Origin of the sequence: Methanolobus vulcani, assembly GCF_006546655.1 — an archaeon.
Classification (GTDB): Archaea; Halobacteriota; Methanosarcinia; order Methanosarcinales; family Methanosarcinaceae; genus Methanolobus; species Methanolobus vulcani_A.
Genome location: NZ_VIAQ01000012.1, coordinates 1 through 57,671, shown reverse-complemented (window position 1 = coordinate 57,671; position 57,671 = coordinate 1). Strand labels below are relative to the sequence as shown.

General features: G+C 38.8%; 54 protein-coding genes, 2 tRNA genes and 2 pseudogenes (1 of these 58 running past the window's edge). 41 read left to right on the top strand and 17 right to left on the bottom strand.

Going from position 1 to position 57,671, the window contains the following annotated elements; genetic code table 11:
- A protein-coding gene (locus FKV42_RS05210) for a response regulator (protein WP_154809186.1) crosses the window boundary here: on the top strand, positions 1–3,064 show its 3' portion. The gene continues 680 nt to the left of window position 1, outside the view; the window shows 3,064 of its 3,744 coding nt (coding positions 681–3,744); its start codon lies beyond the left edge, outside the window; the stop codon is at positions 3,062–3,064.
- Positions 3,065–3,074: 10 nt separating this feature from the next.
- Here FKV42_RS05210 and FKV42_RS05205 read toward each other — a convergent pair whose 3' ends face one another.
- Both FKV42_RS05205 and FKV42_RS05200 read right to left on the bottom strand, forming a co-directional pair.
- Entirely contained in the window at positions 3,075–3,551 is a 477-nt protein-coding gene (locus tag FKV42_RS05205; protein WP_154809185.1) for a hypothetical protein, read from the bottom strand.
- Positions 3,552–3,800: 249 nt separating this feature from the next.
- Entirely contained in the window at positions 3,801–4,709 is a 909-nt protein-coding gene (locus FKV42_RS05200; RefSeq protein WP_154809184.1) for a hypothetical protein, read from the bottom strand.
- A 115-nt stretch (positions 4,710–4,824) separates the two neighbouring features.
- On the opposite strand from FKV42_RS05200, the gene ala reads away from it, so the two are divergent.
- Positions 4,825–5,811, top strand: a complete 987-nt coding sequence (gene ala, locus FKV42_RS05195; RefSeq protein WP_328287508.1) for an alanine dehydrogenase — start codon at positions 4,825–4,827, stop codon at positions 5,809–5,811.
- Positions 5,812–5,814: 3 nt separating this feature from the next.
- Here the strand turns inward: ala and FKV42_RS05190 are convergent, their stop codons facing one another.
- Positions 5,815–6,138, bottom strand: coding sequence for a hypothetical protein (locus tag FKV42_RS05190; RefSeq protein ID WP_154809183.1), 324 nt, complete (start codon positions 6,136–6,138; stop codon positions 5,815–5,817).
- A gap of 329 nt (positions 6,139–6,467) precedes the next feature.
- Here FKV42_RS05190 and FKV42_RS05185 point away from each other — a divergent pair, with 329 nt between their 5' ends.
- The 3 genes from FKV42_RS05185 to FKV42_RS05175 all read left to right on the top strand — a co-directional run bounded on the left by FKV42_RS05185 (position 6,468) and on the right by FKV42_RS05175 (position 7,657).
- Positions 6,468–6,971, top strand: coding sequence for a PepSY domain-containing protein (locus FKV42_RS05185; RefSeq protein WP_154809182.1), 504 nt, complete (start codon positions 6,468–6,470; stop codon positions 6,969–6,971).
- A gap of 109 nt (positions 6,972–7,080) precedes the next feature.
- Positions 7,081–7,302, top strand: a complete 222-nt coding sequence (locus tag FKV42_RS05180; protein WP_328287507.1) for a hypothetical protein — start codon at positions 7,081–7,083, stop codon at positions 7,300–7,302.
- Between the two features lie 61 nt (positions 7,303–7,363).
- The gene (locus FKV42_RS05175) at positions 7,364–7,657 is read left to right on the top strand and encodes an ArsR/SmtB family transcription factor (RefSeq protein WP_154809181.1); all 294 of its coding nucleotides are present in this window, start codon (positions 7,364–7,366) and stop codon (positions 7,655–7,657) included.
- 1 nt (position 7,658) lies between these two features.
- Here FKV42_RS05175 and FKV42_RS05170 read toward each other — a convergent pair whose 3' ends face one another.
- Positions 7,659–8,258, bottom strand: coding sequence for a class I SAM-dependent methyltransferase (locus tag FKV42_RS05170; RefSeq protein WP_154809180.1), 600 nt, complete (start codon positions 8,256–8,258; stop codon positions 7,659–7,661).
- A gap of 133 nt (positions 8,259–8,391) precedes the next feature.
- On the opposite strand from FKV42_RS05170, the gene FKV42_RS05165 reads away from it, so the two are divergent.
- From FKV42_RS05165 to FKV42_RS05115, 11 genes are all read left to right on the top strand, one after another.
- On the top strand, positions 8,392–9,519 hold the full coding sequence (locus FKV42_RS05165; RefSeq protein ID WP_154809179.1) for a metal-dependent hydrolase: 1,128 nt from the start codon (positions 8,392–8,394) through the stop codon (positions 9,517–9,519).
- A gap of 136 nt (positions 9,520–9,655) precedes the next feature.
- Positions 9,656–9,994: a hypothetical protein gene (locus FKV42_RS05160; RefSeq protein ID WP_154809178.1), complete on the top strand. Its 339-nt coding sequence runs from the start codon at positions 9,656–9,658 to the stop codon at positions 9,992–9,994.
- 360 nt (positions 9,995–10,354) lie between these two features.
- A complete protein-coding gene (locus tag FKV42_RS05155; RefSeq protein WP_154809177.1) occupies positions 10,355–11,479 on the top strand; it encodes an RNA-guided endonuclease InsQ/TnpB family protein in 1,125 nt (374 codons plus the stop codon).
- Between the two features lie 52 nt (positions 11,480–11,531).
- Positions 11,532–11,825 (top strand): helix-turn-helix domain-containing protein, encoded by a 294-nt coding sequence (locus FKV42_RS05150; RefSeq protein ID WP_154809176.1) that lies wholly within the window; start codon positions 11,532–11,534, stop codon positions 11,823–11,825.
- Between the two features lie 15 nt (positions 11,826–11,840).
- Positions 11,841–12,518: a molybdopterin-dependent oxidoreductase gene (locus FKV42_RS05145; protein WP_154809175.1), complete on the top strand. Its 678-nt coding sequence runs from the start codon at positions 11,841–11,843 to the stop codon at positions 12,516–12,518.
- A gap of 466 nt (positions 12,519–12,984) precedes the next feature.
- Positions 12,985–13,731, top strand: coding sequence for an ABC transporter ATP-binding protein (locus FKV42_RS05140; RefSeq protein ID WP_154809174.1), 747 nt, complete (start codon positions 12,985–12,987; stop codon positions 13,729–13,731).
- Positions 13,732–13,749: 18 nt separating this feature from the next.
- Positions 13,750–14,424, top strand: a complete 675-nt coding sequence (locus tag FKV42_RS05135; protein ID WP_154809173.1) for a heme exporter protein CcmB — start codon at positions 13,750–13,752, stop codon at positions 14,422–14,424.
- Between the two features lie 148 nt (positions 14,425–14,572).
- Positions 14,573–14,767: a hypothetical protein gene (locus tag FKV42_RS05130; RefSeq protein ID WP_230375503.1), complete on the top strand. Its 195-nt coding sequence runs from the start codon at positions 14,573–14,575 to the stop codon at positions 14,765–14,767.
- A 105-nt stretch (positions 14,768–14,872) separates the two neighbouring features.
- Positions 14,873–15,217 (top strand): hypothetical protein, encoded by a 345-nt coding sequence (locus tag FKV42_RS05125; protein ID WP_154809171.1) that lies wholly within the window; start codon positions 14,873–14,875, stop codon positions 15,215–15,217.
- Between the two features lie 94 nt (positions 15,218–15,311).
- The gene (locus tag FKV42_RS05120; RefSeq protein WP_154809170.1) at positions 15,312–16,022 is read left to right on the top strand and encodes a cytochrome c biogenesis protein; all 711 of its coding nucleotides are present in this window, start codon (positions 15,312–15,314) and stop codon (positions 16,020–16,022) included.
- Positions 16,023–16,064: 42 nt separating this feature from the next.
- A complete protein-coding gene (locus tag FKV42_RS05115; RefSeq protein ID WP_154809169.1) occupies positions 16,065–17,165 on the top strand; it encodes an NADH:flavin oxidoreductase in 1,101 nt (366 codons plus the stop codon).
- Here FKV42_RS05115 and FKV42_RS05110 read toward each other — a convergent pair.
- Positions 17,138–17,809 carry an HAD family hydrolase gene (locus FKV42_RS05110; protein ID WP_154809168.1) on the bottom strand — a complete coding sequence of 224 codons (672 nt, stop codon included), beginning with the start codon at positions 17,807–17,809 and terminating at the stop codon, positions 17,138–17,140. The two genes, FKV42_RS05115 and FKV42_RS05110, sit on opposite strands and share 28 nt — an antisense overlap.
- A 192-nt stretch (positions 17,810–18,001) precedes the next feature.
- Here FKV42_RS05110 and FKV42_RS05105 point away from each other — a divergent pair, with 192 nt between their 5' ends.
- Positions 18,002–22,156, top strand: a complete 4,155-nt coding sequence (locus FKV42_RS05105; protein WP_154809167.1) for an S-layer protein domain-containing protein — start codon at positions 18,002–18,004, stop codon at positions 22,154–22,156.
- A 50-nt stretch (positions 22,157–22,206) separates the two neighbouring features.
- On the opposite strand, the gene FKV42_RS05100 is transcribed toward FKV42_RS05105, so the two are convergent.
- A complete protein-coding gene (locus FKV42_RS05100; protein ID WP_154809166.1) occupies positions 22,207–23,106 on the bottom strand; it encodes a bile acid:sodium symporter family protein in 900 nt (299 codons plus the stop codon).
- Positions 23,107–23,198: 92 nt separating this feature from the next.
- On the opposite strand from FKV42_RS05100, the gene FKV42_RS05095 reads away from it, so the two are divergent.
- Together FKV42_RS05095 and FKV42_RS05090 are read left to right on the top strand one after the other, a co-directional pair.
- Positions 23,199–23,855: a S4 domain-containing protein gene (locus FKV42_RS05095; protein ID WP_154809165.1), complete on the top strand. Its 657-nt coding sequence runs from the start codon at positions 23,199–23,201 to the stop codon at positions 23,853–23,855.
- Between the two features lie 45 nt (positions 23,856–23,900).
- Positions 23,901–24,497: a DUF2119 domain-containing protein gene (locus FKV42_RS05090; RefSeq protein ID WP_154809164.1), complete on the top strand. Its 597-nt coding sequence runs from the start codon at positions 23,901–23,903 to the stop codon at positions 24,495–24,497.
- Between the two features lie 917 nt (positions 24,498–25,414).
- Here the strand turns inward: FKV42_RS05090 and thsA are convergent.
- The gene (gene thsA / locus FKV42_RS05085; protein WP_154809163.1) at positions 25,415–27,043 is read right to left on the bottom strand and encodes a thermosome subunit alpha; all 1,629 of its coding nucleotides are present in this window, start codon (positions 27,041–27,043) and stop codon (positions 25,415–25,417) included.
- A gap of 172 nt (positions 27,044–27,215) precedes the next feature.
- On the opposite strand from thsA, the gene dph5 reads away from it, so the two are divergent.
- The 13 genes from dph5 to FKV42_RS05020 all read left to right on the top strand — a co-directional run bounded on the left by dph5 (position 27,216) and on the right by FKV42_RS05020 (position 40,072).
- A complete protein-coding gene (dph5, locus tag FKV42_RS05080; protein WP_154809162.1) occupies positions 27,216–28,019 on the top strand; it encodes a diphthine synthase in 804 nt (267 codons plus the stop codon).
- Between the two features lie 62 nt (positions 28,020–28,081).
- Positions 28,082–29,848: an ATP-binding protein gene (locus FKV42_RS05075; protein ID WP_154809161.1), complete on the top strand. Its 1,767-nt coding sequence runs from the start codon at positions 28,082–28,084 to the stop codon at positions 29,846–29,848.
- A gap of 34 nt (positions 29,849–29,882) precedes the next feature.
- On the top strand, positions 29,883–30,164 hold the full coding sequence (locus FKV42_RS05070) for a DUF357 domain-containing protein (RefSeq protein ID WP_154809160.1): 282 nt from the start codon (positions 29,883–29,885) through the stop codon (positions 30,162–30,164).
- Positions 30,165–30,206: 42 nt separating this feature from the next.
- Positions 30,207–30,548: a DUF555 domain-containing protein gene (locus FKV42_RS05065; protein ID WP_154809159.1), complete on the top strand. Its 342-nt coding sequence runs from the start codon at positions 30,207–30,209 to the stop codon at positions 30,546–30,548.
- A 9-nt stretch (positions 30,549–30,557) separates the two neighbouring features.
- The gene (locus tag FKV42_RS05060; RefSeq protein WP_154809158.1) at positions 30,558–31,457 is read left to right on the top strand and encodes a carbohydrate kinase family protein; all 900 of its coding nucleotides are present in this window, start codon (positions 30,558–30,560) and stop codon (positions 31,455–31,457) included.
- Positions 31,458–31,584: 127 nt separating this feature from the next.
- Positions 31,585–32,397 (top strand): hypothetical protein, encoded by an 813-nt coding sequence (locus FKV42_RS05055; RefSeq protein ID WP_154809157.1) that lies wholly within the window; start codon positions 31,585–31,587, stop codon positions 32,395–32,397.
- Positions 32,398–32,485: 88 nt separating this feature from the next.
- Positions 32,486–34,174, top strand: coding sequence for a type II/IV secretion system ATPase subunit (locus FKV42_RS05050; RefSeq protein WP_394348050.1), 1,689 nt, complete (start codon positions 32,486–32,488; stop codon positions 34,172–34,174).
- An 11-nt stretch (positions 34,175–34,185) separates the two neighbouring features.
- A complete protein-coding gene (locus FKV42_RS05045) occupies positions 34,186–36,132 on the top strand; it encodes a type II secretion system F family protein (RefSeq protein WP_154809155.1) in 1,947 nt (648 codons plus the stop codon).
- An 11-nt stretch (positions 36,133–36,143) separates the two neighbouring features.
- The gene (locus FKV42_RS05040; protein ID WP_154809154.1) at positions 36,144–37,607 is read left to right on the top strand and encodes a LamG-like jellyroll fold domain-containing protein; all 1,464 of its coding nucleotides are present in this window, start codon (positions 36,144–36,146) and stop codon (positions 37,605–37,607) included.
- A gap of 21 nt (positions 37,608–37,628) precedes the next feature.
- The gene (locus FKV42_RS05035; RefSeq protein ID WP_154809153.1) at positions 37,629–38,516 is read left to right on the top strand and encodes a hypothetical protein; all 888 of its coding nucleotides are present in this window, start codon (positions 37,629–37,631) and stop codon (positions 38,514–38,516) included.
- A gap of 78 nt (positions 38,517–38,594) precedes the next feature.
- Complete coding sequence (gene amrS / locus FKV42_RS05030; RefSeq protein ID WP_154809152.1) at positions 38,595–39,611, top strand: AmmeMemoRadiSam system radical SAM enzyme; 1,017 nt, start codon at positions 38,595–38,597, stop codon at positions 39,609–39,611.
- Between the two features lie 293 nt (positions 39,612–39,904).
- Positions 39,905–39,977 (top strand) — tRNA-Asn (locus FKV42_RS05025).
- Positions 39,978–39,997: 20 nt separating this feature from the next.
- Positions 39,998–40,072, top strand: a tRNA-Ile gene (locus FKV42_RS05020).
- A 520-nt stretch (positions 40,073–40,592) separates the two neighbouring features.
- Here FKV42_RS05020 and FKV42_RS05010 read toward each other — a convergent pair.
- A complete protein-coding gene (locus tag FKV42_RS05010; protein WP_154809150.1) occupies positions 40,593–41,093 on the bottom strand; it encodes a hypothetical protein in 501 nt (166 codons plus the stop codon).
- A 302-nt stretch (positions 41,094–41,395) separates the two neighbouring features.
- On the opposite strand from FKV42_RS05010, the gene FKV42_RS05005 reads away from it, so the two are divergent.
- Positions 41,396–42,367: a sensor histidine kinase gene (locus tag FKV42_RS05005; protein WP_154809149.1), complete on the top strand. Its 972-nt coding sequence runs from the start codon at positions 41,396–41,398 to the stop codon at positions 42,365–42,367.
- A gap of 229 nt (positions 42,368–42,596) precedes the next feature.
- Here FKV42_RS05005 and FKV42_RS05000 read toward each other — a convergent pair whose 3' ends face one another.
- From FKV42_RS05000 to tnpA, 6 genes are all read right to left on the bottom strand, one after another.
- Positions 42,597–43,460, bottom strand: coding sequence for an HD domain-containing protein (locus FKV42_RS05000; RefSeq protein WP_154809148.1), 864 nt, complete (start codon positions 43,458–43,460; stop codon positions 42,597–42,599).
- 260 nt (positions 43,461–43,720) lie between these two features.
- Entirely contained in the window at positions 43,721–44,356 is a 636-nt protein-coding gene (locus tag FKV42_RS04995) for a CDGSH iron-sulfur domain-containing protein (protein WP_154809147.1), read from the bottom strand.
- 242 nt (positions 44,357–44,598) lie between these two features.
- Entirely contained in the window at positions 44,599–45,384 is a 786-nt protein-coding gene (locus tag FKV42_RS04990) for a helix-turn-helix transcriptional regulator (protein ID WP_154809146.1), read from the bottom strand.
- A gap of 351 nt (positions 45,385–45,735) precedes the next feature.
- Positions 45,736–46,008: a DUF3303 domain-containing protein gene (locus FKV42_RS04985; protein WP_196214056.1), complete on the bottom strand. Its 273-nt coding sequence runs from the start codon at positions 46,006–46,008 to the stop codon at positions 45,736–45,738.
- A gap of 238 nt (positions 46,009–46,246) precedes the next feature.
- Positions 46,247–47,380: a Glu/Leu/Phe/Val family dehydrogenase gene (locus FKV42_RS04980; RefSeq protein WP_196214055.1), complete on the bottom strand. Its 1,134-nt coding sequence runs from the start codon at positions 47,378–47,380 to the stop codon at positions 46,247–46,249.
- A 182-nt stretch (positions 47,381–47,562) separates the two neighbouring features.
- Complete coding sequence (gene tnpA, locus FKV42_RS04975; protein ID WP_154809144.1) at positions 47,563–47,979, bottom strand: IS200/IS605 family transposase; 417 nt, start codon at positions 47,977–47,979, stop codon at positions 47,563–47,565.
- Positions 47,980–48,032: 53 nt separating this feature from the next.
- On the opposite strand from tnpA, the gene FKV42_RS04970 reads away from it, so the two are divergent.
- The 4 genes from FKV42_RS04970 to FKV42_RS04960 are packed head-to-tail and all read left to right on the top strand — an operon-like array spanning position 48,033 to position 51,330.
- Entirely contained in the window at positions 48,033–49,061 is a 1,029-nt protein-coding gene (locus tag FKV42_RS04970) for an RNA-guided endonuclease InsQ/TnpB family protein (RefSeq protein ID WP_268865966.1), read from the top strand.
- Positions 49,015–49,167: a zinc ribbon domain-containing protein gene (locus FKV42_RS14340; RefSeq protein ID WP_394348045.1), complete on the top strand. Its 153-nt coding sequence runs from the start codon at positions 49,015–49,017 to the stop codon at positions 49,165–49,167. The genes FKV42_RS04970 and FKV42_RS14340 overlap by 47 nt, the downstream gene beginning before the upstream one ends.
- Before the next feature lie 55 nt (positions 49,168–49,222).
- Entirely contained in the window at positions 49,223–50,626 is a 1,404-nt protein-coding gene (locus FKV42_RS04965; protein ID WP_154809143.1) for an acetate--CoA ligase family protein, read from the top strand.
- Positions 50,617–51,330, top strand: coding sequence for an acetate--CoA ligase family protein (locus FKV42_RS04960; RefSeq protein WP_154809142.1), 714 nt, complete (start codon positions 50,617–50,619; stop codon positions 51,328–51,330). The genes FKV42_RS04965 and FKV42_RS04960 overlap by 10 nt, the downstream gene beginning before the upstream one ends.
- Before the next feature lie 158 nt (positions 51,331–51,488).
- On the opposite strand, the gene FKV42_RS04955 is transcribed toward FKV42_RS04960, so the two are convergent.
- Positions 51,489–52,217, bottom strand: a complete 729-nt coding sequence (locus FKV42_RS04955; RefSeq protein ID WP_154809141.1) for an HFX_2341 family transcriptional regulator domain-containing protein — start codon at positions 52,215–52,217, stop codon at positions 51,489–51,491.
- 135 nt (positions 52,218–52,352) lie between these two features.
- On the opposite strand from FKV42_RS04955, the gene FKV42_RS04950 reads away from it, so the two are divergent.
- The 4 genes and pseudogenes from FKV42_RS04950 to FKV42_RS04935 all read left to right on the top strand — a co-directional run bounded on the left by FKV42_RS04950 (position 52,353) and on the right by FKV42_RS04935 (position 56,471).
- Complete coding sequence (locus tag FKV42_RS04950; protein ID WP_196214054.1) at positions 52,353–53,639, top strand: metallophosphoesterase; 1,287 nt, start codon at positions 52,353–52,355, stop codon at positions 53,637–53,639.
- A gap of 644 nt (positions 53,640–54,283) precedes the next feature.
- A complete protein-coding gene (locus FKV42_RS04945) occupies positions 54,284–54,766 on the top strand; it encodes a DUF234 domain-containing protein (protein ID WP_154809139.1) in 483 nt (160 codons plus the stop codon).
- Positions 54,751–55,271: pseudogene (locus tag FKV42_RS04940) on the top strand (RNA-guided endonuclease TnpB family protein); the annotation flags it as partial. The gene FKV42_RS04945 and the pseudogene FKV42_RS04940, both read left to right, overlap by 16 nt.
- An 807-nt stretch (positions 55,272–56,078) precedes the next feature.
- A complete protein-coding gene (locus FKV42_RS04935; protein WP_154809138.1) occupies positions 56,079–56,471 on the top strand; it encodes a hypothetical protein in 393 nt (130 codons plus the stop codon).
- A 483-nt stretch (positions 56,472–56,954) separates the two neighbouring features.
- Here the strand turns inward: FKV42_RS04935 and FKV42_RS04930 are convergent, their stop codons facing one another.
- Both FKV42_RS04930 and FKV42_RS04925 read right to left on the bottom strand, forming a co-directional pair.
- Positions 56,955–57,179, bottom strand: coding sequence for a winged helix-turn-helix domain-containing protein (locus FKV42_RS04930; RefSeq protein ID WP_154809137.1), 225 nt, complete (start codon positions 57,177–57,179; stop codon positions 56,955–56,957).
- 102 nt (positions 57,180–57,281) lie between these two features.
- Positions 57,282–57,497, bottom strand: a pseudogene (locus tag FKV42_RS04925) (DUF2149 domain-containing protein); the annotation flags it as partial.
- Between the last annotated feature and the right edge of the window lie 174 nt (positions 57,498–57,671).

The window sequence follows — 57,671 nt, the reverse complement described above, 5'->3', positions numbered from 1 at the left end:
AAATGCTGAGAACATTTATATTGAGCCTATTAGCGATAATACTATTCTTGGATATACTGTAATTAACGATGTATATGGAGAACCAGCCTTACTTCTTGAGGTCTCGACTCCTCGTATAATATATCAGAAAGCTAAGGATACATTTTTATATATTCTATATGTGGTTGTTTTTGCAGGTATTCTTTATGGAGCTGCAGGAACAGTATTCCTTGAAAATGGTATCCTTTCCAGATTATCCATTTTGAAGAGAAATGTAGATGCAGCAGAGATTGATTTATCCTCATATGAAGGCATAGATGTTCCTGGAAACGATGAAATATCGTCACTGGCGTCAAGTATAGATAATCTGGCTGGAACTCTCAGTGCAAGAGAAAGTCTTCTCTCCTCTGTGATAGAATCTGTATCAGATGGAGTCATTGTCATAGATGACAATTACAAAATGACTCATTTTAAGTCCAAGTTCATCAAACTCTGGGATATTCCAGATAATATTATTGTTGAAAAAGATGGCCTAAAGTTACTTGAACACCTTAAAGACAGGATAGTCAATTATGATTATCTCCTTTCCATGCTGCGTAAATATCACATGACAGCAGTGAGTAATGTTTTTATCATACAATTCATAGATGGTACTCATTTTGAGTTTTCTACATTTCCTTTATTGCAGAAAGACAAAATTATTGGAAGGATTCTTAGTTTACGGGATATTACTGAACACAAGAAGGCTGAAGACCTTCTCTGTGAGAAAGAACATAGATTCAGATCTCTCTTTGAACACGCTAATGATGCAATTTTCATTGTGAAAGATGGAATGATTAATGATCTTAATGAGAAAGCACGTATGTTTGCATGTCTGCCTGATCAGGCTATAGCTGACTTAGGGCTAGATGATCTGGTAAGTGCTGGTCAGCAGGAATTGTTATACTCTCTTATTGATTATTCAATAATAAACAGTTTCAGTAAAGCTGAAATGCAAATTAAGAAAGTAAATGGAAACCTTATCGATGCTGAAGTAACTGCTACTCTTGTAGATGATGCAGATTCAACTGTTCAGCTTATTATTCGCGATATTACTGAAAGAAAACAGATAGAAAGACTGGAGCATGAAAATCAGGAAAGAATGAGTCTTATTATAGACAATGTACATTGTGGTGTGATTGTCATTGATGCTATTACTCATGAGATTGTCGATGTCAATCCAACTGCTCTGGAAATTATAGACCACAAAAAAGAAGATCTAATCGGTCACAGATGTCATAAATTCATTTGTCCAAGTGAGGTTGATAGTTGTCCTATTACTGATTTTAATCAATCGCTTGACAGATTAGAACATGTAGTTATACGTTCTGATGGCACGAAGGTCCCAATTCTGAAATCTGTGGAAGTAGTCAATCTATCAGGTCGTGAACTTTTCATTGAAAGTTTTGTTGATATTACTGATATCAAGAGAACTGAAAATGAGCTAATTGAAGCAAAAATTATTGCAGAGGCTGCAAACCGTACAAAGAGTGAGTTCCTTGCCACAATGAGTCATGAACTGCGCACACCCTTAAATTCAGTTATTGGTTTCTCTGATCTGCTGCTGGACGGAAGTTTCGGAGATCTTAATGACAAGCAGAATAAGTTTATGGAGAACATTTCTCATAGTGGAAAACACCTGCTGAATCTAATTAATGACATTCTGGACATTTCAAAGGTAGAAGCCGGAAAGATGGAACTTTTCCATGAAATATTTGATATCTCTGATCTGATATCTGATATTCATCTCATGATGGAACCACTGTCATCAAAGAAGGATCTTCTTCTTGAATTCAACATGAAGCAAAGAAGTATTTTCATAAATGGCGACAGGGGTAAGCTGAAACAGGTTTTGTACAATATCATAGGCAACGCAATAAAGTTCACTCCTGAACATGGAGAGGTTCATGTTGATATTTCTATGAAAGACCAGATGCTTCAGGTAAGTGTCCGTGATACTGGCATTGGCATGTCTGAAGAAGATCTGAAAAAACTATTCCAGCCGTTTGTACAGATTAATTCCTCCAGTAACCGGAGATTTGAGGGCACAGGTCTGGGTCTTGCTCTTGTAAAGAACTTACTTGAATTGCATGGCGGTACAATTGAAGTTGAGAGTGAACTGGGCACAGGTTCCACATTCAGTATCAGAGTTCCTTTAAACCTCGAGGACAAGGATCTTAATGCCAATGCAATTGTAGATGAGAATGGAGAGGATGATACTGTTCAGGCATTAGAACTAAGTTCGGCAGATGATCTTATTATTCTTGAGCCAAAGAATTCAGATGGATCTGAACCTCTTATTCTTGTGGTGGAAGATGATCCGAATTCAAGGGAACTTCTAAGTTTCATGCTAAATGAAGCAGGTTTCAGGGTAATTCTGGCAGAAAATGGTGCAGAAGCACTTGAAATTGTGAAAGAAGTCCATCCGTTTGCTATCACTTTAGATCTGAATCTTCCTGGAATGGACGGAACTGAAATACTGGTAAAGCTGAAAAAAGATGATTGTACCTCTTCTATTCCTGTGCTGGTACTTTCTTCACTTGGTGAGAAGGATATAGGTATGATCGTTGGTATTGTGGCTCACCTGACAAAACCTGTAGATTCAGATCGCTTGCTGGGAGTTCTTTCTGATCTTGTTATAAAGTCAGGGAAAACATCGTTTAAAGTCCTGGTTATTGATGATGACCCAATGGTTGTAGAAATGCTTTCCGAAATGATAAGATCTATCGGATACGATGTGATAACCGCCGGAGGTGGGCAGGAAGGTATTGATAAGGCTTTTGAAACAGATCCTGATGTTTTGATAGTTGATTTAATGATGCCTGAGGTAAGTGGTTTTGATGTTATATCAACATTAAAATCCGATCCGAGGACAATAGGCATACCATTGGTCGTGTGCACTGCCAAGGATATGGAAGCTGATGAAGTAGATTATCTGAACAGCAATGCTTTCAGTATATTGCAAAAGGGTACGTTCTCAAAAGAAGATCTCCTCAGCATTCTTGGGAAACTTGAAAAGACTTCTGATAAAGCAGAAAAGGAATGAGTAAAAACACTCATTCCTGTGGAATATTATCCATTTGAAGTTCGAATTCATCAGTAACACCATTTACATCCACTTTATAGGTGCCCTTTTCAAGCCCGTTAACATCAAGGGCAATAGATTCTTCAAATGATACAATTGCTTCAGTGCACATTGCATCTGCAGGTCTTATGGTTGTGATATGGACTGTGAAGCTCTTTGTTTCTTCATCATATAAGACGGTTTTCTCATTTATAGCTGTACAGCCATCCGGCAGATATCCTGTTGCAATCACATGTATCTGGACAGGAAACGATTCAAGCGTCAGTATCTGTATGCTTTCTACATTTGCGTCACCGTAAACATACTCACTGTTGTTTTCTTCTGTAAGAACTGACTCATTATCAGGAATTGCCGGTGGTTCGGCACATCCCAGTGAAAATGTGGCAATAGTAACCAATATGATTGTTATCAGCACTATTATCCCTACAAATGTGTTGTTGCTTTTCATAGAATCCTCACTCCCCCTATAAGCCTAATTGAATCTAAAACAATAAAACAGTTACTTAAACTTCGAATCGGTTTGAACTTAATACAAGTTTAAGAGTTTAAAATAAGTTGAAATGATTTTAAAAATCAAGTCTTTTTGCAGGCAGGCAATGTAAAAGTAAAAGTGCTCGCCTTGCCGGGTTCACTTTCAACACTAATCTGTCTGCTGTGTAGTTCCACCGGTTATTTTTCAAGTTCCTTGAATGAGGATTTAATCCTTGATAAAGTCGATTAGTTGGATGATAAGTTCCATTGCTTCTTCAATCCTGAGATTCTGGATATCTTTTCTTTTCGGGATAACTCCAAAACTGTGGGATTCCGGTTTTTTCTTAGGTTCCATCGGACCGATAAGCTCTATCAAATAATCGATAGCATCAGGGTTAACATTGAAGTCATGTTTTTTCTCAGAGAGTTCTTTTAACAATTCATCTGTATTCCTGAAGTCCTCTTTCAGATAATCATAATAAAGTGACCTGTGGCCTTCACCTGCAAGGGGGAAATTACTTCTGATAAGGTCTACCAGAAGGTTCTGTATGAGCCTTTTTGATAGCTCAAGGCTTGCCATATAAAATCCCTGTTTAAAACAGGTGTTTATTTCCGTGCGGATAGAATTGTAGTGATCATCAACAAAATCAATATCTATCAATTTGTTCTGCTTGACGATGGATGATGAATCCAGCCCATTGATAGGATTTATTTTAACAAACTGTTCCATGTCAAATGTAAAATCACTGGTTCTGGCTACTGATGCCTGTAAGATAGACATCTGTTCTTTCAGTCTTTTTGAGAGTATAGCATCTGTGTAGCTTTTTGGCCTGTCCTTAAAATAGATACCATGAATATAATCCTGTATGGTGTAGGTATATTCATTCATTCCCGAACGTTTGTTAGTGTGATAAAGGCTTTCAAATCTGGTCGCTTTATCAGGTACCATACTTCTAATGAGTGGAAGACACTTTGCATACCATTTTCCATATTCTGATGTGAAGATATTGCGATTTTTCTGGTATTCGTGCTCGTTATTTGCAGACATCTCGTCCAGCAGTTCCAGCATTTTTTCTCCTGTACTCACAAGACCGGAGATATCTTTCCTTGATATGTCACCTGGGTTCTGTTCCATCACATATTATATTACATTTCTTATAATATATAATATATATTCTTTAAAAAAGGATGAATAGGGTTTTATCTTATCCTGCCAACATATTTTATATATTTACAATAGAAGGAGTGTTATGGAAATGGATGTTCTGTGGCTTGACCAATCTGATGTCAGAAGTGTAATCGATATGCCTCTTACCCTGTCTGCTGTGGAGAATGGATTCAGGGAGCATGGCCTTAAAAAAGTGCAGATGCCTCCAAAGTCCTATCTCTATTTTGAAAAGCACAATGGTGACCTGCGCACCATGCCATCGTTTATGGAAGAAAAGGATATTGCAGGTGTAAAAATTGTCAACGTGCACCCGGACAACCGCGAAAAAGGTCTTCCTACTGTTATGGCTGTGATAGTCCTTAATTCTACGGAAATAGGTGCTCCCCTTGCAATCATGGATGGTACGCATGTAACTGATATGAGAACCGGTGCTGCAGGTGGAGTCGCTGCAAAATATCTTGCTCGTAAAGATTCACATATAGTTGGTATGGTTGGTACAGGAGGCCAGGCCAGAACCCAATTGCTGGCATTGTCAGAAGTTATGGATATCGAAGAAGTTAAGATTACATGCAGGAATGCTGCTCATTGTGACTCCTTCGAAAAGGATATGCAAAAAGTGGTCAGTTGTGACTTTACGAGAAAAGAGAGTATCAAGAATGTATGTGACTGCGATGTCCTTGTAACAACCACGCCTGTGAGAGAACCGGTTGTAAAGGCCGAATGGGTGCATGAAGGTACACACATCAATGCCATCGGTGCCGATGCCATGGGTAAGCAGGAACTGGAATCCTCACTTATGAAAAAAGCAAGGATAATTGTTGATGATATTATACAGGCATCTCATTCAGGAGAGGTTAATGTGCCGCTGTCTCAGGGAATTATCTCAGAATCTGATTTCCATGCAGAACTTGGTGAAGTGGTCGCAGGAGTAAAAAAAGGTCGTCTTTCTGATGATGATATTACAATATTTGATTCAACAGGACTTGCAGTTCAGGATCTTGTGACTGCGAATATTGTTTACACAAAAGCTGTTGAACTGGGTATTGGTACAAAGATGAAGTTGTTCTGATTGTCATTTGTGATAAACGTCGCCAGTATCAAGATTCTCAATGCAGGATGCTTTCATCACTTCTCCTTGTATTCCTGCTTTTTTTCCATCTTTCATTTTTCCAGTTATCAGTAATTTATCGTTTTTCAGGACAGGGCAAATTCCTGAGTAAAGAATTGTAAGTCTGTGTTCTTCATGCTCGACTGTAAAAATAGTGGAATGTTTTGTCCCGATATCACCAATCGTTATGTGGAACAAGTATATTCCGGCAAAAGCTGTAGGCTCAGTCATTATAGTTGAGTCTGTGATTGCACAGACTTCTATTCTTTTTTCTTCGTTTAGGGCCATGATATCTTTTCTTCAATTCATCTTAAAATAATGTAGGATTATTGCATCAATGTTTATTTATTTATTTATCTATTAATTTTAATTTAATATTTAATTTTCTATGACTGTTACTGCATATATGAGTTCTGGCCATTTTTCAAACTGACATTTCATTAAAAACAAATTTGATTTGATTTTATCTGCAACTGTGTTCATTTTTAAATAACTGTGAAAAATGAGATAAAATCAGAAGTTTCACCTTAACTTTAAATACTAACCTCTCATGCATATGTAGTGTTAAAACTACATATGCAGGATGATATATTCCTGTAATGAAGGAAGGTGTAAAAATGAAAAAAACTACAACAATACTTCTTGCTGGTATGCTCATTGCAGCAATTGCAGGGATTGGGATGGCAAGCGCAGCAACAGATAATGCCGAGGACACCACTTTCTTTGGACATATGTACAGGCTGGCAGGACAATGTGTTGGATATGCTAATGGATACATTAACGGCTATGGAAATGCTGATTGTCCGGCCAATGGAGCATATGCAACTGACGGAACAATGGTTGAGATTACAGTAGAAACAGTTACTGATGCCATCGATATCGCAGAAGATGCAACAGGCCAGGAAGTAGATGAGTCAGATGTCTACCAGATGGGAAGATGGTGGGTATTTACCTACACCGAAGATGGTACTGTAAAGCAGGGTCGTATTGATGCATACACCGGTGATGTAATCGAAGACTTCTATGCAGATTCCGCATATCAGGGTCAGTACTATCAGGATGGACGTGGCATGCGTGGAAGTAGTTACGACGGTTCCGGTGGCTGTGGTTACAGATACTGATAAGCATTTTCAGGATTCAATAAACAGGTGTGGGAGGTAGAAAAGTAATAATAGTTCCTTCCCATATACTCTTTATTAATTATATATTTTAAGGGGTGAAAAATAAACTATGTATGATATGATGGGCACTAGCACGTATGGAATAGGTATCTGGGGTCTTCTATTAAATATAATTATTATCTTTTTAGTTGTCTGGGTGACAGTTACACTTCTCAATAAGTCCGGTTCCGCTGGTTCAGAAAACAATGAACGTCTGGCAAGAGTGGAAAAGGATGTAGAGGACATCAAAAAGATGGTTCAGGATATTAAGGAAAAACTTGATGAAATTTAAATTAATTATTCATGCTCAAATTCCATTACAGAGCTAAGAACTAAGTGCAGCAGGTTCTCAGATGACAAAAACACTTCAGCAAATAATAACTATCGGAGAAGCTATTTCTCATCCTGTCAGATTAAAACTCCTGTATCTGCTTTCTGAAAGGGAGAGATACATATATGATCTGGCGAAGGATCTTGAGCTTTCACGTCAGGTTATCCAACTTCACTTAAAGAGGTTGGAAAAGGCTGGTTTTGTTGAAAGTGACCTGAGACTTGAGGATAATGATAACCGTGCCAAGAAGTTCTATAAGCTGAAAGAATTCGATGTAGATATTTGTCTTAAAGACCTGGATGAAATATTTGATTGATTCAGGGTTTTGACTTTATTAACCTGAAAACATCTTTCAGGGCTTTATTTTCAACATTAATAACATTAAGACCTGCTTTTTTTGCATTCTCTACAGTTTCTCTGTTAATATTCACTCCAGTAATTGCAACTGTAAGTGGATTGAACAGGTCTTCAATGAAAGCAATAATCCTGTTTTCACTTTTCATATGCTCCAGATTAACGACCATGCCATCAGGTTTGCATACACGTTTCATCTCTTTTAGTGCAGCAATTGGGTCTGGTATCGAACACAGGACAAAAGTAGTGATTACATAATCAAAGCTGTCATCTTTAAATGCCAGATTCTCAGCATCCATCTGAAAAAGGGAGATGTTATTTTTATGAACAGCTTTCTCCTTTGCGTGAGAAAGCATTTTGTCACTAATATCAACTCCCACAACCTCACATTCATCTGGATAATAAGGGATGTTTTTTCCTGTTCCTATACCCAGATCAAGTACCCTGCCGGATAATTCTGGTAATATCTTTTTTCTCCATTTACTGAACCACATGTACTCCATTGGAATTTCCATGGTATCAAAAACATAGGATACCCGGTTGTACTTGGAGATAATTGACATGTAATTATTTTTGTTTTCTTCATTTAAACATCTATGCAGAAATGAAGCGGACAATCCATGAACTAAATATCTGGACAATCTAACAATCCAGCATCCTCCAAAAATATAAAAAGAAATAGTAACATCTTTTATATTGGGTGAGCTTGACAGGATGGTAAATACACTATCCCATCTGGGAATCGGGTTACTGATAGCATCAGTTGCAGGATTGAATAAAAGGCAGATCAAGATAGTTGCTTTTATGTCAATACTACCGGATCTTGATTTCATATTGAATGCATTATTTATTGCAATAAACGGACACCTTGATCACCAGATGTATAACACTCTCTACTATATGATGGGTCACAGAGAGTTCATGCATTCCCTTATTTTTGCTTTGTTTGTGACATTGTATATCAGGTATAAGGAAAAGGACCGCATGCTTGCACTTGCTTCCGGTGCTGCCATACTCAGTCATATATATCTTGATTATGTTACAAGCTGGAAAATGAGGCCATTTTTTCCATTCATAAAAGAAACGTCAACAATAGGTGGAATTGATTTCTTTGATCCTGTGGTTACTATCATATCATTTATACCGCTGTTCTATATTATGGTGGGTCGTGTCCATGAAAGTAAAAACAATGCTGTCTTTGGTAATGGATATAATCCATATTCAAAGGTAAATGGTCATATACGTTCACTTTTTCAGGGAAACGGCAGTTGGCTCACTGGTATTTCAAAAGGTGAACACAGGTTACTCTACAGGAAACTGCTGCTGATATTTGTTATATGGTGTGTTTTCAATCCTGTGGCAAAAGCAGTTCTAATATCTGATATCGAAAGAACTGAAGGTCATGATATTAGTTATCAGGACTCTTATCCGATATCGCCGGGTATTTTTCTTTCAGCATATGAGTTCAATGAGACCACGTACAAGATACTCACATCGAGTTATTGGTCTGGTATTGAGAAAGAAGGATTTGTGAACAAATGTTATTGCGACGAGGATTCTTCGGCTCAATACATACAAAGGGCACAGTCGCTTTATGATTCCAGTCTTCCGGGTGAGGTGGATTATCCGGTGTATAACGTTTCTACTTATGATTCCAATGTCACGGTAGTTCTTAGTGATGTACGCAATCCATTTGCTTTGTATTGGGCACATTTTAAAACCGAATATATCTTTGTATTTGACACTGATAGCGAAAATTATGATGTTTATGTGAAAAGGAATGTTCAGTATAGCAAACCAATGCCATCCGGCATGTTTGCATGATTTTGTGAACATGATGCTCCATATTAGGTACATGCTAATTTTATTTATGTACATCATTCTAAATATAATAACAAACTCCTTTTATATGGGTACATGTAATGTACTAATTGCAATCAATTACAAGGAGATTGTGACATTGAGGGAAAATGAAAGCAATTTGGTTATGGATATTAAAATTCATGAGTTCGTTGACAAGGACACATGGCATTTGCATCTTGCCCTGCACGCAAATAATGTGCTGCTTGGCGTAGCATTTGCAAACCTTGGTAATTCGAAGTATGATAACGAAACCGTGGTAGCGGCAATACAGAGCCTTAAAAATGAATATTACAAGGCTATCGGATCTCCAATGAGATACCGGAATGGAAGTCTTACATTCCTGCCTGCTGACCCGGGAATCGTCGCAAAAGAGTCACAAATAGCATCTGAAATGGAGATGAAACATGTCTGCAGTCCAGAAAAAGCAGTGGCTTAATCACATTAATATAAATGCTGGCACCAACGATCCCCTCAGATAAATGCACCCTCTTGCATTAACAAATTGTTTGCTTTCAACAAGCCAGCATTTATATTCTCCTATATAAAAAAGGAGCATGAAAGCAAGCATCTGAACTCTTTTTAATAAATTTTTTATTAATGATTCTGATTCAGATTTTGTAATTTTCTTTAGAACTTCTCGGTTTGTGGTCTTGATTTTATACTTTATTTACGATTTTCGGAGTGTAGGGAGTAGAGAAAGTCCACTGCTTTAGCTGTGGGATGAATCGTACCCACCTTTTAGTTAATCCATTTCTAACATATCCATTTTTAAGCAAAAAGAACGTATTAATATACAATGCGTAAAACATACAAGTTCCGTATCTATCCTAATAAACCACAACAAAAACAGATGGAGCAGAGCTTGGAGATATGCAGGCAAGTCTATAATCGTACATTAGCAGAAAGAAAAACCGCTTATGATGAAAGAGGAGAAACGCTATCTAAATACACTCTCAACAAACTACTACCCGATTGGAAAAAAGAAAATCCTGAATATAAAGATGTATTCTCTCAAACCCTTCAAGAAGTACAGGAAAGAGTAGACTTAGCATTCAAGCATTTTTTCAGACGTGTGAAAAACGGAGAAAAACCCGGATACCCTCGTTTCAAAGGCAAAGGATGGTACGATAGTTTCACATATCCACAGATGGGTTTTAAACTCGATGGAAACCTTTTGTATCTTTCTAAAATCGGAAACGTCCGTGTAAAAGCACATCGAGAAGTCGAAGGTGACATTAAAAGGATAATTGTTAGACGCTCTGCATGTAAAAAATGGTATATTTCCATAACTACGGAGTGTGAGGATATAGAAATTCCAGAGTGTAATATGGAACATGTTGTAGGTATTGATATGGGTTTATCCAGTTTCGCAACTTTGTCTGACGGAACAGCGATACCTAACCCTCGTTTTTTCCGTCTGGAAGAAAAAGAACTCGCTAAGGCTCAAAGAAAATTATCTACAGCCGCAAAGTTTTCTCCAGAACGTAAAAAAGCTATTAAAGTAGTACGGAGAGTTCATGAAAGAATTGCAAACAAGCGTTATAATTTTATTCATCAATTGAGTAGACGATTGGTAGGTGATTATTCCTTCATTGCTTTTGAGGACTTGAACATCAAAAACATGCTTAAAAATCATTGTCTCGCAAAAAGCATATCAGATGCTGCATGGAACATGTTAATCTCTGCAACAAAGTACAAGGCTGAAAGTGCTGGTTCTTTAGTTGCATTGGTTAATCCTGCAAATACTTCTAAGATGTGCTCAAGGTGTGGTCTGTTAGTTGAAAAAACACTATCTGATAGAACACATAAATGTAATAGCTGTGGTCTGGTTTTAGACCGTGACCACAATGCAGCTATCAACATTCTCAGATTGGGGTTGCAATCTGTCGGTATTGAATCCGTAGAAGCCCACGTTCTTTAGACGTGGGAGCAGTCACATTATACTTTCATAATGAAAATAGGAGGAGTGGGAAATGCTGGAAGATGATCTCGATGATCTATTAGATGCACAGCCTTCTGAAAGGGAAAGGGTAAAAGCGGAACATGAACTTGCTCACAAGGCAGCTTCACATCCTATAAGGCGTCAACTTATCAGAGCTATCGGTGCATTCGGATCTACAAAAAGTGAGATTCTGGAAAGTACTGAGCTTGATGAGAAAGTGTTCAAGTATCACACAGAATTCCTTATAAAAGGTGAATTCGTGAATATTATTGAGGACAAGTATTCCTTGAGTGATAAGGGAATAGAACTTCTTGGCTGCATTTAAACTGGAGCTTAGTTCATGGTTCAATTCAGGCAATATAGTTCCTTAATTTACTGTACAGTAGCGTTATTTCTTGTTTTAGCCAGCGGGTGCACTGGAGACCCGCAGCAGGAACAACAAGAAGCCAATAATTCCGGTGAAGCTACTGTTTTTGAAGGTAAAGAATTGACTCCCATATCTGAACAACGAAATAATGCAATTCAAGGTAGTCAGTACATTGATCAGGATACATACGAGCTCAGAATTTATGGTATGGTCGACAACCCTGTAAACCTGAGCTATGATCAGTTGCTTGCTTATCCTTCAGTATCGAGGTTCGTTCGTCTGGATTGTGTTGAAGGCTGGGGATTTGATGCCAAGTGGACCGGTGTGACTCTGAACACGTTGTTCAATGAAACTGGAATCAACAGCAGTGCAACAACGGTCATATTCTATTGTGCAGACGGTTATTCCACATCACTTGAACTTGCTTATCTTGTTGATAATGACATCATGCTTGCCTACAAGTTAAATGACATAACCCTGCCTGCTGACAGGGGATTCCCTCTGCAGCTTGTGGCTGAGGATAAATATGGTTACAAATGGGCAAAATGGATTACAGCAATTGAAGTTATCAATGAACCGTACGAGGGATACTGGGAAAGTGTAGGTTACAACAACAATGCCGATGTTGGCGGACCTGCTTTTGAGAGATAACCAGTTGTCAAATTGACTTTTTATTTTTGTCCTGAAATCCTCTTTTTCTTAACAAAACGGCTTTGTAGAAATCCTGCTATTAAAACTTTAAGGAAAGTAGATAGGTTTTGTCAGTTCAATATGATTTTTCGTAGGTAATGAATAACTTGGGTAAAACCGAAGGGTCTGGCGAAGCCGGCGTTTTTCCACAAGACAATACAAAATATCCTTGGCATAATAACATGAAATATTTTATCTGCAGGACTTCTGTAGCATTCTCATCAGAAATAATAATCATTGGAATAATCTTATGTATAACAGCATTGGAATGTGCTGCCTTCGGCGTATGGTTACTTTGTTTTTAGCTTTCAGGTTGTTTTTGTGGAAATGAAAAAGAGCAACGTTTGTGTCAATCATATAATACCGGAATTCTACAGAGTCTAAAAAACGTTAATTTATATAAGCCAAAGGTGTAAATATAGCCTCAATGGACAGTATCATCTCAATAACTGGTCTTTCAAAGAGCTTTGGGCGAAGGAAGGCATTGAACAATATTGACCTTGATATCAAAAAAGGTGAGTTCGTTGCCATATTCGGTCCCAACGGAGCCGGAAAGACAACTCTTCTTAAGATAATGTCCACGATCATCAATCCTTCCAGGGGAAAAGTGCTTGTAAACGGGATTGATGCCAAAAAACATCCTGAAAAGATAAGGGGAATTATTGGTGCTATCTCCCACGAAACTTACCTTTACGATGAATTGACAGCAAGAGAAAACCTTGTTTTTTTCGCACGCATGTATGGGATTGAGAATAATAAAATCGATGAAAGAGTCGATTCCATACTAAAAAGTGTAAATCTCCTTCAGCGTTCCGATGAGTGTGCCGGTTCATTTTCAAGAGGGATGAAGCAGAGGCTTTCAATCGCAAGAGCATTACTGCATCAGCCTGAGATTTTGCTCATGGATGAGCCATATACCGGACTTGACCAGCATGCTGCTGCTAATTTTGAGCGTGTGCTCATGAGTACCGGCGATTCTGATGTAACTAGTATAATGATAACCCACAATATTGAGCGTGCTTTTGAACTCTGCGGTCGCATGCTCATAATGGATGATGGGGAAATACGCTTTGACAAACTAAAAACTGAAATTGAAAGCGTGGAACAGTTCAGAGAACAGTATCTTTCCATAGTGGGAAAGGATACGGATGCAGAGGGCATTAGTAACGTTTAACCTGCCTGTGGTGAGATTATGAAGAAAAGCCTCTACATTGCAGCAAAGGACCTCAAATCCGAGTTTCGCACAAAACAGATGCTCAATTCCATGCTTATCTTCTCACTTATTGTTATAGTTATTTTCAGCATCTCATTTGGTGATGTTCTCAGCCAGACTGAACTTGTAGGAAAACTTGCTCCCGGTGTTCTATGGGTTGCTTTCACCTTCGCAGGCACCCTTGGACTTTCACGTTCATTTGCAGGTGAGATAGAGAATGGATGTCTTGAAGGACTTAAACTCTCACCAATTGACAGGAGTTCAATCTACATCGGGAAAACAATATCAAATGCAATCCTGATGTTCATTGTTGAATTGTTCACAATACCAATTTTCATAGTTCTGTTCAACTACAACATCAGTGGTATTCCTGGACTTGCACTTGTAATCTTCCTGGGAACTTTCGGTTTTGTCAGTGTGGGAACTCTGCTTTCAGCACTTTCAGCGAGTACAAGGGCACGAGAGATCATGCTTCCGGTGCTTTTGCTTCCACTGATTATTCCGGTGATAATTCCGGCTGTAATGGCAACAGGGACGATACTTACAGATGGTGGGATATGTAGTATAGGTTCTGAACTCAGGTTGCTTGTTGTGTATGACCTGATATTCTTTGTAGTAGGACAACTGGTGTTTGAATATACTGTGATGGATTAGGATTTCTGAAAAATCTCCACGAAACATAAATCAAGTGTTTTTTCCATCCCTCCCAAACATTCCAATTGCCTGCAGGGTAAGTCAAAACGTTATGGATATAAATTTGGGATACAATATCCTAAATAAATAACTAAATTTAGGAAGGAGTATGGTTATGGCCGAAAGCAATTGTGCAAACTGCAAGTTGAGACAAAAATATGATGAAAAACCAAAGTCATTTCTAGGAAGATTCTGGCGCTGGCACATCAATTTTTGTCCAGGATGGAAAAAGTATTTTACTTCACTTCCGCCAGAGGAAAAATCAAAAGTTGCTGCTAAATATGATTTTAAAAAATACCAGTAAAAAGAACAACATATAACTGGTTCATTTTGTTAATATGAGAGAGCTTTAGCTTCACTAAACCTCTCGTTGCGTCTGCTGTCAAAGTTCAAACTTCAAAGAGGAAAAATGGAAAGTGATCTGATATATTCCGATAAACTTGTAGACGTCGATGATAAAGGCATACGTCTTAAGAGATACTATTTTCCTTTAGGACAGGCGAAGTTCGTGAAGTTTCAGGACATTTTTAAAATGGAGAGACGACAGCCAACTTTAGCTAATGGCAAGTGGAGATATTGGGGTTCTGGTGATTTTGTAACCTGGTTCCCTCTGGACTGGAACAGGTCAGGCAGGGATTTTATATTTTTCATCAAAATGTCAACCCAAAGCACACGAATTGGTTTTACTGTGGAGGATTCAAAGGCTTTTATTGAAGCTATTGAGTCAAAGGGTATAAGGATCGAAGATTCATAACACTTATTCCAGTTTTCTTCAACAATGCTGTTCCTCAGGTTTGATGTATGAAAAGCATTTAAACAAGAAATTTCAATAAGGCAGAAGAACGATTATGCTTATTGACAGGAAAAAAGAACGGATACTTACAATTATTACGGCTCCTGTTATGCTAATTGCCATCTGGATGATATTTTTCTATTTGCCCCAGATGAAAGGCAATGCCGGTGAGATACTTGACAACAGTTTCAGGATATTCTATTTCCACCTACCAATAGCTATGGTAGCTTATCTTGCGTTCACCGTTGTTTTCATTGCCAGCATAATGCACCTGAAAGGAAACAGCAGTAAATGGGACATCGTTGCTCATTCTGCCGCCGAGGTAGGCGTGGTATTTGCATTCCTTGTACTTGTCACAGGTTCGATCTGGGCTAAAGCAACATGGGGCTGGTACTGGATATGGGAGCCAAGGCTCACTACCTCACTTGCACTCTTCCTTGTTTATCTTGCTTACCTGATGCTTCGTCAGGCTCTTGAAGAACCTGAAAAGAGAGCACGTCTTGCGGCTGTCTTTGGAATTGTCGGATTCATGTCAGTTCCACTGAGTTTCTTATCCATCAGGCTGTGGCGCTCAGCACACCCGCTGATGTTCGGTGGCTCTTCATATGGAAGCAGTGGCGGTGGACTTGAAGGAACTTCACTTCAGGTGACACTTGCTGTTAATATGCTTGCTTTTGCGTTGCTATTTGCTTCAATGCTTGTTTACAGGATCAACAACGAAGCTCTGAAAGAAGAGCTTGAGGAAATGAAGTACAGCCATTCCTGAATCTAAGAAAAGCATATAAGTTCCTGCTATCAATACACCTGCATGTTGTTTGAACCTATTATGCTGGGGAATATGGAAGTACCCAATCGTTTTGTACGTTCTGCCACACATGAGTGGATGGCAGAGCCCGATGGCACGCCAACCGACAGGATCGGTGATATGTATGAAGAGCTAGCACGTGGAGAAGTCGGGCTTATAATCACTGGGTATGCATACGTGAATCCAAACGGAAAAAGTGACAATCTCCAGCAGGGAATCTATGATGATAAATTCATAGAACCTTACAGGAAGATAGTCTCCAAGGTACATGTGCACGGAAGCAAGATAGTTATCCAGATTGTTCATGGTGGTAGGCAGACAATGGTCAGTGCAGAGTATCCTATAGTTCTTGCACCATCTGCTGTGACCAATAAAAGAAACGGCATGACTCCTGAGGAAATGACCGAGGAAGAAGTGCTTCAGACAATCGAGAACTTTGCCAATTCTGCAAGGAGGGCAAAGGAAGCAGGTTTTGATGGAGTTCAGCTACATGTCGCTCATGGTTTCCTGCTTAGTAATTTTATTTCTCCATACACGAATAGGCGTAAGGACAGGTGGGGAGGTTCCACTGAGAAAAGGACTCAGATAATCCTTGATATCATCGACAGGATACACGAGATGATAGGTGATGAGTTCCCGATACTTGTCAAGCTTAATGCAACCGATGGTTTCCCAGTGGGGATGAAGAATGTTCTTGATGCACCTGAATGCGTTGAGATAGCAAAGATACTTGCTGCAAATGATGTCTGTGCAATAGAGGTCAGCGGTGGAATCGTTGAAGCCGGACAGCAGATGTTCAGGACAAAGATCAATAACGCTGATGCAGAAGCATATTACAAGGATTATTCCAAAATGATAAAGGAAGCAGTGGATGTTCCTGTAATGGTTGTAGGCGGTATACGCTCAAAGGCTGTCATGGAACAGATGCTCGATGAAGGATATGCTGATATGGTATCACTTTGCAGACCTCTCATTTGTGAACCTGATCTTGTGGCAAAGATCAAAAGTGGTGAGGCAGAGGTCGCAAAATGTGTTTCATGCAACCTGTGTTCCGATGAGAGCGGTATAAAGTGTAACTATAATTTTGACCGCAAACAGTCATAAGAGGGTTCCAGTTCATTCAGGAACTCAACAAGGCGGGTGTGGTTTTCAATGACCATATCTGCCTGATGGAATTTTTCAGCATCAAGATATGTTGGTACCGCGACACAACATAATCCTGCTTTTTTGGCAGATTCAACTCCCATTGGTGCATTTTCTATTACAATAGCTTCATGGCTTGAAATCCCAAGCATTTCTATTGCTTTAAGATATGGGTCTGGTTCAGGTTTTCCACGCTGTACATCATCGGCTGTAACAAGTTCCCTGAATATCCCCGGATATTCAGATTCAATTATATCATAAACTATAGGTCTGTCTGAACCTGAAACAACAGCAAGGTTGAATTTATCTTTAAGACCTGTGAGGCACTCTAACATACCTTCAAAAACCTTGAATTCTGCTATCCTGTTAAATTCTGCAATGTATCTCTCTACGATGTTCAATACGTCAAATTGGGATGCATCTCCGCTTCCTTTCTGAAGCAGGAACCTCATGATGTCAACGGTTCTTTCTCCTTCTCTCTCATAGATGTCCTGTTTATCCATTTCAACGCCAATCTCGTCAAAAATATGCTGGACAGCTTCTGCATGATCTGACATAGAATCAACCAGCACGCCATCCATATCGAATATTACAGCTTTTAACAAATCATCACCATTGTGGGGGAAGCATCGGTTTGCATTGTATAAACTTGTTTTGTCATCAATTCATTGTCATTCTATCAGCTTGTATGTGAGTATATTTTTGAGTGCTTCATGGATGACTTTTTAAATTACATGAATTCTATTTCGATGTCCTTTTATATTTTGTAAAACAATTTTCAGGAGGTGGTACAGTTAATGCTCTTTAATAAAAACGTTTCAATCATCACAATTATTTTATTGTCATTTTTTATTCTAATACAAAATCCAGTTGATGCGGCAGTTCTAACTGTAAGTCCAGAAGGTGCAGATTATTCTTCAATACAGGATGCTATTAATGATGCAAATAACGGGGATACAATCCTCGTTTATCCGGGTACTTATCATGAGAACGTAGATGTGGGAAAGCAACTGAACATCATATCAACAGGTGGAGCCGAGCTTACGCATGTTATTGCTACATCTGCAGATAATCATGTTTTTAATGTCACTGCCGATGGAGTGATGATAGATGGCTTTTATGTAAGTGGATTTACGGGATATTCCAAAGCAGGTATCTATTTAGATTCCTCCAACAGCACGCTGACAAATATTAATGCAGTAAACAATACCTGGGGAATTTACCTGGATTCTTGCAGAAACAACACACTGGCATATAACAATGTAGCAAACAATAGTTATGATGGCATAATTCTATACTATTCCAGCAACAATACTCTCACAAACAACATAGCAACAAGCAATAAGTTAGGGATGCGTCTGTACTATTCTACTAATAACGCATTAACAGACAACACGGCAACAAACAGTAGTTCTGGTGGCATAATTCTTTTTTATTCCAACAACAACATTCTAGTGAAAAACACGGTAAAAGACAATTCCGATGGTATCGCCTTGACTTGTTCCAGCGATAACTCACTTGTGAACAACACAGCAGTAGACAGTTCTAATGACGGCATACGCTTGGTTTCTACCTGCAACAACAACATTCTGAAAGAAAATATTATTTCAAGCAATGCAAACCGTGGAATATGGGTGTATTATTCCTTTTACAATGAGCTGGTAAGCAACTTAGTATCAAACAACGGTGAGTATGGTATCTATGTGTATTCTTCCCTCGACAACATAATCTATAACAATCTCTTTAAAAACACCGCAAACTACAGGATTTATGAACCCTTATCCTATTGTCCCACCATCAATGAATGGAATGTTAATAAAACCGCAGGCACTAATATCGTAGGTGGCCCCTATCTTGGAGGCAACTACTGGGCAAGGCCTGATGGTAAGGGATTCAGTCAGAGATGCACTGATGCGGACGGTGATGGTATCTGTGATACAAGGTATTCTTTATATGGGTCCATGTATAATATCGATTATCTTCCACTTGCATCATGGAGTATTGGAGATGTGATGCCTGTAGCTTCATTCAGTGCAAATGTTACTTCAGGTTACAATCCTTTGTCTGTAGCTCTCACTGACATCTCTATCAATGCTGATGCATATGAATGGGATTTTGGGGATGGATCCATTTCAACTGACAAGAACCCAATTCATGTTTTTACCAATGTGGGTACCTACAGTGTTTCCTTAACAGCATTTAATGGAAGTAAATTCGATATTGCTATTCAGACCATAACAGTTAATGAACCAGTATCAAATATTCCTGTTGCTTCATTCACTACAGATGTTGTAGAAGGCACTGTTCCTCTCACTGTTGAATTTACTGATACTTCAGCAAATAGTCCTACAGCATGGTGCTGGGATTTTGACAATGACGGTATCATTGATTCAACTGATCAAAACCCGGTATATACATTTACTTCAATCGGTTCCTATGATGTAACTCTTAAAGTGACAAATAGTGATGGAGAAGATAATTCTGATGTCACAACCATCACAGTTTATCCACAGACCTATTACACTGGTTACAGAATTTGGGATGAAAACACTGGACAATCTACAACCTACACTTGGGATGCAAGAAGTTTTTCTGGCTTTTTCTATGATCTTGACTCTGGACTCAGTTCCGAAATCATGACTATTCATAATATAAATCGTTCTCTTGGAGAGGGGGATATTGTTTACCAGACTAGACCAATAGAAACTGATTTTGAACATAGTGACTGGGTCTCATATCAATTAATTTCTTTCATGGCGGAAACGTACTTTGCAGGATACACTGATGAAACTGAAATTGATGATGTTGAAGAAGTAAGTATGCTGTCATCAGGTCAGTTATCGAGGATTCTAATCGATGACAGTGAAACAATATCAGTAAATGTGTCTTCTTACCTTAAACTTGAAGATGGCTACTCACTTAATATCATTGAGATTGATACAAACGGTACAAGTGCATATGTCACTCTTTCAAAAGACAATATCAACCTTGACAGTGCCGTAGTTTCCGAAGGTGATGATTATGTCTATAAACTTGACCTCGGTGATGCAGAAGACGTTGTGACAGTAGCTGTTCATTTCAATGAAATATTTATTGATAATGAATCAAAAGGTGTGATTATCGAAGGTGTCTTCCAAATAGAAGATGTATACTTGGATATTGAGTCTAGGGATGTATTTGGAAATATGGAGATAACTGCTATAAACTCTGACTTGATTGAAATGGAAAACGATGCTAATATTCTCTTAAGTAAAGGAAGTACAGCAAACTTGATGGAGGATATAAATATCCTGGTTGCTGACAACAATGATCTTAGACTTGCTCCATTTGTAAGTGTAGCTGAAAATGAGAAATACGAACTGCGTGGTACAATTGCAGAAGGTTCCGAGCTTCTTACATGGACACCTCTAAATTTTGAAGGTTTCTACTATGATATTGACGAAGGCATACAGACAGAAACCCTTGAACTAAAAGCTATATCCAACAGAACCATCGATGATGGTGACCTCATTTATACAACTATTCCTGCATCTGTTGAGTTCGAGCATTCTGAATGGGGATATTTCCAGATCATGAGCTTTATGGCAGAGAAGTATTTTGCAGGTTATGCAGATGACACATACATTGATGGTCTTGATGAAGTAAGTTTGTTGTCAACAGGTCATCTTTCAAAGCTACTCATAAATGATGATGATGATAGTTTTTTGATTTATTCTGATTCATCTTTAATTTTTGAAGAAAACTATGTGCTTGATATTACTGAAATTAACACAAGTACCAATGAAATACTTTTAACTCTTACCAAGGATGGAGAGGAAATTGATAGTAGCATAGTTTCTTCTTCTAGTGATTATGTGTACTCACATGATATTGGAAATAATACAAATGTGCCACTCATAGCAGTTCATTTCAAAGACATCATTGTTGCCGGGGAAAAGAAAGGTGTCTTCATTGAAGGTTTGTTCCAAATATCAGACAATTTCGTAACATTTACAGATGGTGACAGTTTTGAAAATATGGAAATTACTAGTTACGATTATAATTCTATTGTTTTCAAAAATGAATATTCAATTTTATTATCAAAGGGCGCTGTAATTAACATAACTGACAATATAAAGTTTAGAGTAGCTGATAGTAGTGACCTCAGATATTATCCTTTTGTAATGGAGGGAACTTCTTCTATAGATGATGAAGTTATCATTCCAGAAGATGATGGCGAATCTGATACAGAATCATCTACAACGACTAGTACATCCTCAGGTGGAAGTGGTGGTGGAGGCGGAGGAAGTGGTACAACCGGCGAAGAAATCGAAAACATCGCATACAAGGACGTTCTCTCTGAATTCGTATCAAAAGGTGATGTAACATCTTATAAATTTGATAATGAGTTAAATGCCATCGAATACATCAACTTTGAAGCTTCCAGGAACTGGGGTAAGATATTCTCTACAATTGAGATGCTTAACGGAAGGTCTGCACTTGTGGATGAGGATGCACCGGATATAGTTTACTGCAATGTCAATCTATGGGTTGGAAAATCTGGATTCTCAAGCTCAGATAATATTGCCAATCCGGTTATTGGATTCAAAGTTGAGAAAGAGTGGATCGAAGATAATGAGATTGATGTGGATACTATAAAGTTGTGTAGATATTCAAATGGTGAATGGAATTATCTTGATAATCAGAAGACAGGTGAAGATGATAAGTATCTGCACTTTGAGGCAAGTACTCCTGGATTCTCACCATTTGCTATTGTTGGTAATTCAGTGGAGAAAACTGTAGAAGAAGTAGAACTAAAAGCTACTAAATCTACAATAGACGATACTTTTGATGAAAATGAAGTGCCGGCAGAACAGATTAGTAAACCCAAAAACTGGATAGCAATTGGATCATTGTCAATTTTGTTGATAGGTGGAATTGTAGGATATTCAATTTTCAGGAAACGAACTTAACTGTTCGTTTCTTTACCCTAAAAAAATACCTATTTTTTCAAAAATAATATTCACTTACTAAACCTATACGCCAAAAACGACCCTGAAATATTATGCCATATACTAAACAACGCACCAGGAAGAGCAGCCAGTGCAGAGAAATATTTCACAGCAAGCGCAACGCTCAGCCCGGAATTCTGCATTCCAACCTCAATTGCAATTGTTCTTGCATCTTTTTCATCAAAACCAAGTTTCTTTGAAAGCAGGTATCCGCTGGCAAGCCCGAATCCATTATGAAGTACAACTGCAACTATCACCAGTTTTCCGGCAACGAGAATGCTTTCTTTGTTCAGGGCGATTATTATCGCAATGATAAAAACGATTGTAGCAACTGATAATGCAGGGAATGCATGCCTGAAACGTTCGATATGTTTGTCAAAGAATGTGTTCAGGATAATTCCAAGTGCCACAGGCACAAGAACAATTTTCACTATACTCAGCATCATGCTTCCAACTTCTACAGGCACAGCCTGTCCGATGTAAAGCCAGGTAAGTGCAGGTGTCAGGACGAATGCAAGCAGTGTGGAAACCGATGTGAGTGTGATGGACAGTGCCACATCTCCCTTTGCAAGATAGCATATCACATTTGATGCAGTTCCTCCAGGGCATGCTCCAAGAAGTACCATTCCGGCCATAATCTCAAGAGGGAGATTCAGTAAGTATGAAATAATGAATGCGATAAGTGGCATCAGGATGTACTGCAATGCAGTTCCAAGAACAATGACTTTTGGTCTTTTGAGCACCAGCAGGAAATCATTTGCAGAAAGGGTAATTCCCATGCCAAACATCACAACTCCCAGAAGTGGAGTTATGGCACTTTTATATGGTGAGAATATGGAAGGGTAAATGAAGGCCACAACCGAAAGCATAATCGCCCATACAGGGAAGAGGGAGGTGAATTTCTTAATCATTATACAGTTCCTGAGAAGTGCATCTCTTGTGAAATTTTTCCGTTCAATGCGGAACTACAATATAAATAGTACGTTTCCTTATTAATTGAACCATGAGACTGGACGCATACCTTGTTGAAACAGGACTCTTTAAATCGCGGGGACGGGCCAAGACAGCCATACTCAACGGAAGTGTCAGGGTTGATGGCACAGTTGTCAAAAAGCCCTCAAAAGACATCAGTGCAGATTCAGAGATTGATGTTGACGAGGGACTGGATATGCCCAGAGGTTACTTCAAGCTAAAAAGAATTCAGGATGAAACAGGTGTGATCTCTCTTGGTGACCGTGTACTTGACCTTGGTTCCAGTGCAGGAGGATTTCTGATGATGGCATCTGAGATCGCCTCGTCTGTGAAGGGTGTGGAATTCAGCAGGGATTTTGATACTGAACTTGGCAAAGTTGTCAGTGAAAAGGAGAATGTATCTGTGATGTTTGGTGATGTGTTCCAGATTCCTCTTGATGAGATGTCACCGGAGCCGGTGGATGTGATTCTCAGTGACATGACGCTTGAACCGATGGACTCGCTGGCAGCCCTTGAAAGAGTATTACCGCTGTTAAGGGACAATGGGAAATTGCTTCAGGTCATCAAAATGGGAAAAGAGAAGAACAGTAAACCCATACTTGCTAAAGTTGAGTCTCTTGGCGTGAGGGTACTTGATGTCCTGGATTCGGAAAGGCAGGAGATTTACATAATCGCACAGAAAACGTGAAATCTGTCGAAGAATGAACCCGAGAGTAAAAATGAGTTGAGGTTAATGGCATACAGGATACTTGGAGAAGGAGAACCTGTCAGGCTTTTTGTGGCAGGCCTGCACGGTGATGAATGGAAAGATACCTCAGATATTCTTGAAAATATAGAAGCTCCACAAAAAGGTACTCTTGCAGTTATACCGCTTGTTAATAATGGTAATTACATCTCAACACTGGATGAAAGGTATTTTTCAGAAATTGGAATTCCGATCATTGAAGCTGTGGAAGAACTCAGGCCCGATGTCTACATTGAGATTCATTCATACTCCGCTGAAAATCTAGAATCTCTAACAGGTTCTACAAGACTGGAACGCATCGGTGTTCCGGCTTTCAGCAGACTTGACCACGATGTACTTATGGGTTCTGTGGCTCCGTATATACGCAGGAAATATTTTCCACAGGATGCACTCTGCCTTACTTTTGAGATTCAGAAAGAGAACCATGATTCAAAGGAATATGCCAGAAAGCTAATTAACAGGATGAAAGAGTTCACTTCAAGGGATGAGTTCCTTTACTACATGCTTGACATGTATCCAAAGCAGGCAAGAAAAGCAATTGAAGATTATAAGATATTTTATGGTCTTTCAGATGATGATATCTAATCTCCTGTAAAGGGATAAATGCAGAAAGCCCATAATCCAATCTCATTTTGATGCATTGGATAAAGATCAATTTAATACTGAACTTTTCTGTGCCAGACCATTGTTCATGAAATGAATGAATAAAGTATTATTACAGTTGCAAAAGCGGTTAGTATTGCAGCAAATTTACTGAGGTCTATGTAATTGTTGTAATATTGTTCTGTCATGATTTATCATGACTCTTCTTGGATCAATCTATTTATACGTTTTGCAATTCATCATGATTAATCATTACTATTCATATCTTATAATATCTTCTCATATCTTTTGCAATGTCGCCCGCTTTGCATTTGTCTGTTTTTATCTGTTATCTAAGAAAATTCGGCATAAAAAAGTACAAATTTAAAAGAAAATAAACAAAAAATTATGTTATTTTCATCATCTTTTACTTCATGCGCTGAAAATATCAGGTATATGATTTTTCAAAAACGAATGATTAAAAGAAGAATATCTTATTATATAAAAACGTAAAGGGGTTTAAAGAAATGTTTTCATGGCAGATTCACTTACAAATCATGCCATGAAGGAATAGTATCCTACCATTGTAGCGGTAAGAGCCATCAGCATAGTTGCAAACTTTCGGAGGTTAATGTTGTTGTTGTAGTATTGTTCTGTCATGATTTATCATGATACACCATTCTTACATGGTATTTATAGGTTTCGTTATTTATCACGATTAATCATTTCATTCATATGTTCTCATATCCTCTCATATGACTTACATCGATTTAATAGCTGGTTAATGTTCTTTCTTTTCTGAAACAGGATTGCCAATATAAGAAACAGGAAATTCCGGATTAATCCAAAATAGGGTATAAAACTCAAAAAAGATAAGAAATGAAAACAGAAAAAAATGAATGTAAGAGGTAATAACCTCTTTACAACATACCTGTTGCATCGTAATTGTGTACGTTGTGCTCAGGTTTGACATCCATCATAGCCTGTTCCTTTGCACGGAGCATATCATCAACACGAAGTACAATAATTGCTGCTTCTGATGCAGACTTGATTGCCTGTGTCTTGACTCTGAGAGGATCGACAATGCCTTTGCCCAGCATGTCAATAACATCTCCGGTTTCCACATCAAGACCTGCATTCTTCACTGTTCCGTGTTTTGCACGGAGGTTGATTATAGTGTCAATTGTGTCAAAACCACAGTTTTCAGCAATTGCCTTTGGAAGCTCTTCAACTGCATCAGCGAATGCACTGATTGCAAGCTGTTCACGACCTTCGATGGTTGCTGCATATTTCCTGAGTGCCTGTGCGACCTCTATCTCAGAAGCACCGCCACCAGGTACGATGGTACCATCCTCGTATACTGACTTGACCACGTGGAGTGCATCATCGAACACACGCTCGATGTTGTCAGTAACATGCTCTGTACCACCTTTTATGAGAATTGTCATGGTTCTTGCATCTTTGAATCCCTTGATGTAGGTCTTCTCCTCATGCTCGTCTTCCTGCTCGACAAGTTCTGCGTATCCAAGGTCATCAGCTGTAATTTCATTGACATTCCTTACAAGAGCTGCACCGGTTGAGTATGAAAGTACTTCCATGTCCTCATCCTTGACACGTCTTGTTGCATACATGTTAGCTTCCTTGAAGAAGTGGAGTGCATAATCTTCTATCTTCTTTGAACAGAATACAACGTTTGCTCCGGTGTCAATGATCTTCTGGATAGTTGCCCTGAAGTTTGCTTTCTCCTGTTCCTTGAAATCGAACAACTGTTCAGCACTGTCAACATGGAGTTTGGATGTTGTGTTTGTCTTTGCGAACACAAGTTCAGTATCAATAAGAGCGATCTTTGCATTTTCAATGCGGCGTGGCATTTCATTGTGAAGTGCTTCTTTCCTGATGGAAATACCGTTGATAAGCTCAGTATCATCGAGGGTTCCACCAACTTCCTTTGCCATTACAATGTCCTTGTCAACATCGACCTTTCCTTCATTCTCAATAGCATAGATTGCATCAACACAGATATTTGCAAGGTGACCCCTTGCCATTTCAGATGCTTTTCCTGTGATGGATGTATTTGCGATCTTCTCAAGCATTTCCCTGTCTGTTTTCTCAATTGTTATCGCGTAGTCCTTGAGTGTCTCAAGAGCTTTCTCAGTTGCCATTGTGTAACCTTTTACAAGGACTGTTGGGTGAACACCGGTATCAATGAGTTTCTGCGCTTTATCGAGCAGTGCGCCAGCCATTACAACAGCACTGGTGGTACCGTCGCCTGCCATCTTTTCCTGTGTCTTTGCAACCTCGACGATCATTCTTGCGGTTGGGTGCTCGATTTCCATTTCCTCAAGAATTGTTGCACCGTCGTTTGTCAGGGTTATATCACCCATGATGTTTACCATCATCTTGTCCATACCTTTTGGACCAAGGGTTGTTTTCACAATGCTTGCAACTGCTTTTGCAGAAGCGATATTCATTGATAATGCGTCTTTACCTGTTGTGCGCTCTTTACTTGGATCAACGATGATTATTGGTTGATTACCATATCCTGCCATGACTTCGGACCTCCAATAGTATAAATAAATTATAGTAGTATAATTTGTCAGTATAATATACGAGTGAAACTAACTGTATGTGGTTCTATAAAAACATTGCGAGTCTCTACTCCCATCCCATATCACTCTCTGTTCTCAAAGCATTTATCCCATAAGGACATATCTGCGAACTATGCTCACTTTCATAGGACTTGGCCTTTTTGACGAGAAAGATATCTCCCTGAAAGGACTTGAAGCTATAAAAAATGCTGATATGGTATTTGCTGAATTCTACACATCAAGACTGATGGGTAGCTCATTGGAAGAAATGGAATCACTCTATGGGAAGAAGGTCAACCTGCTTTACAGGGAAGATGTGGAAATATCTCCTGACTGGCTTGCCGAAGCTAAAGATAAGAACGTGGCTTTTCTCACTGGAGGAGACACCATGGTTTCCACAACTCATGTTGACCTGAGACTGCGTGCAAAGAACCTTGGTATCGAGACTAAACTTATACACGGTTCATCCATTGCCTCGGCGATTTGTGGTCTGTCATGCCTCCAGAATTATCGTTTTGGAAAAGCATCAACCATTCCTCATCCATATACCAGCAGCCGTGGTATTACAGTCATATCTGAAACTCCTTATGATACTATTAAACTTAACAAAGAGCACAATATGCATACCCTTGTTTTCCTTGATATCGATAAGGACAAAGGATATATGACAATAAACCAGGCACTTTCATTGCTTCTTCAGGTAGAGGAAAAACGAGGTGAAGGTGTGATGGAGAATGCCATTGCTGTGGGCATTGCCAGAGCAGGTTCAGAAGCTCCAGTTGTTAAGGCAGGATACGCTCATGATCTAAAGGAAGATGATTTCGGAGAACCTCTTCACATACTGGTTATTCCTGCGTCCCTTCATTTTATAGAAGCAGAAGCCCTTGTGGAATTACTGGGCGCACCTGCTGAGATACTTGAAGGACTTGATGACTGAGGGAAGATATAATAACACATAATAAACATAATACCGAAGACCATGAATTTGAGGGATGAAAAATGGTAAGAGGTTCAGTAGGCGTTATTTTTGGAGAAACAGGAACCTTTGAGTTTAAAGTAATGGTTTTTGACAGTTCCAAAGTATACAGGGGCGCATACGTCAAAGTATGGCATGATGCGTCATCGGACGAGAAAGATCACACATGGGTACTTGGTCAGGTAATGGCCATCAAAAGGTACAGTGATTCATTTTCTATCGAAGAAGCGATGAAGGGACAACGCGCTGATAAAAGCGATGACAAGATAGTTGCCGAAGTAACAATTATCGGTTCAAGGGACGAGACCGGAATGCTTCGTGCACCTGTGATTCCTTTCAGTCCGGGAAGCCCTATTTTTGCGGCAGACGAGGGACTTACAAGATCAGTGCTTGGACTTACAGGCAACGAAATGAATATCGGTATGCTTGAAGGTACCAATATCAAAGTACAGTTAAGTGTCAACAGTCTTGTGCAGAAACACTGCAGTATACTTGCAAAGACCGGAAGCGGTAAGTCATATACAGCATCAGTGCTGCTGGAAGAATTGCTTGATCAGAATATTCCACTTCTGATTCTTGATCCTCATAGCGAGTATTCATCTTTGAAAGTAGAAGGTGAAGGCGGTGAAGAGGATTTCAAGCGGTTTGGTGTCAAACCAAAAGGTTACGGGAACAGTATTAAAGTATATACTCCTGCAAGCAAGGTAATAAACCCTGATGCAGATGATCTTTTCAGGCTCAATGGAATGAACCTTACAGTAAAGGATCTGACATCGATATTCCCTGATAATTTCTCAACCACACACACTGGTATATTGTACGAAGCAATACAGAAAGTGCGTGCAGAGATGGAAACATACACCATTGAGGATATTATTTTTGAAGTAGGCAACGACAAGAGCAAGGCAAAGTGGAATGTTATCAATGTCCTTGAACAGATAAGGGACACAAATATCCTTTCGCCAAATCCTACTTCTATCACTGAATTATTCCAGAAGGGTAAAGCTTCTGTTATCGACTTCAAGGGAGTTGCTCCGGAACTGCAGAGCATGATAGTTGCAAGCCTTTGTTCAAGTCTATTCGAGGCTCGCAAATTAAACCAGATTCCACCTGGAATGCTTGTTGTAGAAGAAGCGCATAACTATGCACCTGAAAAGGGTTTCAGCAAGACCTCAAGTACGGATATTCTCAGAACGATCGCGTCTGAGGGACGTAAGTTCGGTCTTGGTATGATGGTAATATCACAGAGACCTGCCAGGGTTGACAAGAATGTGCTCTCTCAATGTGGAACCCAGGTTATAATGAAAGTCACAAACCCTAACGACCTTAAGGCTATAAGCAAGGGTCTGGAGGGTGTTACATCCTATGTGGAAGAAGAACTGATGCGTCTGCCCCCGGGTGTTGCCATGCTTGTGAGCAATGAGATCGAAAGACCTGTGCTTGTAGATATAAGAATAAGAAAGTCCAAGCACGGTGGAGAATCTGTCAATGTACTCAAGGCTGCAAGGACTGCAACTCCACCGCCACCACCAGAGTTTGCAACAAGTCAAAGCCATGAACCGGCAGTTCCAACTCCGGTACGCAGGGCTGTGCCTGTTGCAAGCACAGTGCAAGCACATGAGCACGATGTTCTGGATATTCCCGTAGTTGATTCTCCGGGGCAGGACACAAACTTCACTCCTCCTCCAAAGAGACAGCCTTCAAGGCCACCACGTATTGAAAGCAAAAATGCGGAGGAGTCTGAGGGTGGAGGAAAGTTGTTCAAGAAGCTTTTCCGGGCGAACAGATAATTAACTATGAGTACTGTTGAACAGGGTGATAGATATGGCTGCTGACCTGAATGAAAAAGTTAAGAGATATGAGCGACTATTAAGGGAAGCTCTTGAAAAGGCTAAAGTGGCCCCTATCCCTCAATCTCATATGTATACAGTGGCCGGAGATTATCGCAATATGGCAAGTTCATATTATAATGATGGTCTTCACTTTATTGAAATTGATGACCCTGTCAATGCTCTGGTCTGTTTCAGTTACGGACATGCATGGCTTGACGCAGGAGCAAGACTTGGCCTGTTTGACGTCGATGATGACGTGTTGTTTACAATATGAGTTAAATTGAAGAAGAAATGAAGTATAAATCGGAGAGATCTAATGTCAAATTATCATGTTACACTTGAAGCTGCCTGGTTGGTTAGAGACGTAAAATCAGCAGATGATGCAATAGGAGTTGCAATTTCTGAAGCAGGAAAGCGCTTGAATCCAAAGCTAGACTATGTAGAGGTAGATATCGGAACAACTTTCTGTTCTGCATGTGAAGAGCCATTAAGCAGTGTTTTCATTGTTGCCAACACCGCAATTGTCGGTCTTGTACTTGAAATGAAAGTATTTGATGCAGAAAGCGCGGAGCACGCAGCCAGAATTTCAAAATCAGTTATCGGCCGTGCATTAAGGGATGTTCCTCTAGCCGTTGTCGATGTTCAGGAATTCGAGTAAGGTGTTCACATGGACCGGGCAATCACTGTTGTAGGACATGCAGCTATTGATCTTCTTTTTGATGTTGAGAACATTGCAGTCCACAATGAATCCCATCCTATTATAGATTACAACCAGTATTATGGGGGCGGAGCTGCCAATATTGCAGTCGCAATCGCAATACTTGGTGGAAATGCCCAGCTTATATCCGCAGTTGGAGGAGATTTTGCTTCATCAGGATATGAGGCTGAATTTGAAAAGTTCGGTGTTGACCTGTCACTTCTTTACAGGTTCCCAGAACACAAGAGCACAAGAGCCTTTGTGTTCACTGACCAGAACCATCATCAGAGTACATATTTCCACTGGGGAGCATCCATAGAACTTAAAGAACTTGAACCACCAGAAGTTGATTTCGTACACCTTGCAACATCAGATTCAACATATAATGCAAGGATTGCTAAAAAGGCAAATTTCGTATCATTTGACCCCGGACAGGACCTTGTGACTTATTCAAGGGGAAACCTTGAAAGCATCCTTGAAAACACCAATATTCTCTTTACAAATAAGCATGAGATTCAGCGTGTCTGTGACATGACCGAAAAATCAATGGATGATATTCTCAGCATGATCGAGACCGTGATTGTAACTTATGATGCAAGCGGCAGTAAAATTTACAATAAGGGAACTGAAGTAATGATTCCTGTGGTTACAGTGAAAGCTCTTGACCCAACCGGTGCAGGTGACGCTTACAGAGCCGGATTCCTTCTTGCATACACACGTGGCTACCCGCTGGAAGTTTGTGGTAAGATCGGTTCCACAGTTGCTTCTTTCGCTGTTCAGAGTATCGGATGCCAAACTGATCTTCCAACATGGGATATCATGAAGGCACGTTACGAAGAGAATTTCGGTAAACTTGAACTTCCGGCTTAAGCGCAGGTTAGTTCTTTTTATTTTCTTTTTTGATGCAACATATATGATTAAAGCTAAAGCAAAACATAATTATTTTATTTTGATAAAATTTAAATAAATTAAAAACAGTATTTCACTTTACATTAATGTGGAGTGGAGTAAAATAACATCAAAAAAGATTCCTTTTTCCTTAATTGCAATTGTATTGGTCATACTTGCAGTTGCGGGACTTTTATACATTAATCTCTCAAATGAAGATGAAATCATCTCAGATATAGACTATACTATAGATGAAGAAGATGTGCAATCACACTGGGATGAGTATAAAGCTGTAACAGTGAATGTTGATAAGCTAAGGCAATCACTCGATAGTGGTAATTTTAGTCTCCGGCTGCTGGATGAGGATGTACATATTATAATCTTTAAATCAAACAAAGCAGATGGTTACTACCGTGGATATGCCAATGGCGTAGCAGCCAACCAAGCTGAATTCTATTGTGGAGAGGACACATGCCATTGTTATATTGATCTTGGAACCTATTCCTATCATATAGTAAATACAGGAGAACTAGTCGGGAATGAAAATATGTACGTTCTTTACATGACCGATTATGAGAAAGAGGAACAAAGGCATGAACAGTATCCTATCGATCCATTGACTTTTGAGATAAGCAATGAGGATAGCCTGGATCATAATATCTCCATTGAGATATTCGATCCATCAAATTCATTGATATTCAGTGAGAATTACTCAATATCTCCGGGTGAGATTATAGCATCTCCTGAAATAAGTGAAATCCCTGGAAAACATCGGTATGTTGTGGTATTAGATGGTGATTACAGCTTTGAACAATCTGCAACTGTGGCGCGTTCTACAGGGCTTGGTTCGTCTGAGAAGTTATATTTCAATATTGTTAATGATTCAGAGTATCCTGTGTTAGTGGGAATTGAAATAGCTTGAATATTTTCTCTAATAACTCATTTCCATATATTTATACAAATAAAAATCAAAGACTTTTTATATACTATTGATTATATATTACGTGATGATGGAACCCCGGGATCTAATTATTGAAGAAAAAATTCCAGTTGAAAACGAAGATGTCGATAAAAAAGACAAAGACCCTTCCAGATTATCCACTTTAATTACTGATCTCAGGTCAGGGATAGATTCAATAATACATCCACGTACAAAGATTCCGGACTATGATCCCGAAATACATGGCCCATTGGTGGAATTTGAAGTTCCTGATGGCTATCAGGAAGTTGAACGTTACTGGGTAAACGAGCCTTATTCATTCATTATCATACTGGAAAAAGGCAACATATTTCATTATCATGTTGTAGAGCCAATGCTCACGTTATATGAAAAAGATCTTCTTGAAAGGGTATATGACGACCTTCAGGATATTCTAAGTCTTGGTGGTGTCAGTACTGAGAGAAATAAGGAGACAGTGCTCAAGGAGCATGCTCTCACTCTTTTTAACAGGTATCATGCAAGTCTGGAAATAGCTTCAACCTACAAGATATTCTATTATCTGAAACGTAATTTCCTTGGTCACGACCGTTTAAACTCACTAATGCTGGATTCCGGTATAGAGGATATTTCATGTGACGGGATAGATGTCCCGGTTTTTATGTATCATCGCAAGTATCGTAATATTAAGACAAACATTTCATTCAATGAAGAGGAACTCAACTCTCTTGTAATAAAGCTCTGTCAGAAAAGTGGTAAGCATATCTCAGTTGGTGAACCTATGGTAGATGCAACCCTTCCTGATGGTTCACGTCTTCAGGCAACCCTTGGAAAAGAGATCACAACAAGAGGTAGTTCTTTTACCATCAGGAAATTCCGTGGAGATCCTATCACGCCTATCGATCTTGTAAATTATAATACATGTAACATTGAAATAATGGCCTATTTCTGGCTTGCAATGGAAAATGGTGATTGCGCCATATTTGCAGGCGGTACCGCATCAGGAAAAACATCCCTGCTCAACGCAGTTTCACTGTTTATCCCTCCATTGTCAAAGATCGTATCTATTGAAGATACGAGAGAACTTACACTCCATCATGATAACTGGATAGCAGGTGTTACACGTAAACCATTGAATGTGAATAGTTCAGGTGAGATATCCATGTATGACCTGCTACGTTCAGCCCTCAGGCAGAGGCCGGAATACATACTTGTGGGAGAGATCAGGGGCGAGGAAGCCCTCACATTGTTCCAGGCAATATCCACAGGTCATGCTACATATTCCACGATGCATGCGGGTGACGTGCAGACAGTTGTCAACAGGCTTGACAGTCCGCCGCTCAATGTTCCTCATGTAATGCTCCAGTCACTCGATATCCTGAGTATCCAGATACAGACATTCGTGAACAACAAAAGGGTTCGCAGAACTCAGAGTCTTGTTGAATTTACAGGCATAGATGCAAAAACCGGCTATATACGCATAAACGAACTCTACCGTTGGGACCCTATTAGTGATAGTTACATTAAGACAGGTGATTCGTACACCTTGAACAAGGTAATGGTTGCCAGAGGCTGGGACCGGAAGAAACTGGCAGTTGAACTGGAAAATAGAGTCAGAATTCTTACGTATCTTCGCGAGAAGAACCTGAGGGATTATATTAGTATATCCCTGGTAGTGCAGGCTTACGATGCAAATCCGCAAGGCGTTATTGAAGCCATAGAGACAGACACCCTGCAGACAATGATAGAACAGAACATGTAGGAGATTCTGGTATGGATATCATCGACTCGGCTGCCCACCTTATATTTGGAAAATATGTGAGAAGACGCATCCATCGATATGAGGATCAGCGCCTGTCAATACGCAAAGCAGGGCTGGGTATGCTGGTTGAACAATACATTGCCCAGACATATTTCTTTTCACTGGTCATGGCATTATCAGCAGGTTTAATTGGCCTTCTTGCCGGCTACTATCTTCTTGGAAACGTAAGACCATATATGTTAGGTATCGGTACTGAAATTCCCTGGATATGGTCAAATTTCCATATATTACTAAGTATTGTTCTAGCTTTTATTTTTTCATTGATAGCTTCCTCATTGACATATTACATTTTCATGTCAATACCTGAAGTTCAGGCAAATGTAAGGAGTGCTCTTATCAATCAGTCTCTTCCACACACAACTGCGTATCTGTATGCAATGAGTCATGGTGGTGGAATGAATCTGATTGATATTATGAAATCCCTGGCACAGAATTATTACATTTATGGAGCAGCAGCAGAAGAAGTTGGTTATATTGTAAAAGACATGGAATATTATGGAACCGATCTTCTTCAGGCCTTTGACCGTGCAGGACAGAGGACCCCTTCCAAAAAATTCAAGGATTTTCTGGATGGAATGACTTCAATTGTGACAAGTGGTGGTGATGTTAATTCATATCTCAAAGCAAAGAATGACCAGTATCGTCTCACCGCTACAAAAGAGCAGAAAATATTCTTTGAAACTCTTAGTGTACTTGCAGAAGTATACATTTCAGCCTTTGTTGCAGGTCCGTTATTTCTTATTACAATTCTCGTAGTTCTGGGACTTGTAAATTCAAGTTCTGCCAGCATTCTAAATCTCATAGTTTACCTGATAATCCCAATTGGAACAGTCGTTTTCCTTCTTCTGTTGAATTCACTGACAAATGATAATCCAAAGATTCCTGATTATTATGTTGTTGAAAAGGAACTTGATGTTTTTTCCCATGTGAAATTAACGGAAGGTGAACCTGATGAGGAGGTCAAAAGGAAAAAGATGAGTGATTATACCAGAATTGTCAAGTTCATGGACAAAGTTGCTCATCCACTGGTGCTTTTCAGAAATAATCCCTCTTATGTTCTATTTATTACTGTACCCGTTTCATTATTGTACCTATTCTATACCGTTAATAATTACGTAAACGTTGCAAATATTCTCTATCTCAACAGCTTCAATATTGCAACGGTAAGCATAGTTGACGATCAGATATTCATAGCACTCATTATTCTGCTCCTGCCTTACATCATATTTGATGAATTACGGACCTATCGTGTGAAGCAGATCGAAAATCATATTCCGGATTTTCTTAATAACCTGGCAAGCATAAATGAGGCTGGGATTCTTCTTGTTGATGCTATTGTCATGAGCATGCAGCTTAAGATAGGAATTCTTCATTCAGAGGTAAAGCGTCTTGTCAATGATATTTCATGGGGAACTAAACTTGATGATGCACTGAAAAAATTCGAATTCAGAATACGTACTGAAATGACCAGACGTATCATCAACCTGATAATTAAGGCCAATGAGTCCACCAGTGACATTAAGAGCGTACTGACACTTGCAGCTCACGATGCTGATATTCAAAGGCAGCTTAAGAAAGAACGCAATGCTGAGATGTTTGTTTACATCTTTATTATCTACATTGCTTTCATGGTATTCCTGTTTATTGTTTACATACTGGCAGCTTATTTCCTGCCAGCAATGCCTGCGTCCACCGAAGGCGCTATTTCAGGATTAAGCCTGTCAATGAATTTTGACCTTGAAAAATATACTCTGTTATTTTTCCATGCAGCTATGATACAGGGATTCTGTTCCGGTCTTGTTGCAGGTAAAATGGGAAGTGGAAACATCCATTCAGGTTATAAGCATTCTCTCATAATGATGTCATTTGCTTACCTGTTGTTTTCCTTCTTCATCTGAGGTGAAATTACATGGGAACACAGTTTGATAATGTAAGATCAAAAATCATGACATTTTTCTATGATGAAAAAGCCCTGTCCGAGATAATCGGCGAGGTCCTTTTGACAGCTATAGCTGTGCTTGCATTTTCAGTAATAGCTGTGTTTGTGTTTTCTTATATGGAGTCAGAAGATGTTGTACATGCAGATATAGATGGATGGGTTGATGTCAGTTCATCCACTGTCTATCTGAGACATTCAGGCGGTGAGACTATTGATCTTAATAAGGTGGAATTAGTTCTTAACCTGAATGGCACGCGCAGAGACCTTTCCTCGTCCCAGCTTGAAGAGAGATTGGGAAGCGGAAGCTGGCATCTTGGACAAACGATTGATATTGATACGGATGATCTCTGGAATACAACTATCAATGAAGATGATTATGTTGGTATGATACTTATTCAGACCAATGCAAATGCTGTCATAGAAAGTGGTTCTCTTCATGGAGAGGAAGTCGAAATTGATTCGGGTTCAGGCTCAGGTGGCAATGTAACACCACAGCAACAGAATCCGGTGGCTGATTTCATATATTTACCTTCAAGTCCTAATACCTCCGAAACAGTTACCTTTACTGATCAATCAACTGATGCTGATGGAACTGTTGTAGGATGGTCGTGGAGCTTTGGTGACGGAGGAACTTCCAGTACCCAGAATCCTTCATATCAGTATTCTTCAGCAGGAACCTATACAATAACGCTTAATGTCACTGACGATGATGGCAATACAGGCAGTACTTCCCAAACTGTGACTGTTACAGTTTCAACGGTAACTCCTGAAACAACATCGCCGGTTTCATTGTGGACTTTTGATATACGCAGTGATAGCATTGTCGTAGATTCCGCAGATGGAAATGATGGTGCAATAATACGTGCAACCAGAGTAAGTTCTGACGTAAATAATAGTGCAATCAAGTTCGAGCAAGGTCCAGGTGCAGGATCTGGTAATAAACAATACGTTACAGTTCCTGATAGTAGCAATCTTGATATAACGACTGAAGGCTCTGTTGAGTCCTGGATATATCTGGAAGAGTACAGTGATTTTTCAGGAATTGTTCATAAAGGACAATCTAGTGCTTTTTCCGATGAAAGTTACAGTTTGCAGTTTGGAGGAGGAGTTTATGGAAACAACGAGCAGATACTATTTAGTTTGAATAATGGACAATTTACTGTATTATCATCCTCTCAACTTTCTCTCGATACATGGTACCATGTTGTAGGAACCTGGAACTCGACTTCAATAAATGTTTATATTGATGGAATTTTAGATAATACAAATACAGGTACAAACATAGCGGCTAATCCATCTACAGGTTCTCTACAAATGGGAGCTCAACTTACAGATGGTACTTATGGCTTTAATGGAATGCTGGATGAAGTTGCTATCTATGACTATGCTCTCAATGCAACTGAAGTTCAACAAAGATACGATCTCTATGCTTGATAGAAAAAAGGGGCAATGGAAATGAAGATAAGATCAATAGTGTCCTGTGAAAAAGCTGTATCCGCAGCAATTTCAGCTGTCCTCCTTTTTGGCATACTGGTATCTGTGATAACGCTTGTTAATGTCCAGTATATTCCCGAATGGAAAACATCTGCGGAACAATCGCATATGGATGATGTCTTCTATGATATGGCAGGAATGAAAAATGAGCTCGATATCCTTTCGGGTTATGCAAGAACCGAACCTTCCACAAGTCTTTCTGTAAGTGTTCCTATAAAAATGGGTGGAGCTTCATTGCCTATGTTCAGTCCCGAGAAAACAAGTGGACAGCTTACTGTAAATGAGGATGATTTTGGAATTAGTATTGTTGGGACTACTCAGGGAATTACTCGCAATAGTAGTTCTCTACTCCTAGATCTTGGAACTGTAAGCTACAGATCAGACAACAATTATTTCGTAGACCAGAAATATGTTTATGAGGGTGGTGCTCTCATTCTGGCTCAGGACAGTTTTTCATTGATGCGCCTTGGTCCCCAGATGGATATCAGAAAAACGGATAATTCCAGCAATATTTCTGTGGAATTAAATGTAATAGATTTAAGTGGTCCCAGAAGGTCTATCAGCAGTAATTCTATTGAAGAGATCAATTTCAGGACGAATGGGACTGATGACCTTTACTGGGATGGTACCCTGTTCACAGATATGACAATGACCATTCAAACATCATATGCTTCATCCTGGGCAAGTTATTTAGAAACATTGGCTGATGATGCGGGGATTGATGCATCAGATTACTCTGTAAGTTTTAATGATACTGCAGTTGTATTTTTCCTTGAAGGGAACTCAGGGGATATTAAGATTAATGTCACAAAGACATTTTTTGATGCAAGACTTAATCTTTTGTCCTGAACATTTTTTATTTGTTTTAATTTCATCAATGCTTAGTTTCATCAATAATGAAGTCACATCTTTAAATGGGGATTTTTGATGATTAAGGAAGCTATGCTCTATGAGAAACTGGATAATGGTAAAGTCCGGTGTAAATTATGTGCACACAGGTGCAGAATAGCACCTGGTAAACGCGGTTTTTGTGCTGTGCGGGAGAACAGGGAAGGGGTCCTTTACACGCTGAATTATAATGTTGTTTCAAGTGAAGCTCTTGATCCGATAGAGAAGAAACCTCTGTATCATTTTCATCCTGGGTCAGTTGTCTATTCGCTGGGGACCATTGGATGCAATTTCAGGTGCAAACATTGCCAGAACTGGACAATTTCACAGGTAAGTATAGATGAGGCAAATGCTATTGAAATAAGCCCTGAGGAGGCTGTAAGAAGAGCTGTGGCTTCTGGTGCAAGGTCAATTGCATGGACGTATAACGAACCGACAATATGGTTTGAGTACACATATGACTGCGCCAGGCTTGCAAAGGAAGAAGGACTTGATACAATTTATGTTACGAATGGGTACATAACTCCTGAAGCCCTGGAAACTATTGCTCCGTATCTGGATGCTTTCAGGGTGGATATCAAGGCTTTTACTGAGAAGTTCTACAAGGAGATTACGAGTGCAAAACTGGCACCTGTTCTTGAGTCTGCAAAACTTGCAAAAAAGCTGGGAATGCATGTGGAAGTTGTGAATCTTATTATCCCTACTCTCAATGATTCTGAGACTGAGATACGTGAAATGTGTATGTGGGTCAATGAGAACCTTGGTGCAGATATTCCTGTTCATTTTACACGTTTCCATCCATACTATAAGCTGCAGAATATTTGTCCTACTCATCTGGAGACACTTGAGATGGCTTATTCCATTGCAAAGGAAGAGGGCATGAAATACGTGTACATAGGCAATGTCCCGGGAAATGGCCATGAGCATACTTTTTGTCCGGAATGTGGGGAATTGATTATAAAAAGGGGAATGTTTGGAGTAGAGTCTTATGAACTGACCGACAAACGAACTTGCCCGCGTTGCGGCACTCCAATTAATGTTGTGTCAGATGATTAGGACAGGTTCGGGCAAATTTTATAAATTTTCTTTTTAAAAATAGTGTGTCTGTAACTATTTATTGTTGCTATATATAAAGTTTATATCATTCACTACCCCTTCGTTTCTACTGGAACATATATTTTATAGCATATATGATTATCATCATTATGATGAATTCAATTTTGAGGGTAAATATTGAGTAAATGTGGGGTTAAAATTGGATAAGAATAGGACCTAAAAAGCCGTGCAATCAAAAGCTTTAAAAGCAATAAGTGCATTAAGAAGTTTCGCGCGTGAGCGCCATGCTGAGAGCCGCAATAACTCAGTTGGTAGAGTGTCTGGCTGTTAACCAGAATGTCACAGGTTCGAGCCCTGTTTGCGGCGCTTCAATCTTTTCTCGTATTGGGCCTGTAGCTTAGCCAGGTTAGAGCGCTCGGCTCATAACCGAGCGGTCACCGGTTCGAATCCGGTTAGGCCCACTTAAAAACTTTGGGTAGTTCTGAATTTAAATTGATCCTATTTCTCTAGAGTAATTCTTTCACCAAGAATAAGTCTTCTTCTTGTCACCTCAGGTAATTTAGTCTGACAAAGCTGATTGCTAATGAATTTTCAGAAATAAGATAGATTCTGATGCTGTATAAAGTCAATTTGCATCTCTCAGGAAAAGGGCATGAAGTACCTCTCCGAAATGTTCTACCTTGGCTGGCATTAAAAAGCAGACTCATCTACTGAAGAACCTAAAGAGTATGTATTCTCTCCAAAAAGGATGGATATAGGCCATATTATTGTTTATGGTAGAAATGGAAATCTAACTCTTGATGCTGTCAGGTGGTTGATTAAACATAATGTTCAGGTTACTTTCCTTGATTGGAACAGTAAGCTTCTAAGCACTTAACATTATATGAAAAAGAATGCTGAATCAGAGAAGACCTGTACTCTAAATTCTCCTGTCTGGGAAAGGTTGGAGATGTGGGAAGGGTGTTGACAGGTTAAAATATATTAGTTTATTATTTTCAGTATTTTGACTCCTATATACGTGAAAACTAATATTGATATAAAAACTCCCAGTGCCATCCTGTCATAATTATTTGTAAATTTTGTTGCTTGCTTATCATTTGTTCTTTCAGCAGTAGTTTTCAAGGCATTTTTTGTTCGAGTATTTGATTTTGAATAATTGATCATGCCGGAAAGAATTCCAAGTAGTGCTGAAACAACAAAAAGTATCATTCCTAAAATGAAATAGATAAAATCAATTAAAAAACCTGCTGCAAAACATATTACAGCTGCCAAAAGAATAATTAAAGAATACTTCAAGAAAAAACGGTCATCTGGATTCTTTTTATACTCCTTACATAATTCTTTTTGGAAAATTTCATTCGGGTTTGGATTGGGATTATACTCAACTTCCTTTGTTTTAGTTTTAAGATGTATAAAGTATATGATACTGACAAAAAAGAGAACACTATAAAGTATAAGTTCAATTTTATCAAGATTAACCATAGCTTCGGATATATCTCCTTACTATTCTAAATTTATTAAATATGTGTGAACCTAATTATTTAACTCAAATAAACATATTTCGTTACGGCAACATAGCTCACTTTTAATAAGAGGTCCGTTTTTACAGCTTAACTATATCCCAGCAAAGTTATTTTAGGATATAGGTAACTCAGAAAAATACCACTCTTAGAATTTTAAGCTATAGATGTGAATAGAAAAACACGTTATATTCATATATGTCAACATTAAACTAACACTCATTATATTTTTATGCAATAAACCCCAATAAAATTATCGAATATATGAAACAACGTTTAAGTAACAACACAGTTAAATTGTTTATTTTAGTGACTTCTTTAATAGTCTGGGTGAGTGCAAACCAATATGATTTTTTTGAAAGTATTGCGCTTTTTGTATCCAGATATGATAAATGGGAAGTTGATGAATTAATAGCATTATCACTTTACTTATTCATTGTTTTCTCAGTGCTTGTATACAAAAAATCAAAGGATTTGGAAAGGGAAATTCAAAAGCGTACACTGCTTGAAAAAGAGCTGGAACAATCTTTAGTTTCCGCAGAGGCAGCAAATCGTGCAAAAAGTGAATTTCTTGCTACCATGAGCCATGAATTGAGAACTCCACTCAATTCTATCATAGGGTTTTCTAATCTAATGTTAACCAGTGAAGTAAATATTGATAAGCAGAGAAAATATCTAAATAATATTTCTTCAAGTGGTAAACATCTGTTATCCATAATAAATAGTATACTTGATATTTCAAAAGTTGAAGCAGGAAAGTTAGAACTCCATTATGAAAAATTTGATATTTACGGAGCTATTGATGAGGTGAAAAATATCATATTTCCACTTGCAAGCGAGAAAGAAATCAATATAGAATTCTTCACCGATGACTCTTTGAAGGAAATATACGCCGACAGAGTTCGATTCAAACAGATACTTTTCAACCTTATCAGTAATGCTATCAAGTTTACTCCTAATAAAGGAAAAATTATTATTTCAACATCCCTGGTTGGTAATATGTTTCAATGTACAGTAAAAGATACTGGAATAGGAATATCTGAAGAGAATAAAAAAGAGCTATTCAAGCCTTTTACACAACTTCATTCATGTATAAATCGCACTTCTGATGGAACCGGGCTTGGTCTTACCCTGGTAAAGCAATTTGTAGAATTACATCAAGGAAGAATCTGGTTTGAAAGTGAGTTAGGCAAAGGATCGAGTTTCAGCATAGAGTTACCCTTACAATCTGTTTAAATAGAACGATCTTTGTTCAATCAACAAATTAATCTTTTTACCCTTCCTTAAAGCCTCTGCTATGACTTTCTTTGTTGTCTGGAAAGTTTTCTGTCAACATCCAATTCCTGCTTATCAATATCATTGGCTTCCTTCCCAATGTAAACTAAGAACCAGCGTGAACAGATTTCATTTCAAGTTTTCAATATCATCCTCTAATATATACTCGGGATGATTGGCATACTGCAATTTAGAACAGCTTTTCCACACATTCCTTAAGATCACGGTAGGCGCGGGTTTCTGCAATGTTCTGAGGACCCGTAGCGAAAGCTTCCAGCATTGAGCGGTAGTACCATTCCTGTTCTTCCTTTGGTGCGTTGAACTTGTCCCAGAAGCCTTCTCCTTCCATCCTTAGTTCGCTGATGAGGTCCCTGATATTTGCAAGTTTGTCCGCACAGGAGAGAAGTTTGATCTCCCGCTCAGCACTCTTTATCTCTCTTATAGTGTGTTCCTTCCGCTGCTTCCAGGTCTGCGCCTTGTCACCAGTCGCAGGCTGCCTGAGTTCTTCCGGTTCGGTAACAGCGTTCACGTAATCAGCAACTTGCTGGCCGTATTTGTTTGATATTGTTCCAATGTCAACATCGGTATCTTCAACAACATCATGGAGCAATCCTGCCATAACAAGTTCAAGAGGCGCATTCTCTTTGAGAAGGGTGGACGCTACATCCATTGGATGAGATATATATAGAGTACCGGACTTCCTCATAGCGTTATTGTGTGCACCAACGGCAAATGCAAACGCATCAGCAAGTTCTGTCAGGTCTGCCTCCTTGTGCACCTCATATTTTTCCTGAAGTTCATCCAGCTGTATCCTGTAGTTTGCCATCCTCACGTGTTCGTAAACAGTTAATTTGCCATCTATCTCTGTTGCTATCATTCTGTAAGCATCGCTGGCCCAGATCTTTCTTAAGGGTTCCTCGGACAGGAAATCCAGATAACTGAACAGTTCGGGTGTTTCAAAAGGTTTAGGAACATCGATCGTATAGATGGTGATACCATTCCCTTTTTTCTCAGTACTGCTGCAATACTGACTGATAAGCTCGCGTATTTTCATGATGATAACTCCCTGATCGGTGTAAATTATCTTAATACCGACTTTGCATGTCTTTTCCCATATACTTTAAAGTTAATGGTATCCCATCCCTGCCAATGGAATAAAGTAGACGATAGTAATGAATGATTATCATCTACAAAAAATTATGAATAAACAGACCAGATAAACTGTCCTGTAACCTGCGATAATGCTCGTTTAAAATAAATAGCATATACTCTGGTAATTATCTTTAGAAGATCATGTCAAATCACCAGGTAGATTCAATTCTTCTCATCCTTGAATTCAACATCGCTGTGACTTCCGTCACAGAATGGTTTATTTCGGGAGGCTCCACATCTGCAAAGGGAATAATGGTCCTGGGTCTCCGGTACTGAGCCATCAGGATCTTCAAGTTTTATCCCAGTAACATTATAAGGCCCATCCTTCTGAATATTGATTTCCTGATCCTGTGAGTAATCCTTATGCAATTCCCCGTTGATAGTATAACTCAATGCACCGGAAGGACAGGTCCTGATAAGAGCTGCTATCTCTTCCGGGTCTGCAGCATCTGGATCAGCCCAGGGATCTTTACCCTTTCTGAAAACAGAAGGCAGATTGCGAACACAGTAACCTACATGGGAACACATACCTCTGTTACGATGGATGGTGATATGTTTTCCTACAAAAGTCTCCATTTTGTCGGGAACACGGTCTTCTTCTTTTTCTCCGGAAAAACCGATCTTTGCATGTGTTCCATCACAAAATGGCATTTTCGCCGATCCACCACACCTGCAAAGTGTCATAATGGGTTTTGTCTCAATTAAAACACCCTTTGAATTCCTGAGTGTTTTAATGTCTTTTGCAATGTATGGACCATTTTTTGATACCTTTATTGAAGGGCTGACCTCTTTATCCACTGACACACCTCTGTAAAGTAAAATCTGTATGCATCAGATTTTTAGTTTTTGCAGGGAATATATATTCTAATGAGTATCGAAGAAGATAAGATGATAATCTTTGTAATTGAGATGAGGAATTGGAATACTATTAATGGGAACTTTTCTTTTGTTTGAATCGAAATCTCTGCATGGCAATTTTTGGTAATAGGTAACGCCAAAAAACCGAACTTCAAAGTAAAATTAAAAAGAATGAAGGATAATCAAAGTTCAGTTATCTGCACGGAATCTTTCAGGAAATAGTCAAAGAGTTCTTCTGCCCACTTAATTGCATTTTTGTTATCAAATCGCATAAATCTAGTATCAAATTCTTTATTGCTTTTTAATAAATATAAATTGATGAAAAATTCATCATACGTAAAAAACAGGAAGTCCATTTTTTTCTTATAAACATAGACATTGATTACGTCAGTTTTTATGTAGTTTTTAAAATTTGCACGATAATCGGTACGTATTTTTTCAAATAGAGTTTCAGAGACAATTAAATTTGTTTTTAGATTATTTTCAATCAGATAAGTGAATATATCATGGTAATTAGGATAGAGTAGTGTAGTAACTGAATACTGAAACTTAGATTCTTTAGATTTTTCAAGATATAATTTTCTTGTATCGTATTGATCTACAGGAGAAATAGATACCACAGTAGGTTTTCCAATCTCACCTATTCTTGATAGCAAATGATGTGGAATAAAATTCAGGTAATGACTTCCCCAGTAATCAATATCTACATCCAGAATTTCAGTAGTATCTATTAAAGGTTTCATCATATCTACGATCATTTTCCCAATAGATGTCAGTTCATAGGTTTCACCATAATGGGTGACAAGATTATGTTCTTCTAAGATCTTTATCTGAGGCAGTATTGCATTTCTGGTAGTTTCTAGTGACTTAAGAAGATAATTCATTTCTTGTGGGCAATTCTGTAGCAATAATAGCACATTCGTTCTCTTATCAGAAGCAAATGCTACATCAAGTAAACGTTTTTTCACCAGATTCACATCCTAAAGCAACCCTACGTATTTTGTATAATATAGATACATATATACTTTAGTCTTTGCTCCCACAATTCTGCCCTTTCCCTAACAAGACAGTTTAATGAAAATAGTTATCAACTTCAGCATTCTTCTTCATATAATGCAAAGTGCCAGTTGAGAATCCCATCTTTTTCATTCAGAATGCCAATGCTGCAACGATACCGACAATTATCGTTTTGATCCAATAGGCCAGATGATACCGTATAGATAAAAAAGAAGATCCAATGGTTCAACAGGGCACTTAAGACAGAACCATGTTAAGCCATTGTTGATGATAAAGTTTCATTCGTTATCATGACCAACGTTTCATACAGGCATTTGACTCCATATATCAGCCAGGCATTTCATACAGGCATTTGACTCCATCACTGGAAAACTGTCGAAATAGCAGATGTCCCTCCAGGGGAAGGTGGCTGCAAGATATGCTTCTGAGTTTTTGGCATCATAGACCACTATGTGACGGCATGTGGACAGGTCATCCCATTCACTGACGACTTCAATTCCCTGAGGGTATTCCCACTTTTCAAAACGACTTAGTACTTCCTCGGTATCCTTTGGATCCCACGTGATTATATCCATGAACAACATTTGTTCCTCACTCCCGGTTAAGTTTTATTTTGTTCACTCAATATTTAATTTCTATTAACGTGCATAGCTCAAAAAATTCTACACATGTAAAAATCGGTTTTTAAAATTCATATTTCTTTTGGTTATTCATTTTTTGAAGAAAGGAATAATTCAGACAAACGGAGGGGGAATAGAGGTTTTAGCCCCCGCCCCTCCAGCTTAAAATAACAATTTTTGCCTAAGACATGTATCAGACAAATCCCGGAGCTGAGGAGAACAGGGACCATCTTCTGTGTGACATAGCCTTTTTAATTCTCTTTACTGCAATTTCCATTGCAACAGCCCTCGGCATCATTCCGGTACTAGCCACTCCTTCCAGCATTTCCCTGGTATTAGTCCGTATTTTATCTTCTATTGCCTGGAATGCAGCCGCTTCACATGCTCCCCGATATTCCATGGCAGCACAGATCACTCCGCCTGCATTGGCAATAAAATCAGGAATACATAGTACTCCTTTTTCATGAAGATATTTCTCGGCTTCATGAGTAATGGGAATGTTAGCGCCTTCGATCACAAGTTTGGTTTTGAGCCGGTGTACATTATCTTTATGAATGATATCAGGCCTGGCCGCAGGGATCCATATCTCGCACTCTATATCAATCACATCCTCAAGACCACGAATTTCAGCACCGGGATAATCCACTACACTCATGCCGTTTTCCTTCAGGTGGATCAATTTATCGATATCAAATCCTTCAGACATGTAAGCCGTTCCTCTGGAATCGGCCACACCAACCAGCACCGCCCCTTTTTCTGAGAGGAAACGAGCTGCATGTTTTCCCACAGAACCAAAACCCTGGACCACCATCCTTGCACCTTCCATCTCAAAATCACAGTAATCGAGTGCAACATCAGCTGCATGGCTCATTCCCCAGCCAGTGGCTCCTATCTCGTCAAGTGGAATACCCCCTATCTCACGGGGAAGCCCTACCGCCCTTCCAATCTCATCATGCACACAGGCCATACACCGTTCATCGGTGCCCATGTCAGGACCAAAGATATATTCCTTTACCTCACGCAGGGAAGATGCCAGAGCTCGAATAAGTATCTCTTTATTTTCCTGTGGCATTTTAGGGTCGGCGTAGATAACCGCTTTTCCACCACCGTGGGGCAATCCGGCAACTGCATTTTTAAGGGTCATGGCACGGGCCAGTCTGAAGCATTCCTCGGTGCTTACATCCGGTGCCATACGAACACCACCAATAGAAGGACCTACAGCTACATTATCTACCACAAGGACAGCCTTTAGACCAACCGAAGGCTCATAAACATGAATTATCTTAGCTGGCCCGAGTTCATCTGCAAATCGAAAGATATCTTCCATTTGATTACCCCCTTTTATACAATTTACTCTAATATTTATTATGTCGCTAAGCATTAAAATTACTTTTGTTGATGGGGCCACCTATCAAAAAGACAGTCGTGTCCCTATCAATTCATATCAATTCTCATTGTTGTTATGAAAAGCAGTAAATTTATCACGTTGGAGTAAGAAGACCGCTGTTTTCAAACGGTGGATGAATTACGTCCCCTGTTGGAACTACTGTCAATGTATTTCTTAATCGTTTCAGCAGATACCTGACCATGAGTACCAACATAATAGCTTGGCGACCAAAGATGATTACCCCAAAATTCCTTTTTTCGTAATTCAGGAAACTTCTGGAAAACTCTCTTAGCAGTAACTCCTTTCATAATTTTAACAATATCAGTCGGTGCTATGAATGGTGGTGCAGATATGAAAAGGTGGATGTGTTCAGGCATGACTTCAAGTTCAAGTATTTCCCATTCTTTTGAATCAGCAATGGTTCTTATCTGGTCATCAAGAAATTCCTTTAAATCATCATTCATAACCTGTTTCCGATATTTAGTACACCATACAATATGGTAGTTAATTTCATATACAGCAGAACTTGAATATGACATGTACTCCTATAGGTACGAAAGATGTTTAAACATTATGAACCTATAGGTATCTAATGCAGAAATCTTATAAGTTTAGATTATATCCTACAAAACAACAGGAAGTGACTTTAATTAGAACTCTTGGTGTGTGTAGACATATCTATAACGAATTTCTTGCAGACCGTAGAAACGCATACGAAAGGTGCAATCAGGGATTATCCACTATGGAACAGTTGTATCAGGTTCAGTATCTTGAATTTGATATAGACGTACATTCACAGGTAAAACAGGATGTAATCAGGAGATTAGGTAAGTCATTTGATGCTTTTTTCAGACGTTGTAAGAACGGAGAAGCAAAAGTAGGTTATCCTCGTTTCAAAGGTAAGAACCGATATAACAGTTTTACCTATCCGCAATCTGGTTTTAGTATCTTTGGAAAGAAATTGAAGCTATCGAAAATTGGAGAAATTAAGATAGTTCAACATCGAGAGATTGAAGGTAAAATTAAGACCTGTACCATCCGCAAAGATGGGAAACAATGGTATGCTACATTCTCTGTAGTCATTGAGAACAATGTTACACCTGTTGAACCTGTTACCTTTGTGGGTATTGACGTAGGACTCAATTCTCTGGTAACTTTGAGTGATGGTACTCAAATAGATTCTCCGAACTATTATCGCAATACAGAGGATGAACTAAAAAGACAACAACGCAACCTTAGTCGTAAAAAGAAGTTCTCTAACAATTGGAAGAAACAATGTGATAAGGTAAACACTTCACATCGTAAAATTCGCAATCAGAGAAATGATTTTAACCACAAACTAAGCAGAGAACTCATTAATGCTTACGATTTCATAGCCTTTGAAGACCTGAATGTAAAGAACATGGTTAAAAATTCAAGATTATCAAAGTCAATACATGATGCATCATGGAGTAATCTAATTCAGATTACAAAATACAAAGCGGAAGAAGCTGGTAAGTTTGTAGAATTGGTAAACCCGTGTAATACATCACAACTATGTAGCAACTGGTCAAAAAGTAGAAAAATCATTAGCAGTGAGAACACACAACTGTCCTCACTGTGGATTAATTCTGGACCGTGACCATAATGCCGCCATCAATATTCTAAATCGTGCTGTAGGAACTACAGTTCAAGCCTGTGGAATTGAGTCGTTGGACTCGATAATGAAGCAGGAAGCCACCCTATGAATAGGGTGGTAGTTCACACTGGAATAACTCCTAAATTAATATGGAGAAATGGTGAATGAATACTCTGAAAGGTATAGGATTTTTCTTTGATCCGGAGTCAATTGCCATTATTGGAGCATCACCCACCTCTGGGAAAGCTTCTCACGTGATATTGGAAAACCTCAAAAGAATAGGTTATAAGGGTTCCATCTATCCGGTAAATCCTAAATATGAACATATCGACGGCATGAAATGTTACGCTTCTATCGCTGATATTGGGGAGCAGGTAGATGTGGCCATATTCGTACTTCCCGCATCAAAAGTACTGGATATCCTTAAGGGACCTGTTGAAAACATCCGGGGAGTGATCATCATAAGTTCAGGTTTCAGGGAAGTGGAAAAAGGAAAGCTTCTGGAAGAGGAACTTAAAATGATTGCTGAGGAAAAAGGCATCAGGATAATAGGGCCGAATTGTCTGGGGATATATGATGCCATTTACGGAGTAGATACTTTTCTGGTTCCCACGGAGCATGTTAAGAGGCCAAAAAAGGGTGGATTGTCGATACTTACACAGAGTGGTTCCTTTGCAGTTCTGATCATGGATGAGATGGCAACGGAAGGTATAGGTGTTGCAAGGATCGTGAGCTATGGGAACAAGGTTGATGTTGATGAGGCAGATTGTCTCGATCTGCTGGCAGATGATGAAGACACCAGATACGTTCTTTTGTATATAGAATCGGTTGAAAACGGAAGGGAATTCGTTGATGCAGCTTCCAGATGTGCTGCAAAGAAACCCGTCATTGCCATAAAGGTCGGCAGAGGTGAGGCGGGAATGCATGCCGCCAGATCACATACGGGAGCTATGGGAGGAAAATATGAGATATACAGGGCTGCTTTCAGGAAGGCAGGGATCATAGAGGTTGACGGATATGAGGGATTGAAGGATGCCTGCAGGGTTCTGGATGCCTATGATATAGTTGATGGCAACAAAGTACTGATCATAACAGATGGTGGCGGTATCGGGGTGAGCATGGCAGATGCCTGCGAGGACTTCGGGCTGGATGTCAAAAGACTTTCTTCGTCTTCAAAAAACAATCTAAGTACCAGGCTTCCTGCATTCTCTGCAATGGATAATCCTATAGACCTGACCGCCAGTGCAAAGGATGATGATTATTTCACTGCTCTTGAAGAGGGTTTCATGAACGGGTATGATCTTGCCATTGTAACGGTTCTCTGGGGAGCACCTGCACTTACTGCCGGAGTCGTTGGCAGGATATATGAGGTTCAGACCAGATATAATAAGCCCGTGATAATATGCAGTCCCGGAGGGGAGTTCACAAGAAATATGTACAGGCTATTCGAGGAAAAGGGCATGCCAGTATTCTCAACTCCTGAAGCTGCGGTAAGGGCTGCAGCTGTTTTGACCGGCAGGGGAACAGTACGGGATAATATCTTAAAAGGAGCAGGACCATGGATATGAAAGTGGTTGATAATATCATCAATAATGTCCTGAATGAGGGCAGGCATCACCTGCTTGAAACAGAGGCCAAGGCCCTGATCTCCCAATGGGATATCCCGGTTCCCAATTCGATTCTTATAAAAGGAACGGAATATCAGGAAATTGGCATGGATAGGATCAAACCTCCATTTGTTCTTAAGGTAGTATCTAAGGATATCCTTCATAAAACAGAGGTTGGAGGTGTGATATCAGACCTCAGGGATAGGGATGATGTAAGAAATGCTGTCATCCGTATGAGAAGGGATCTTGAGGAGAATGTTCCACAGGCAAGGATAGAAGGATTCCTTCTCGAAGAATTCGTTTCCAGGGGTGTGGAGGTGATCATTGGTGGGATGAGGGATCCTCAGTTTGGTCCGGTAATTATGTTTGGTACAGGGGGAGTTATGGTAGAGTTGATGAAAGATGTAAGCTTCAGGCTTGCACCTTTGGATCAAAGGGAATCCATGGCAATGATGGAGGAGTTAAGAGGCTATCCGCTTTTGACTGGATATCGGGGTTCAAAGTCTGTGGACCGGGAGCTGCTGGCATCTATTATCATGAAAGTGTCTGATATTATAACGAAGATAGAAGAGATCAGGGAAATTGAGATAAATCCGCTTTTTGTTTACGAAGATGGAGTAATGGCAGTGGATACCAGAGTGATATTAGAGTTAGAAGAAAGATAAAAAAACGGGGCAGAGAGGTTTACTAGCAACTTTTGGAATCATTATACACATACTTTCATCCCCCAACGACACCAAATTCAAACAGATACCAATTTATAATATTCTTTAAACATCATAGTAAAATAAAGTAGGATGTAGTTATTCTACTAAACCTATTTTTATGCAAATTCGTTTCCTGCATTTTTCGATTGTTTCTTAATCTCTCTGCCCTTCATGTAAATCGCACCTAACTTACTTTTCCTGATTACAAGGTTCCGACTGACCTTTTTAGTTTCAATGAAACCAGCGTTAGTTAATTTTTTAAGATGATGGCTGAGACGTGATCTTTCATTGCCAAAATCAGTTGTTCCTTTTTCAAGTTCTGGCTTTAATCTAGCGATAAGGTCATCAACAGATTCAACACCATCTTCAAGTTTATCAAGTATGCTTAGCTGTTCTTTGGCAAGGTCTTTGATTGGGAAGAGGGGAATGTCAAGAATGCCTTTTAGATGATATGTTTCTTTATTTGTGTATTCGGGAACATCACTGTAAATAGGAACATTACTTACAAGTGATACAATATATGCTGATATTCCGATGTTTCTCAGGCCACCTGAGATGTTGATTTTAACTGTGCTTCCTGCTTTGACCTCAGCTTCAATGATTTCCAATATCTCAAGAGAAGATTCTAATATATTCTCTCTTTCTATTGTTCTGTTCTCTACTTCAAACCCTTTGAAAGCTTTTTTGATGCTTTTTACTGCGGATTGTACCATTTCCTGTTCTTCATCACTTTTGTGTGTCAAAATGATTATCTTATGAACTGGGAACTGTTTGATACTTTCTATCAATTTATCAGCTGAAAAACCAACAGGTACCAGATGGGTAAACATCTTTGCTTGTTCCATGGTTGAATATCATGTTTAATTCAATATATGTGTTTTTATTAATTTGACATTATTTACTTAAACTATAATTTTAAGTATGATTACGTAATGTAATTATCTGTCTGTATCTAAATCTAACTTTTCGGTGGGATTTTTGTGCAAAAAACATTATTTTGTGAGCTTAACAATAAAGTATCATCCTTGTTTGAATCTGAACTGGCAGTTGTTCATGTGGATTTTTCCTCGGTCATTATTGTAGGTGATCTTCATGGTAATATTGAAGCATTGGATTTCATATTAAAGAAAGGTGAGGAACTTGATTGTAGCAATTATATATTTCTAGGAGATTATATTGACAGGGGCGATAATTCAGTAGAGGTGCTCTGTCGGCTTTTCAAATTAAAACTTGATAACCCAGATGGTGTGATCCTACTTCGTGGTAATCATGAAACTGCAGGAACTAATGCTTACTATGGACTTTATGATGAACTGGATAAAGATGATGAGTTGTTTTCTCTTGCCAACAGGACATTTGAAAAGATGCCTATAGCTGCAGTTTTAAGTATGAAATCACTGTTAAGGACCTCTCACGTTTTTTGTGTCCATGGAGGAATAGGGGAGCCAGTAACTCTTAATCAAATTAAAAAAGAAGATTATCATCCTTATCTGTGGAACGATCCACAAGAAGAAAAGAGGCTGGAAGAATCTCCGCAGAGGTGGGGAGCACAGGTATTTGGTCCGGACATCTGTGAGAAGTTCCGAAGATTGAATAATATTGACATGATAATAAGGGCTCACTCTAAGTTAAAGGACGGTTACCAGTGGTGGTTTAATGGAAGGTTATTATCCCTTTTCTCAACACCAGACTACAGTGGATTAGACGATGACGGAGCACTTAATGAAAAGTTATCATCCTTGTTTTCAACACCTGGCTGCAGTGGATTAGACGATGATGAAGTATTTAATGAAAAATTATTATCCCTCTTCTCAGCAATTGAGTCCAGTGGATTATACAATGATGGAGCATTTGTATTTATAGAACAGAACGGAAAAAGCTGGGTGGATGAAGAGTTAAATACATTTGTTTTTGGAAGATCACAAAGGTCAAAAGATGATTCATATACTTTGTTGAATGTTATAAGCCATAATTCTGAAGGATTTGAATTCTATGATTCTGAAACCGATAGTACTATATCAATATTATTCCGCTTTTTTAAAGAAAATAATATTCTGGTTATTAGTTATAATCATGGAGAGGATAATCCATATTGGGAAGGAGTAGTAATTGCAGATGAATACATCTTCACTGAACCAGATGCTGTTGAAAGACTTATTCTTGAGTGCAGATTGATCGAAACATTGGATGATCTCTATCCTTTGCTTGCTAAGCATTCTCTTGAATGGAAACGGCTTTTGGATGTTGAGGAGGACGATCTGTTATAATTTTTCATTTAATGATACCTATTCTCCTCACATGTGATAATATGTTAATAACGGTAACATATATGGTCGCTTAATATTGTGCAAAAGAGAAGGATTTTTATGAAATATAGCTCTTCCTTTATGATGGTAATAAATCTTGGATAATACTATCTCTATACGGGTAACTACAGCTTAGTTAAATTACCATATATTGGTAGTGACTCTGGAAGAGAGCACATCGAGGGCATTTTGAATGTCCTGTACGAATAAATTCTTGGTGGAAAAGCCGTTCCTTTACAGTACAGAACCCAATTATATGAAGATCTGCTTCGAATAATTCCCGATTTAAGTTCCTATCTCACCAACTATATTTCAGGTGAATAGCTTAGTTTTTTGGGTCAACATGGATAATACTAAAGATATCTTAATTGATCGTTTATAAAAGATACATGAAGATAACAGATGGTATCCTGTTCATGCCACTAGCTCTGTTCTTAATTGTTTGTTGTTATGAATCTGAACAAAATCAACCATATCCATTATCTATAAATTATACGGAACTCAATCATAATTAGTATGTTCAGTATTTTTTATTAATCATAGTCAAGAGTCAGACTATTTTGAAAGGGACTATAACTCTAGTGATTTTACATTTACTGTAATCTATTGATGCAGGCGATAGTTCATATGCTATTGAATACCTGAAAAATAGTTATGATCGTTATCTGGGAGAATCATTTGAGCAGGTCAGCAAAGAAATGCTCATTGAACTGAATGTTCATGGCAAGCTTCCATTCAGGTTCAAGTCTATTGGAAGGCAGTGGGGAAAGATACCCAATATTCCAAAAGTGATAAATGATTATGAAATTGATCTTGTGTCCCTCAACCCGGAAGCAAAGAACATACTTTTCAGTGAGTGCAAATGGCAAAAGCAGAAAATCAATGCAGATGTTCATTTCAGTCTGAAAGAGAAGGTAGCTCATGCGAAATGTTTCCCTGAAAGAAAAGAGTATTTTTCACCCATCAGCAAATCGGTTTTTACTAAGAACTTGCATGAGATAGCAAAGCAGGAAAATGTTTTGCTGCTTACATTGCAGAACTATCTTTCAGATTTTACTGTAGAGAGAATAACAAAATCGATAATATAAGACACCTTAAAAACTCCATGAAGGGACTTAAAGTTCTATCAAAAGCCAATCTCAAAAACAGAAAGGTTCAAAGAACAGAAATAAATCTCGTCAAAAAGTAGCCAAGCTCCATGAAAAAATGAGCAATCAAATACACGATTTCCAACATAAAGTTTCAATGAAGCTCGTTAGCGAGAACAAAGCCATAGCAGTAGAATCTCTTAATGTGTCCGGACTGCTTAATAATCACTGTTTAGCTTAACACATAGCTGACGCATCGTGTCATTCCTTCTTTACAAAATTCGAATATAATGCCGAATGGTATGGAAAATCCGTACTTCGTATTGGCAGATTGGAGCCAAGTACAAAAATCTGTAACGTATGTGGCTATCACAACGTTTCTCTGACATTAGCAGATAGAGAATAGGTATGTTCGGACTGCAATATTCATCATGATAGAAGCATAAAAGCTGCTATCAACATTAAGAAATTTGCTTTACAAAAGCAGAACTTAATAGGAATATAATCGTCACCCTCTGAACGAGGAGAAGAACTTGTAGACTTGCTTCCGTTAGTAAGGGGAATAAAGCAGGAAGCCACGAAGTCTTTAGCTTCGGGGTAGTTTTACGTGTAATTGATTAACTCAGAATAGGAGGATTGGCCAATTTTAGCGGAAGGTCTTGGTACAATAATTGGCCAATAAAAACAGGTCAAACACAGCAGTTATGCGGAACCACTAACATGCTATACAGAATATATTTCGGAGAACTTTCTAGTTATTGTTGTAGTAGTGCTTGACCTGTCTGATTCTTAATAGGAATTCTTATTATTTCAATGTTACTAATCAGACAAATAATAACAAATAATAACTATTTATAACTCAAATGTATTATCAATGCACATAGATTAATGGTGAAACTATGATATTACAACAGATATTTATGTCTAGTACTATTATATTATTATCATCAAAATCATCAGTACATTTGATGTTCTTTGTAGCTTAAGGATTCATAAGGATTAGAGCAAGAGACCACTGTCTATGGATTAAACTTCAAATTTATTAATGTTTGAGCCTTCACTCCCACTCAAGCGTAGCGCTCTCACTCTCACTACAACTGCCATTGCAAGCAATGGGCAGTAACGCTGCTGTGCATTAAGTAGTAAAAAAAATAGCAGGTAACATCATAATATGTATAATAAATGCCCCTCGTGCGGTTTTGATAAAGAATATCCCGAACATCCTCTATGTAAGTATTGCTACTATCGAGGTACTGTAGGAGCTGCGAAATTCTTATTATTTCAAACTATGAGGGATAACGGAGATAAATACTTGACCGCCGATGAACTTACTGAGCTTGTAAATCAAAATCCCTACAAAAAACATAAGGTGACAAGAAGTGCTGTATATAAGATACTTCATCGTTATTCTCGCTATTATGAAGAAACCAAGAGGAGAAGGCGAGGATATCTTATACTAAAAAAGGAGATTCCTCGAAAGAAAGGCCAGAGGGGGAGACCACAGATCATGTATAAGTTGAGTTCTCGTCTATTAAAAAGGGTTGATCGTCATGCTGGTCGATGGAAAATGGGTCTTCCGATTAATCAACATGTCAACAAAGGGAAGAAATTCAGAATGACTCAGGAATATTCTAGAAGGGCAGCAAGGATTAGGATTAACTTAAAAAAAGGAGAATATGAGCTCTATACATATCTTCTGGTCTAGTTCCATCATGTCATGTAGGAAATTAATCATCTTTTGGTATTTTCCGAACTCTGCTAATTGATGTCATAAATACGCTGATTTTAAGGCAAAATGGGGGTTGAAATTGTAGCAGTTAAGCCGAAATTGTTTAAACTGTCAAATAGCTTTTCTTGACAAAAAACGAAAATTTAGGGTTGAATGAGAAGATATTCTCTTCATCAAAGACTGAAAACTGTAAAACTTGAGTGATAATTTAAAAAATAAAACCCCAATGTGAACTTTTGGGACTGAGATTGTCTTGGTTATATCTTCCATGTATATGTGATAAGGTATTGCTTCAAACCATAACATCATACTACATATTATAATAGAGAGAAATGACTAGTAAAAAAGTTAAATCAAGAAGTACACTAGCTATTTGATTTCAAAATATCATTTTTCAGATGAGAAAACAACGTTCAACAATGATAAATTCAATTCAGACAGATACTTTTTATCACTTTCTTAATTTTCATATTTTTTTACCAGCGATATAACATGACTCCTTCTAAAAATATTTCTTTCAACAAGGTTTGCATCTTCCAATGAACGTACATTCTTTGAAACACAGGTACTTGAGACATTTAACTCTTTTGAGATTTCTGCTATATGCATATCTTTTATTGAAAGGACTTCTAAGATTTGTGATCCTATTTCATTATCATTTTTTTTCACATCTTTTGTAATCAAAATAAATGCCCCACATACAAATATAATCAAATATCATGAACCACTGTTACATCGTGTACTGTTTTATTCCCGAATAATAGAAAACTTACACACATTTCAAACTTAACCGGAAGTAGTAGTTTCTACCTCCTCTTCACCAGCATCCTCTTCTTCAGGTACGTAAACAACTCTTCCGTCAGCAAGTTTGTAGGCAGTTCCCAGTGCTTCACCCTGACCACCACCAATCTGATCGGTCATGTTCAAAACTTCAATGGGTTTACCTTCTTCCTTAATGATAATCTGCATATCCTTCTGACCAGGTTTTTTCACAAGTAATATCCCCTTACGACTTATCTCTTTTTTTCCCTCTCCCTTCTCTTCCTCTCCTTCCTTCCTTCCTTCCTTCCTTCTCTCTCTCTTTCTCTTCTTCCTCCTCTCCTCCTTCCTTTCTTTCTCCCCTCCTCTTCTTCCTCTCCCTCCCCTCTTCCTCCCCCCCTTCCTTCCTCCCTCCTC

What these genes read in the sequence shown, in the direction of transcription:
- FKV42_RS05205 (WP_154809185.1), bottom strand. Translation starts at nt 3,551, where the DNA reads ATGAAAAGCAACAACACATTTGTAGGGATAATAGTGCTGATAACAATC.
- FKV42_RS05200 (WP_154809184.1), bottom strand. Translation starts at nt 4,709, where the DNA reads ATGGAACAGAACCCAGGTGACATATCAAGGAAAGATATCTCCGGTCTT.
- ala (WP_328287508.1), top strand. Translation starts at nt 4,825, where the DNA reads ATGGAAATGGATGTTCTGTGGCTTGACCAATCTGATGTCAGAAGTGTA.
- FKV42_RS05190 (WP_154809183.1), bottom strand. Translation starts at nt 6,138, where the DNA reads ATGGCCCTAAACGAAGAAAAAAGAATAGAAGTCTGTGCAATCACAGAC.
- FKV42_RS05185 (WP_154809182.1), top strand. Translation starts at nt 6,468, where the DNA reads ATGAAAAAAACTACAACAATACTTCTTGCTGGTATGCTCATTGCAGCA.
- FKV42_RS05180 (WP_328287507.1), top strand. Translation starts at nt 7,081, where the DNA reads ATGTATGATATGATGGGCACTAGCACGTATGGAATAGGTATCTGGGGT.
- FKV42_RS05175 (WP_154809181.1), top strand. Translation starts at nt 7,364, where the DNA reads ATGACAAAAACACTTCAGCAAATAATAACTATCGGAGAAGCTATTTCT.
- FKV42_RS05170 (WP_154809180.1), bottom strand. Translation starts at nt 8,258, where the DNA reads ATGTCAATTATCTCCAAGTACAACCGGGTATCCTATGTTTTTGATACC.
- FKV42_RS05155 (WP_154809177.1), top strand. Translation starts at nt 10,355, where the DNA reads ATGCGTAAAACATACAAGTTCCGTATCTATCCTAATAAACCACAACAA.
- FKV42_RS05150 (WP_154809176.1), top strand. Translation starts at nt 11,532, where the DNA reads ATGCTGGAAGATGATCTCGATGATCTATTAGATGCACAGCCTTCTGAA.
- FKV42_RS05145 (WP_154809175.1), top strand. Translation starts at nt 11,841, where the DNA reads ATGGTTCAATTCAGGCAATATAGTTCCTTAATTTACTGTACAGTAGCG.
- FKV42_RS05140 (WP_154809174.1), top strand. Translation starts at nt 12,985, where the DNA reads ATGGACAGTATCATCTCAATAACTGGTCTTTCAAAGAGCTTTGGGCGA.
- FKV42_RS05135 (WP_154809173.1), top strand. Translation starts at nt 13,750, where the DNA reads ATGAAGAAAAGCCTCTACATTGCAGCAAAGGACCTCAAATCCGAGTTT.
- FKV42_RS05130 (WP_230375503.1), top strand. Translation starts at nt 14,573, where the DNA reads ATGGTTATGGCCGAAAGCAATTGTGCAAACTGCAAGTTGAGACAAAAA.
- FKV42_RS05125 (WP_154809171.1), top strand. Translation starts at nt 14,873, where the DNA reads ATGGAAAGTGATCTGATATATTCCGATAAACTTGTAGACGTCGATGAT.
- FKV42_RS05120 (WP_154809170.1), top strand. Translation starts at nt 15,312, where the DNA reads ATGCTTATTGACAGGAAAAAAGAACGGATACTTACAATTATTACGGCT.
- FKV42_RS05115 (WP_154809169.1), top strand. Translation starts at nt 16,065, where the DNA reads ATGTTGTTTGAACCTATTATGCTGGGGAATATGGAAGTACCCAATCGT.
- FKV42_RS05105 (WP_154809167.1), top strand. Translation starts at nt 18,002, where the DNA reads ATGCTCTTTAATAAAAACGTTTCAATCATCACAATTATTTTATTGTCA.
- FKV42_RS05100 (WP_154809166.1), bottom strand. Translation starts at nt 23,106, where the DNA reads ATGATTAAGAAATTCACCTCCCTCTTCCCTGTATGGGCGATTATGCTT.
- FKV42_RS05095 (WP_154809165.1), top strand. Translation starts at nt 23,199, where the DNA reads ATGAGACTGGACGCATACCTTGTTGAAACAGGACTCTTTAAATCGCGG.
- FKV42_RS05090 (WP_154809164.1), top strand. Translation starts at nt 23,901, where the DNA reads ATGGCATACAGGATACTTGGAGAAGGAGAACCTGTCAGGCTTTTTGTG.
- thsA (WP_154809163.1), bottom strand. Translation starts at nt 27,043, where the DNA reads ATGGCAGGATATGGTAATCAACCAATAATCATCGTTGATCCAAGTAAA.
- dph5 (WP_154809162.1), top strand. Translation starts at nt 27,216, where the DNA reads ATGCTCACTTTCATAGGACTTGGCCTTTTTGACGAGAAAGATATCTCC.
- FKV42_RS05075 (WP_154809161.1), top strand. Translation starts at nt 28,082, where the DNA reads ATGGTAAGAGGTTCAGTAGGCGTTATTTTTGGAGAAACAGGAACCTTT.
- FKV42_RS05070 (WP_154809160.1), top strand. Translation starts at nt 29,883, where the DNA reads ATGGCTGCTGACCTGAATGAAAAAGTTAAGAGATATGAGCGACTATTA.
- FKV42_RS05065 (WP_154809159.1), top strand. Translation starts at nt 30,207, where the DNA reads ATGTCAAATTATCATGTTACACTTGAAGCTGCCTGGTTGGTTAGAGAC.
- FKV42_RS05060 (WP_154809158.1), top strand. Translation starts at nt 30,558, where the DNA reads ATGGACCGGGCAATCACTGTTGTAGGACATGCAGCTATTGATCTTCTT.
- FKV42_RS05050 (WP_394348050.1), top strand. Translation starts at nt 32,486, where the DNA reads ATGGAACCCCGGGATCTAATTATTGAAGAAAAAATTCCAGTTGAAAAC.
- FKV42_RS05045 (WP_154809155.1), top strand. Translation starts at nt 34,186, where the DNA reads ATGGATATCATCGACTCGGCTGCCCACCTTATATTTGGAAAATATGTG.
- FKV42_RS05040 (WP_154809154.1), top strand. Translation starts at nt 36,144, where the DNA reads ATGGGAACACAGTTTGATAATGTAAGATCAAAAATCATGACATTTTTC.
- FKV42_RS05035 (WP_154809153.1), top strand. Translation starts at nt 37,629, where the DNA reads ATGAAGATAAGATCAATAGTGTCCTGTGAAAAAGCTGTATCCGCAGCA.
- amrS (WP_154809152.1), top strand. Translation starts at nt 38,595, where the DNA reads ATGATTAAGGAAGCTATGCTCTATGAGAAACTGGATAATGGTAAAGTC.
- FKV42_RS05010 (WP_154809150.1), bottom strand. Translation starts at nt 41,093, where the DNA reads ATGGTTAATCTTGATAAAATTGAACTTATACTTTATAGTGTTCTCTTT.
- FKV42_RS05005 (WP_154809149.1), top strand. Translation starts at nt 41,396, where the DNA reads ATGAAACAACGTTTAAGTAACAACACAGTTAAATTGTTTATTTTAGTG.
- FKV42_RS05000 (WP_154809148.1), bottom strand. Translation starts at nt 43,460, where the DNA reads ATGAAAATACGCGAGCTTATCAGTCAGTATTGCAGCAGTACTGAGAAA.
- FKV42_RS04985 (WP_196214056.1), bottom strand. Translation starts at nt 46,008, where the DNA reads ATGGATATAATCACGTGGGATCCAAAGGATACCGAGGAAGTACTAAGT.
- FKV42_RS04980 (WP_196214055.1), bottom strand. Translation starts at nt 47,380, where the DNA reads ATGGAAGATATCTTTCGATTTGCAGATGAACTCGGGCCAGCTAAGATA.
- tnpA (WP_154809144.1), bottom strand. Translation starts at nt 47,979, where the DNA reads ATGTCATATTCAAGTTCTGCTGTATATGAAATTAACTACCATATTGTA.
- FKV42_RS04970 (WP_268865966.1), top strand. Translation starts at nt 48,033, where the DNA reads ATGCAGAAATCTTATAAGTTTAGATTATATCCTACAAAACAACAGGAA.
- FKV42_RS04965 (WP_154809143.1), top strand. Translation starts at nt 49,223, where the DNA reads ATGAATACTCTGAAAGGTATAGGATTTTTCTTTGATCCGGAGTCAATT.
- FKV42_RS04960 (WP_154809142.1), top strand. Translation starts at nt 50,617, where the DNA reads ATGGATATGAAAGTGGTTGATAATATCATCAATAATGTCCTGAATGAG.
- FKV42_RS04955 (WP_154809141.1), bottom strand. Translation starts at nt 52,217, where the DNA reads ATGGAACAAGCAAAGATGTTTACCCATCTGGTACCTGTTGGTTTTTCA.